At 68.8% G+C, this 55,349-nt stretch carries 53 protein-coding genes and 6 pseudogenes (1 of these 59 running past the window's edge); 41 read left to right on the top strand and 18 right to left on the bottom strand.

Features of this window, described 5'->3' with window-relative positions:
- The 4 genes in view from AB0D14_RS24335 to AB0D14_RS24320 are tightly spaced (at most 46 nt apart) and all read left to right on the top strand, a layout consistent with a single transcriptional unit that may run on beyond the window.
- Positions 1-353, top strand: partial view of a sensor histidine kinase KdpD gene (locus tag AB0D14_RS24335; RefSeq protein WP_362782471.1) — the 3' end only. The gene continues 2,314 nt to the left of window position 1, outside the view; only the last 353 of its 2,667 coding nucleotides appear in the window; its start codon lies beyond the left edge, outside the window; its stop codon occupies positions 351-353.
- Positions 350-1,033 carry a response regulator gene (locus AB0D14_RS24330; RefSeq protein WP_362782468.1) on the top strand — a complete coding sequence of 228 codons (684 nt, stop codon included), beginning with the start codon at positions 350-352 and terminating at the stop codon, positions 1,031-1,033. The genes AB0D14_RS24335 and AB0D14_RS24330 overlap by 4 nt, the downstream gene beginning before the upstream one ends.
- 46 nt (positions 1,034-1,079) lie before the next feature.
- The gene (locus tag AB0D14_RS24325; protein WP_362782465.1) at positions 1,080-1,478 is read left to right on the top strand and encodes an OB-fold nucleic acid binding domain-containing protein; all 399 of its coding nucleotides are present in this window, start codon (positions 1,080-1,082) and stop codon (positions 1,476-1,478) included.
- A gap of 3 nt (positions 1,479-1,481) precedes the next feature.
- Complete coding sequence (locus tag AB0D14_RS24320) at positions 1,482-2,210, top strand: DUF3159 domain-containing protein (protein ID WP_362782462.1); 729 nt, start codon at positions 1,482-1,484, stop codon at positions 2,208-2,210.
- Positions 2,211-2,371: 161 nt separating this feature from the next.
- On the opposite strand, the gene AB0D14_RS24315 is transcribed toward AB0D14_RS24320, so the two are convergent.
- Together AB0D14_RS24315 and AB0D14_RS24310 are read right to left on the bottom strand one after the other, a co-directional pair.
- Complete coding sequence (locus AB0D14_RS24315) at positions 2,372-3,049, bottom strand: TrkA family potassium uptake protein (protein ID WP_362782460.1); 678 nt, start codon at positions 3,047-3,049, stop codon at positions 2,372-2,374.
- A complete protein-coding gene (locus AB0D14_RS24310; protein WP_362782457.1) occupies positions 3,049-3,720 on the bottom strand; it encodes a TrkA family potassium uptake protein in 672 nt (223 codons plus the stop codon). The genes AB0D14_RS24315 and AB0D14_RS24310 overlap by 1 nt, the downstream gene beginning before the upstream one ends.
- A 465-nt stretch (positions 3,721-4,185) precedes the next feature.
- Between AB0D14_RS24310 and AB0D14_RS24305 the strand changes: the two genes are divergently transcribed.
- Together AB0D14_RS24305 and AB0D14_RS24300 are read left to right on the top strand one after the other, a co-directional pair.
- Positions 4,186-6,237 (top strand): APC family permease, encoded by a 2,052-nt coding sequence (locus AB0D14_RS24305; protein ID WP_362782454.1) that lies wholly within the window; start codon positions 4,186-4,188, stop codon positions 6,235-6,237.
- Between the two features lie 188 nt (positions 6,238-6,425).
- Complete coding sequence (locus AB0D14_RS24300; RefSeq protein WP_362782451.1) at positions 6,426-7,766, top strand: class I SAM-dependent RNA methyltransferase; 1,341 nt, start codon at positions 6,426-6,428, stop codon at positions 7,764-7,766.
- Between the two features lie 40 nt (positions 7,767-7,806).
- Here AB0D14_RS24300 and AB0D14_RS24295 read toward each other — a convergent pair whose 3' ends face one another.
- Positions 7,807-8,142 (bottom strand): hypothetical protein, encoded by a 336-nt coding sequence (locus tag AB0D14_RS24295; RefSeq protein WP_362782448.1) that lies wholly within the window; start codon positions 8,140-8,142, stop codon positions 7,807-7,809.
- A 9-nt stretch (positions 8,143-8,151) separates the two neighbouring features.
- Between AB0D14_RS24295 and AB0D14_RS24290 the strand changes: the two genes are divergently transcribed.
- Complete coding sequence (locus AB0D14_RS24290; RefSeq protein WP_362782446.1) at positions 8,152-8,394, top strand: LuxR C-terminal-related transcriptional regulator; 243 nt, start codon at positions 8,152-8,154, stop codon at positions 8,392-8,394.
- A 284-nt stretch (positions 8,395-8,678) separates the two neighbouring features.
- Here the strand turns inward: AB0D14_RS24290 and AB0D14_RS24285 are convergent, their stop codons facing one another.
- A complete protein-coding gene (locus AB0D14_RS24285) occupies positions 8,679-9,413 on the bottom strand; it encodes an ANTAR domain-containing protein (RefSeq protein ID WP_362782443.1) in 735 nt (244 codons plus the stop codon).
- A gap of 289 nt (positions 9,414-9,702) precedes the next feature.
- On the opposite strand from AB0D14_RS24285, the gene AB0D14_RS24280 reads away from it, so the two are divergent.
- The 3 genes from AB0D14_RS24280 to AB0D14_RS24270 all read left to right on the top strand — a co-directional run bounded on the left by AB0D14_RS24280 (position 9,703) and on the right by AB0D14_RS24270 (position 11,944).
- Positions 9,703-10,440, top strand: coding sequence for a GAF and ANTAR domain-containing protein (locus tag AB0D14_RS24280; RefSeq protein ID WP_362782441.1), 738 nt, complete (start codon positions 9,703-9,705; stop codon positions 10,438-10,440).
- Between the two features lie 6 nt (positions 10,441-10,446).
- Entirely contained in the window at positions 10,447-11,175 is a 729-nt protein-coding gene (locus AB0D14_RS24275; RefSeq protein WP_362782439.1) for a GAF and ANTAR domain-containing protein, read from the top strand.
- A gap of 82 nt (positions 11,176-11,257) precedes the next feature.
- Entirely contained in the window at positions 11,258-11,944 is a 687-nt protein-coding gene (locus tag AB0D14_RS24270) for an ANTAR domain-containing protein (RefSeq protein WP_362782437.1), read from the top strand.
- Positions 11,945-12,002: 58 nt separating this feature from the next.
- On the opposite strand, the gene AB0D14_RS24265 is transcribed toward AB0D14_RS24270, so the two are convergent.
- Entirely contained in the window at positions 12,003-12,155 is a 153-nt protein-coding gene (locus AB0D14_RS24265) for a hypothetical protein (protein WP_362782435.1), read from the bottom strand.
- 117 nt (positions 12,156-12,272) lie between these two features.
- On the opposite strand from AB0D14_RS24265, the pseudogene AB0D14_RS24260 reads away from it, so the two are divergent.
- A pseudogene (locus tag AB0D14_RS24260) lies at positions 12,273-12,446 on the top strand (DUF397 domain-containing protein); the annotation flags it as partial.
- An 18-nt stretch (positions 12,447-12,464) separates the two neighbouring features.
- Here the strand turns inward: AB0D14_RS24260 and AB0D14_RS24255 are convergent.
- Positions 12,465-13,193: a TetR/AcrR family transcriptional regulator gene (locus AB0D14_RS24255; RefSeq protein ID WP_362782432.1), complete on the bottom strand. Its 729-nt coding sequence runs from the start codon at positions 13,191-13,193 to the stop codon at positions 12,465-12,467.
- Positions 13,194-13,402: 209 nt separating this feature from the next.
- Here AB0D14_RS24255 and AB0D14_RS24250 point away from each other — a divergent pair, with 209 nt between their 5' ends.
- Both AB0D14_RS24250 and AB0D14_RS24245 read left to right on the top strand, forming a co-directional pair.
- On the top strand, positions 13,403-13,990 hold the full coding sequence (locus tag AB0D14_RS24250; protein WP_362782430.1) for a flavodoxin family protein: 588 nt from the start codon (positions 13,403-13,405) through the stop codon (positions 13,988-13,990).
- 76 nt (positions 13,991-14,066) lie between these two features.
- Positions 14,067-15,056: an aldo/keto reductase gene (locus AB0D14_RS24245; RefSeq protein ID WP_362782427.1), complete on the top strand. Its 990-nt coding sequence runs from the start codon at positions 14,067-14,069 to the stop codon at positions 15,054-15,056.
- 133 nt (positions 15,057-15,189) lie between these two features.
- On the opposite strand, the gene katG is transcribed toward AB0D14_RS24245, so the two are convergent.
- The 3 genes from katG to AB0D14_RS24230 all read right to left on the bottom strand — a co-directional run bounded on the left by katG (position 15,190) and on the right by AB0D14_RS24230 (position 22,427).
- Entirely contained in the window at positions 15,190-17,418 is a 2,229-nt protein-coding gene (katG, locus tag AB0D14_RS24240; protein WP_362782426.1) for a catalase/peroxidase HPI, read from the bottom strand.
- Positions 17,419-17,474: 56 nt separating this feature from the next.
- Positions 17,475-17,924, bottom strand: a complete 450-nt coding sequence (locus AB0D14_RS24235; RefSeq protein ID WP_362782423.1) for a Fur family transcriptional regulator — start codon at positions 17,922-17,924, stop codon at positions 17,475-17,477.
- Between the two features lie 228 nt (positions 17,925-18,152).
- Positions 18,153-22,427: a bifunctional nitrate reductase/sulfite reductase flavoprotein subunit alpha gene (locus AB0D14_RS24230; RefSeq protein ID WP_362782420.1), complete on the bottom strand. Its 4,275-nt coding sequence runs from the start codon at positions 22,425-22,427 to the stop codon at positions 18,153-18,155.
- Between the two features lie 208 nt (positions 22,428-22,635).
- Here AB0D14_RS24230 and AB0D14_RS24225 point away from each other — a divergent pair, with 208 nt between their 5' ends.
- From AB0D14_RS24225 to AB0D14_RS24205, 5 genes are all read left to right on the top strand, one after another.
- Entirely contained in the window at positions 22,636-23,070 is a 435-nt protein-coding gene (locus tag AB0D14_RS24225; protein WP_362782417.1) for a cell division protein SepF, read from the top strand.
- 142 nt (positions 23,071-23,212) lie between these two features.
- Entirely contained in the window at positions 23,213-24,442 is a 1,230-nt protein-coding gene (locus AB0D14_RS24220; protein WP_362782415.1) for an ATP-binding protein, read from the top strand.
- Positions 24,439-24,765 carry a nucleotide pyrophosphohydrolase gene (locus AB0D14_RS24215; RefSeq protein WP_362782412.1) on the top strand — a complete coding sequence of 109 codons (327 nt, stop codon included), beginning with the start codon at positions 24,439-24,441 and terminating at the stop codon, positions 24,763-24,765. Before AB0D14_RS24220 ends, AB0D14_RS24215 begins: the two co-directional genes overlap by 4 nt.
- Before the next feature lie 259 nt (positions 24,766-25,024).
- Positions 25,025-25,486 carry a DUF6099 family protein gene (locus AB0D14_RS24210; protein ID WP_362782409.1) on the top strand — a complete coding sequence of 154 codons (462 nt, stop codon included), beginning with the start codon at positions 25,025-25,027 and terminating at the stop codon, positions 25,484-25,486.
- A gap of 185 nt (positions 25,487-25,671) precedes the next feature.
- Positions 25,672-26,592, top strand: a complete 921-nt coding sequence (locus AB0D14_RS24205) for an LLM class F420-dependent oxidoreductase (RefSeq protein WP_362782408.1) — start codon at positions 25,672-25,674, stop codon at positions 26,590-26,592.
- Positions 26,593-26,693: 101 nt separating this feature from the next.
- Here the strand turns inward: AB0D14_RS24205 and AB0D14_RS24200 are convergent, their stop codons facing one another.
- The 3 genes from AB0D14_RS24200 to AB0D14_RS24190 all read right to left on the bottom strand — a co-directional run bounded on the left by AB0D14_RS24200 (position 26,694) and on the right by AB0D14_RS24190 (position 30,310).
- The gene (locus AB0D14_RS24200) at positions 26,694-27,347 is read right to left on the bottom strand and encodes a response regulator transcription factor (protein ID WP_362782405.1); all 654 of its coding nucleotides are present in this window, start codon (positions 27,345-27,347) and stop codon (positions 26,694-26,696) included.
- Between the two features lie 4 nt (positions 27,348-27,351).
- Entirely contained in the window at positions 27,352-28,887 is a 1,536-nt protein-coding gene (locus AB0D14_RS24195) for a histidine kinase (RefSeq protein ID WP_362782403.1), read from the bottom strand.
- A 151-nt stretch (positions 28,888-29,038) separates the two neighbouring features.
- A complete protein-coding gene (locus tag AB0D14_RS24190) occupies positions 29,039-30,310 on the bottom strand; it encodes a hypothetical protein (protein WP_362782401.1) in 1,272 nt (423 codons plus the stop codon).
- 330 nt (positions 30,311-30,640) lie between these two features.
- On the opposite strand from AB0D14_RS24190, the pseudogene AB0D14_RS24185 reads away from it, so the two are divergent.
- Together AB0D14_RS24185 and AB0D14_RS24180 are read left to right on the top strand one after the other, a co-directional pair.
- Positions 30,641-32,068 (top strand): annotated as a pseudogene (locus AB0D14_RS24185) (3' terminal RNA ribose 2'-O-methyltransferase Hen1); the annotation flags it as partial.
- Between the two features lie 136 nt (positions 32,069-32,204).
- Positions 32,205-32,933: pseudogene (locus AB0D14_RS24180) on the top strand (AAA family ATPase); the annotation flags it as partial.
- A 150-nt stretch (positions 32,934-33,083) separates the two neighbouring features.
- On the opposite strand, the gene AB0D14_RS24175 reads toward AB0D14_RS24180, so the two are convergent.
- The 3 genes from AB0D14_RS24175 to AB0D14_RS24165 are packed head-to-tail and all read right to left on the bottom strand — an operon-like array spanning position 33,084 to position 33,735.
- Complete coding sequence (locus AB0D14_RS24175) at positions 33,084-33,299, bottom strand: hypothetical protein (RefSeq protein ID WP_362782398.1); 216 nt, start codon at positions 33,297-33,299, stop codon at positions 33,084-33,086.
- Positions 33,296-33,535, bottom strand: coding sequence for a hypothetical protein (locus AB0D14_RS24170; protein ID WP_362782395.1), 240 nt, complete (start codon positions 33,533-33,535; stop codon positions 33,296-33,298). Before AB0D14_RS24170 ends, AB0D14_RS24175 begins: the two co-directional genes overlap by 4 nt.
- Positions 33,532-33,735 carry a hypothetical protein gene (locus tag AB0D14_RS24165; protein ID WP_362782392.1) on the bottom strand — a complete coding sequence of 68 codons (204 nt, stop codon included), beginning with the start codon at positions 33,733-33,735 and terminating at the stop codon, positions 33,532-33,534. The genes AB0D14_RS24170 and AB0D14_RS24165 overlap by 4 nt, the downstream gene beginning before the upstream one ends.
- A gap of 172 nt (positions 33,736-33,907) precedes the next feature.
- Here AB0D14_RS24165 and AB0D14_RS24160 point away from each other — a divergent pair, with 172 nt between their 5' ends.
- Positions 33,908-34,642 (top strand): DUF6879 family protein, encoded by a 735-nt coding sequence (locus AB0D14_RS24160; protein WP_362782390.1) that lies wholly within the window; start codon positions 33,908-33,910, stop codon positions 34,640-34,642.
- A 10-nt stretch (positions 34,643-34,652) separates the two neighbouring features.
- Positions 34,653-35,504, top strand: a complete 852-nt coding sequence (locus AB0D14_RS24155; protein WP_362782387.1) for a helix-turn-helix transcriptional regulator — start codon at positions 34,653-34,655, stop codon at positions 35,502-35,504.
- A gap of 1 nt (position 35,505) precedes the next feature.
- Here AB0D14_RS24155 and AB0D14_RS24150 read toward each other — a convergent pair whose 3' ends face one another.
- On the bottom strand, positions 35,506-36,084 hold the full coding sequence (locus tag AB0D14_RS24150; protein WP_362782384.1) for a hypothetical protein: 579 nt from the start codon (positions 36,082-36,084) through the stop codon (positions 35,506-35,508).
- Positions 36,085-36,498: 414 nt separating this feature from the next.
- Here AB0D14_RS24150 and AB0D14_RS24145 point away from each other — a divergent pair, with 414 nt between their 5' ends.
- From AB0D14_RS24145 to argF, 19 genes and pseudogenes are all read left to right on the top strand, one after another.
- Entirely contained in the window at positions 36,499-36,714 is a 216-nt protein-coding gene (locus AB0D14_RS24145; protein ID WP_362782381.1) for a helix-turn-helix transcriptional regulator, read from the top strand.
- Positions 36,715-36,873: 159 nt separating this feature from the next.
- The gene (locus AB0D14_RS24140) at positions 36,874-39,438 is read left to right on the top strand and encodes a bifunctional DNA primase/polymerase (protein WP_362782378.1); all 2,565 of its coding nucleotides are present in this window, start codon (positions 36,874-36,876) and stop codon (positions 39,436-39,438) included.
- A gap of 811 nt (positions 39,439-40,249) precedes the next feature.
- Positions 40,250-40,465 carry a helix-turn-helix transcriptional regulator gene (locus AB0D14_RS24135; protein ID WP_362782375.1) on the top strand — a complete coding sequence of 72 codons (216 nt, stop codon included), beginning with the start codon at positions 40,250-40,252 and terminating at the stop codon, positions 40,463-40,465.
- A complete protein-coding gene (locus AB0D14_RS24130) occupies positions 40,462-40,710 on the top strand; it encodes a hypothetical protein (RefSeq protein ID WP_362782374.1) in 249 nt (82 codons plus the stop codon). Before AB0D14_RS24135 ends, AB0D14_RS24130 begins: the two co-directional genes overlap by 4 nt.
- Positions 40,707-40,934, top strand: a complete 228-nt coding sequence (locus AB0D14_RS24125) for an NUMOD4 domain-containing protein (protein ID WP_362782372.1) — start codon at positions 40,707-40,709, stop codon at positions 40,932-40,934. Before AB0D14_RS24130 ends, AB0D14_RS24125 begins: the two co-directional genes overlap by 4 nt.
- Positions 40,931-41,257 (top strand): hypothetical protein, encoded by a 327-nt coding sequence (locus AB0D14_RS24120; protein WP_362782369.1) that lies wholly within the window; start codon positions 40,931-40,933, stop codon positions 41,255-41,257. The genes AB0D14_RS24125 and AB0D14_RS24120 overlap by 4 nt, the downstream gene beginning before the upstream one ends.
- Entirely contained in the window at positions 41,247-41,837 is a 591-nt protein-coding gene (locus AB0D14_RS24115) for a hypothetical protein (protein WP_362782368.1), read from the top strand. Before AB0D14_RS24120 ends, AB0D14_RS24115 begins: the two co-directional genes overlap by 11 nt.
- Positions 41,824-42,198, top strand: a complete 375-nt coding sequence (locus tag AB0D14_RS24110; RefSeq protein WP_362782365.1) for a hypothetical protein — start codon at positions 41,824-41,826, stop codon at positions 42,196-42,198. The genes AB0D14_RS24115 and AB0D14_RS24110 overlap by 14 nt, the downstream gene beginning before the upstream one ends.
- 458 nt (positions 42,199-42,656) lie before the next feature.
- Positions 42,657-43,022 carry a hypothetical protein gene (locus tag AB0D14_RS24105; protein WP_362782364.1) on the top strand — a complete coding sequence of 122 codons (366 nt, stop codon included), beginning with the start codon at positions 42,657-42,659 and terminating at the stop codon, positions 43,020-43,022.
- 1 nt (position 43,023) lies between these two features.
- The gene (locus tag AB0D14_RS24100; protein WP_362782361.1) at positions 43,024-43,254 is read left to right on the top strand and encodes a helix-turn-helix transcriptional regulator; all 231 of its coding nucleotides are present in this window, start codon (positions 43,024-43,026) and stop codon (positions 43,252-43,254) included.
- Between the two features lie 305 nt (positions 43,255-43,559).
- Entirely contained in the window at positions 43,560-44,033 is a 474-nt protein-coding gene (locus tag AB0D14_RS24095) for a hypothetical protein (protein ID WP_362782358.1), read from the top strand.
- 57 nt (positions 44,034-44,090) lie between these two features.
- On the top strand, positions 44,091-44,297 hold the full coding sequence (locus AB0D14_RS24090) for a hypothetical protein (protein WP_362782356.1): 207 nt from the start codon (positions 44,091-44,093) through the stop codon (positions 44,295-44,297).
- 21 nt (positions 44,298-44,318) lie between these two features.
- Positions 44,319-46,208, top strand: a pseudogene (locus tag AB0D14_RS24085) (recombinase family protein); the annotation flags it as partial.
- 138 nt (positions 46,209-46,346) lie between these two features.
- Positions 46,347-48,215 (top strand): annotated as a pseudogene (locus AB0D14_RS24080) (polynucleotide kinase-phosphatase); the annotation flags it as partial.
- A 1,270-nt stretch (positions 48,216-49,485) separates the two neighbouring features.
- Positions 49,486-49,683 carry a hypothetical protein gene (locus AB0D14_RS24075; protein ID WP_362782353.1) on the top strand — a complete coding sequence of 66 codons (198 nt, stop codon included), beginning with the start codon at positions 49,486-49,488 and terminating at the stop codon, positions 49,681-49,683.
- Positions 49,684-49,686: 3 nt separating this feature from the next.
- Positions 49,687-50,466: a Crp/Fnr family transcriptional regulator gene (locus AB0D14_RS24070; RefSeq protein ID WP_362782350.1), complete on the top strand. Its 780-nt coding sequence runs from the start codon at positions 49,687-49,689 to the stop codon at positions 50,464-50,466.
- Positions 50,467-50,603: 137 nt separating this feature from the next.
- Positions 50,604-51,119, top strand: coding sequence for a hypothetical protein (locus tag AB0D14_RS24065; RefSeq protein WP_362782347.1), 516 nt, complete (start codon positions 50,604-50,606; stop codon positions 51,117-51,119).
- A 71-nt stretch (positions 51,120-51,190) separates the two neighbouring features.
- Positions 51,191-52,417, top strand: a complete 1,227-nt coding sequence (locus AB0D14_RS24060; protein ID WP_362782344.1) for an arginine deiminase — start codon at positions 51,191-51,193, stop codon at positions 52,415-52,417.
- A 185-nt stretch (positions 52,418-52,602) separates the two neighbouring features.
- Positions 52,603-53,610, top strand: a complete 1,008-nt coding sequence (argF, locus tag AB0D14_RS24055; protein WP_362782342.1) for an ornithine carbamoyltransferase — start codon at positions 52,603-52,605, stop codon at positions 53,608-53,610.
- A 41-nt stretch (positions 53,611-53,651) separates the two neighbouring features.
- On the opposite strand, the gene AB0D14_RS24050 is transcribed toward argF, so the two are convergent.
- A complete protein-coding gene (locus tag AB0D14_RS24050) occupies positions 53,652-54,101 on the bottom strand; it encodes an ATP-binding protein (protein WP_362782339.1) in 450 nt (149 codons plus the stop codon).
- 367 nt (positions 54,102-54,468) lie between these two features.
- Positions 54,469-55,349: pseudogene (locus tag AB0D14_RS24045) on the bottom strand (hypothetical protein); the annotation flags it as partial.

Below are 55,349 nucleotides of genomic sequence, written 5' to 3'. Positions count from 1 at the left end.
ACGAGGCGAAGGATCGTATCTTCGCTCCCTTCCAGCGCTACGGCGACGCCCCGCGCGGCGCCGGGGTGGGCCTCGGCCTCGCGGTCGCCCGCGGTTTCGCCGAGGCCATGGGCGGCACCCTCAACGCCGAGGACACCCCCGGCGGCGGCCTCACCATGGTCCTCACCCTCAGAGCGGGCTCCTCCCGCCCCGGGCCTCGCGTGGAGGACGTGGCGGAACCCATGCGAGACGGGACGGAGCTCATACAAGACGGGACGGAACCTGTGCAAGATGTGGCGGAATCGGCACAAGACAGGACGGAACCCGTAGAAGGCGTGGCGGAACCCGTGCAACCGGAAAGGCAGGCTTCATGACCCGCGTCCTCGTGGTCGACGACGAGCCGCAGATCACCCGGGCCCTCGTGATCAACCTCAAGGCACGCAAGTACGAGGTCGACGCGGCCCCCGACGGCGCCACCGCGCTCCAGCTCGCGGCGGCCCGCCACCCCGACGTGATCGTGCTCGACCTGGGCCTGCCCGACATGGACGGCGTAGAGGTGATCAGAGGGCTGCGCGGGTGGACACGCGTACCGATCCTCGTGCTGTCCGCCCGGCACTCCTCCGACGAGAAGGTCGAGGCCCTCGACGCCGGCGCCGACGACTATGTGACCAAGCCCTTCGGAATGGACGAGCTGCTCGCCCGGCTGCGGGCGGCCGTCCGCCGGGCCGAGCCCACCGGGGGCGGCGAGGGCGACGTGATCGTCGAGACGGAGGACTTCACCGTCGACCTGGCGGCCAAGAAGGTCAACAGGGCCGGCCGCGACGTGCGCCTCACTCCGACCGAGTGGCACCTCCTGGAGGTGCTGGTGCGCAACGCGGGCCGTCTGGTCAGTCAGAAGCAGCTGCTCCAGGAGGTCTGGGGGCCCTCCTACGGCACCGAGACGAACTATCTGCGCGTGTACATGGCCCAGCTCCGCCGCAAACTGGAGGCGGATCCGTCGCATCCCCGGCACTTCGTCACGGAGCCCGGAATGGGGTACCGGTTCGAGCGCTAGCACCACGGGTACGTAGCTGTCAGCGCCCCCCGGTACGCTTTGAGGTATGAGTGCTGTCCCTCGTTCGGAAAAGCCGGCGGGCCGGTTCCGGCGCATGCTCGACCGGCTCTCCTCGTCCCAGGAGGACCTGGAGTCGGAGGAGCTGCGCGAGGACGCTGAGACCGCGGGCTGCACCCGTATCGGTGACTGCGGTGACCGACAGGTGGTCACGGTTACTGGTACCTTGCGCACGGTCACTCTCCGCCCGAGGGCCGGTGTCCCGGCCCTGGAGGCCGAGCTGTTCGACGGTTCGGCCGCCCTGGACGTGGTGTGGCTCGGCAGGCGCTCCATCGTGGGGATCGAACCGGGGCGCAAGCTGATGGCGTCGGGCCGGATCTCGATGAGCCGGGGCCGCCGAGTGCTGTTCAATCCGAAGTACGAACTCAGACCCCTCGGACGGGAGTAGCCGGTGACGTCGCTCGACAAGCCGACCGAAGACGCCCAGCGGGATGCGCAGGATTCGCGGGCGGTGACCGAAGCCGCCCTCTTCGAGGCGTTCGGCGGCCTGCGGGGCATGATCGAGACGGTCCTGCCGGGCCTGCTCTTCGTCACGATCTTCACGATCAACAAGGACCTGCACTCGGCGGCCATCGCGGCCCTCGGTGTCTCGATCCTGCTCGTCGTGGTCCGCCTGGTCATGAAGGACACCGTCAAGCACGCGTTCAGCGGCGTCTTCGGTGTCGCCTTCGGTGTGGTCTTCGCGATGATGACGGGCAACGCGAAGGACTTCTACCTGCCGGGCATGCTCTACACGCTCGGCCTGGCCCTCGCCTACCTCATCACGACCCTTGCCGGAGTCCCCCTGATCGGTCTGATCCTCGGCCCGGTCTTCAAGGAGAACCTCTCCTGGCGCACGCGCAACCCGGGCCGCAAGAAGGCGTACGCCAAGGCCAGTTACGCCTGGGGCCTGATCCTCCTCGCCAAGTGCGCGATCCTCTTCCCGCTCTACTGGTGGGCCGACACCACCCAGTTCGGCTGGGTCCTGATCGCCCTGAAGATCCCGCCCTTCCTGCTCGCGGTCTGGCTCACCTGGGTCTTCCTGGCGAAGGCGCCGCCGCCGATCGATGTCTTCGCCGAGATGGAGGCGCAGGAGAAGGCCGAGAAACAGCGGGAAGCCGCGGCAAGGTCTGTTGATTAGGCACCGGGTGCTTGTGCGGGCCGCTGGGGGCTGCCGCCCTCAGACCCCCCGCTTCGCCTGAACGCCTGATTGCCTGAACGGCCTCGTCCTCGAACGCCGGACGGTATGAGAAGGGGGCGCCCCGAGTTTTCCGGGGCGCCCCCTTCTCGTACCCCGGGCAATCAGCCCGTCGTACCCTCCCGGCGTACCGAGAGCAGGTCCTCCAGCTGTTCCTCGCGGGCTTGTGCCGCCACGAACAGCAGCTCGTCGCCGGCCTCCAGGGAGTCCTCCCGGGTCGGGGTGAGCACGCGCGTGCCGCGGATGATGGTGACGAGCGAGGTGTCCTCGGGCCAGGCCACGTCGCCTACCTGAGTACCGGCGAGAGCGGACTCCGGCGGCAGGGTCAACTCCACGAGGTTGGCGTCGCCGTGGCTGAAGCGGAGCAGGCGGACCAGGTCACCGACGCTCACCGCCTCCTCGACCAGGGCCGACATCAGACGCGGGGTCGAGACGGCGACGTCCACGCCCCACGACTCGTTGAACAGCCACTCGTTCTTGGGGTTGTTGACGCGGGCGACGACCCGCGGGACCCCGTACTCGGTCTTGGCCAGCAGGGAGACGACGAGGTTGACCTTGTCGTCTCCCGTGGCCGCGATCACCACGTTGCAGCGCTGGAGCGCCGCCTCGTCCAGGGACGTGATCTCGCAGGCGTCGGCGAGCAGCCACTCCGCCATCGGGACGCGCTCGACCGAGATGGCGGTCGGCGCCTTGTCGATCAGCAGGATCTCGTGCCCGTTCTCCAGGAGCTCACCCGCGATCGAGCGGCCCACGGCGCCGGCACCGGCAATGGCGACCCTCATCAGTGACCGCTCTCCTCTTCGGGGCCCTCGGCGAACGACGCCTCGACCTTCTCGATGTCGACGGTGCGCATCATCACGTGCACCAGGTCGCCCTCCTGCAGCACCGTCTGCGAGGTGGGCAGAACCGCCTCGCCCAGCCGGGTCAGGAAAGCCACGCGTACTCCGGTCTCCTCCTGGAGCCGGCTGATGCGCTGGCCCACCCACGCCGTGGACGCGTGCACCTCGGCGAGCTGTACCCCGCCGGTGGGGTCGCGCCACAGTGGCTCGGCGCCCGACGGCAGCAGCCGGCGCAGCATCTGGTCGGCCGTCCAGCGGACGGTGGCGACGGTGGGGATACCCAGGCGCTGGTAGACCTCGGCACGGCGCGGGTCGTAGATACGTGCCGCCACGTTCTCGATGCCGAACATCTCGCGGGCGACCCGGGCGGCGATGATGTTCGAGTTGTCGCCGCTGGAGACGGCGGCGAAGGCGCCGGCCTCCTCGACGCCCGCCTCGCGCAGAGTGTCCTGGTCGAAGCCGACGCCGGTGACACGACGGCCGCCGAACCCGGAGCCCAGTCGTCGGAAGGCGGTGGGGTCCTGGTCGATCACGGCGACCGTGTGCCCCTGTTGCTCCAGGGTCTGGGCAAGAGCGGAACCCACTCTCCCGCAGCCCATGATGACGATGTGCACGACCGTCCTTCCGGTGTGAAAAGTACTGCTCAGGCTGAAAACAGGGTCTCAGACCGACGCCCAAGCTACACACGCGCCGTCCGTCGGCGGCACCCCCGTGCACCTCCGCCCACGACGTGACGGCGATCAGCTTGCCGGAGATCAGCGGCGGCTGATGCTGCGCACGCTGACGAGGGTCAGAATTCCGAGGCCGACAAGTCCCGCGGCGGCGCCGATGAGTTCAGCGGTGGCATGCATGGAACCTCCATGAATTGGCAAAGGGCGGCAAAGTTTTGGCTTTTTTCATATAGGCATGGGGGTTCGCCCGGTCAGGGAATCCATAGGCGAGCCCGCGCCGGATTTCACTCGTAGAGCAGATCGAGGGCGGATCGACAGCGGATCGCGGTCACGGAACATCCCGATCGGACGCCGCGGCAGGCGGGGGAGGGTGGGCGGGGGCGTGTTCGACCGCTTACGATCCTCACCGTGTCCAAACTGACCGACGTGCCCAAACGGATCCTGATCGGGCGCGCACTGCGCAGTGACCGGCTGGGGGAGACACTCCTGCCGAAGCGCATCGCACTCCCCGTTTTCGCTTCCGACCCGCTCTCCTCCGTGGCGTACGCGCCGGGAGAAGTGCTGCTCGTCCTGTCCATCGCGGGCGTGTCGGCCTACCACTTCAGCCCCTGGATCGCCGTCGCGGTCGTCGTGCTGATGTTCACCGTCGTGGCCTCCTACCGGCAGAACGTGCACGCCTACCCCAGCGGCGGCGGTGACTACGAGGTGGCCACCACCAACCTCGGCCCCAAGGCCGGTCTCACCGTCGCCAGCGCGCTCCTCGTGGACTACGTCCTCACCGTCGCCGTGTCGATCGCGTCGGGCATCGAGAACCTCGGCTCGGCGATCCCGTTCGTCGTCGAGCACAAGGTCCTGTGCGCGGTCGCCGTGATCGTGCTGCTCACCCTGATGAACCTGCGCGGGGTCAAGGAGTCGGGAAAGCTCTTCGCGATCCCGACGTACGTGTTCGTGACGGGCGTCTTTCTGATGATCGCGTGGGGCGCGTTCCGCGGGATCGTCCTCGGCGACACCATGAAGGCACCGACCGCGGACTTCGAGATCAAGGCCGAGCACCAGGGGCTCGCGGGCTTCGCCCTCGTCTTCCTGCTGCTGCGGGCCTTCTCCTCCGGCTGTGCGGCGCTCACCGGCGTCGAGGCGATCTCCAACGGCGTCCCGGCCTTCCGAAAGCCCAAGTCCAAGAACGCGGCGACCACGCTCGCGGCGATGGGCCTGCTCGCCGTCACCATGTTCTGCGGCATCATCGCCCTGGCCATGTCGACGAACGTCCGCATGGCCGAGAACCCCGCGCACGACCTGCTCCAGAACGGTGTCGCGGTCGGCTCCGACTACGTCCAGAACCCGGTGATCTCCCAGGTCGCCGAGGCCGTGTTCGGCCACGGCAGCCTCCTGTTCATGGTGCTCGCGGCGGCCACCGCGCTCGTCCTCTTCCTGGCCGCGAACACCGCGTACAACGGGTTCCCGCTGCTCGGTTCGATCCTCGCCCAGGACCGGTACCTGCCGCGCCAGCTGCACACCCGCGGCGACCGCCTCGCGTTCTCCAACGGCATCGTGCTGCTCGCCGGCGCGGCCATCCTGCTGATCTGGATCTACGGCGCCGACTCGACCCGCCTCATCCAGCTCTACATCGTCGGTGTGTTCGTGTCCTTCACACTGAGCCAGACCGGCATGGTCCGGCACTGGAACCGCCACCTGGCCACCGAGAGGGACCCGGCCAAGCGCCGCCACATGGTCCGCTCCCGCGCCATCAACACGTTCGGGGCCTTCTTCACCGGGCTGGTCCTGGTCGTCGTGCTCGGCACCAAGTTCACGCACGGGGCCTGGGTCGCCCTGCTGGGCATGGTGATCTTCTACGCGACGATGTCCGCGATCCGGAAGCACTACGACCGGGTGGCCGAGGAGATCGCCGCGCCCGAGGGCCCGTCCGACGACAGCGTGCGCCCCTCCCGCGTGCACTCCGTCGTCCTGGTCTCCAGGATCCACCGGCCGGCGCTGCGCGCCCTCGCCTACGCCAAGCTGATGCGCTCCGACACCCTGGAGGCGCTCAGCGTCAACGTCGACCCGGACGAGACGAAGGCTCTGCGGGACGAGTGGGAGCGGCGCGGCTTCACCGTGCCGCTGAAGGTCCTCGACTCGCCGTACCGCGAAATCACCCGGCCGGTCATCGAGTACGTGAAGGGGCTGCGCCGCGAGTCCCCGCGCGACGTGGTGTCGGTGATCATCCCCGAGTATGTGGTCGGCCACTGGTACGAGCACCTGCTGCACAACCAGAGCGCGCTGCGTCTCAAGGGGCGCCTGCTGTTCACGCCGGGGGTGATGGTGACGTCCGTGCCCTACCAGCTGGAGTCCTCCGAGGTGGCCAAGAAGCGGGCCCGCAGGCGCTCGGAGTGGACCGCCCCGGGCTCGGTGCGGCGCGGTCCGGCGGAGCACCGCCCGAAGGACTCCCCGTCCTCGAAGCGCTGAGGGCTCCGGCTCCGGCAGGGGGAGTACCCGCCTGCGGGGGCCGCCTGCCGGGGCCGCCTTCCGGAATCGGCGAGCCGCGGACGACAGGGCAGGCCGACGGGCTTGTGGTGAGCGGTTGCGCGACGTCCGCGTAGACTGGTGGGCTGTTGTCCGGCCGTTCCCCTTTTCGCATCTGGAGTCACCCCGCCATGCAGGCAGAACCGAAGAAAACGCCGGCGGGGTCGCTCGTGGGGCAGCAGTACGAGGTCGAGATCGGCCCCGTCGCGCACGGCGGGCACTGCATCTCCCGTACCGACGCCGGCCAGGTTCTCTTCGTACGGCACGCGCTGCCCGGCGAGCGGGTCGTGGTGCGGGTGACGGACGGCGAGGAGGACTCGCGCTTCCTGCGCGCCGACGCGGTCGAGATCCTGGAGCCTTCCAAGGACCGTGTCGAGGCCCCGTGCCCCTACGCCGGCCCCGGGCGCTGCGGCGGCTGCGACTGGCAGCACGCCAAGCCGGGTGCGCAGCGGCGGCTGAAGGGCGAGGTCGTCGCCGAGCAGCTCCAGCGGCTCGCGGGCCTCACTCCTGAGGAGGCCGGCTGGGACGGCACGGTGATTCCGGCCGAGGGCGACAAGCTGCCCGCCGGTGAGGTGCCCGCCTGGCGTACGCGCATGCAGTACGCGGTCGACGAGGACGGCAACGCCGGTCTGCGCCGCCACCGTTCGCACGAGGTCGAGCCGATCGAGCACTGCATGATCGCCGCCCCTGGAGTCTCCGAGCTGGGCATCGAGAAGCACGACTGGTCCGGCATGGAGTCCGTCGAGGCGATCGCGGCGACGGGTTCGCAGGACCGCATGGTGATCCTCGAACCGAGGCCCGGCGCGCGCCTCCCCCTCGTCGAACTCGACAAGCCCGTCTCCGTCATGCGCGTAGAGGAGCACGACGGAGGCATCCACCGGGTCCACGGCCGAGCGTTCGTCCGCGAGCGCGCCGACGGCCGTACGCACCGCGTCGGCAGCGGCGGCTTCTGGCAGGCCCACCCGATGGCGGCCGACACGCTGGTCAAGGCCGTCATGCAGGGACTCCTGCCGCGCAAGGGCGACATGGCGCTCGACCTGTACTGCGGCGTCGGCCTCTTCGCCGGCGCCCTCGCCGACCGCCTCGGTGACAAGGGCGCGGTCCTCGGCATCGAGTCCGGCAAGCGCGCGGTGGAGGACGCCAAGCACAACCTCGCCGCGTTCGACCGCGTCCGCATCGAACAGGGCAAGGTCGAGGCGGTCCTGCCGCGCACCGGCATCACCGAGGTCGACCTCATCGTCCTGGACCCGCCGCGGGCGGGCGCGGGCAAGAAGACGGTCCAGCACCTGTCCTCGCTGGGCGCCCGCAAGATCGCGTACGTCGCCTGCGATCCGGCGGCGCTGGCGCGGGACCTGGCGTACTTCAGGGAGGGCGGGTACCGGGTGCGGACGCTGCGGGCGTTCGACCTGTTTCCGATGACGCATCATGTTGAGTGCGTGGCGATTCTGGAGCCCCTCGCAAAGGGTGCCTGACCCGCGGCTGGACGTCCGTCACGAGAGTGAAGCGATCCGTCTAATCGGCGCAGCTCACGGCAGTGAAGGCGGAATTGGGGTTGGAGTACCCGTCGTCGGAGCGGCCGTTGAGGCCTTCGGAGAGGTACAGCAGCACGCTGCCGTCCCCCTTGGCGGCCATGGACAGCCCGTCCCTGAGTACCGTCCAGCCCGTCTCCCTGTCGTAGAGGGCGGCTGCGATGCCATTGAGGGCGAAGCTCTGCGTGCCGGATCCTCCGGTTTCCTGCTCAAGGATTCCGAGCCGAAGGCTCTTCTGACGGCGATAAGAGTTGTCGTCTCCGGTGACGGAGTCCTCGCACCCGCGGTCACGGGACGCCTGATAGCGGCCTTCGCCCACGGAGCCCCGGTGGCTCCGGAGGTCAGCGGAGCCCTGAACAGCCTCACCCATCGCGAACGCGAGATCATGACTCTGGTGGCCACGGGCCTGAGCAATGCGGAAATCGGAGAACGCCTGGGGCTGGCCTTGGGCACGGTGAAAGTCCATGTAAGCGCGGTACTCAACAAGTTGAGTTGCCGGGATCGCGTGCAGGCGACCATTCTCGCCTATGAAAGTGGACTGATCCGCCCGTTGGGGATGTCAACTCCCTGAGGTTTCTCAGCGCTGCGTTCGAATTTCGCCGAGGGCGACCCGAGCCTGCTGTGCCTCCGGCGTAGCGGAGCCGCTCATCCGCGTCGGTCGCTTTCCTCCCCGCGAAGGGCGAGGTGCTCGTGGAACAGTATGCCGCCCCTGATGCCACCGGCATCGTCGAACAGTTCGATCTCCTCGTCCAACAGGTGCTGACGTCCCTGCCGGAGACACGCTCGCTCTGAAGTCTCCATGCGAGAAGGACGGCAGCGCGGTGAGCACCGGGGCTGGTGATCGGCCGCCGGGCTTCAGGGGCCGGGCGAGGCCGGTGGGGGTGGCTCAGGCAGGCGCAGACCGTGGTGAACGATGGCCTGGGCAAGGTCGATCAGATCCGTTTGGTGGGTGTGAGCATGGGCCCGCAGCAGGGCCAGAGCCTGACTGGCAGTGACGGTGTGGCGGTAGCTGATCATGCCGATGGCCTGGTGGACCACGGCATCGGTCGGTAGTAGCCAGGCGTCGGCGGCGTCGTCCTCGGCAGAGGTGGAAACGGCCAGCAGGAGAAGTTCGGCAGCGTGTACGTGGGCGCGGGCGGTCTTCACGTCCGCTTCGGGCAGGGGGCCGGGCCGGTCGCGGTAAACGGACAGCACGAGCCCTGGCTGCGGGCCGGCCGGGTCGGCGCGGGCGACGGGGAGCGCGAAGACGGCCCGGATGCCGTGAGCGCGGGCCTGTTCGGCGAAAAGAGGCCAGGCGCCGGTGACGCTCGTGTCGTCGAGGTCGGGGGCGAGGACGGGCTTGAGATCGCTCAGGGACTGGACGCAGGGGCCTTCCCCCAGATTGATCTGCAGGGCTTCTCCTCTGGCGGCCAGCGGGCCGTCGGCGCCCAGGGAGACCCGCTGTGCCAAGGCGGCGTCCGCAGCCAGTGTCAGACCCACCGACAAGGACTGGCTCAGAGCGGCCCTGCACGCTTGCGTGAGGCTGCCTGCCGGGTCAGGTCGGTCGAGGTGGAGGGCGGCGAGTTCGACGGCTGCCGCCCAGGGGGCCATCACGGCGAGCAGACGGAGGAGTCGCGAACTGGGCGCGTGCCCAAAAGTGTGCGCATGACTGCGCATTCCGATCTTTGGCACCTACTGCCGATGCCGCCCATGATCGGAAGCTAATGTCAGGGTTGTCGTACGAGACGAAACCATCCCTCGGGTGCGGGCAGCTTATTCTCACAACGTTACACTCCTGGATGTATTCTGACCCTGGTCCATGGTCTCAATGATCCGTGCCCCAATGGACTGGGCGAACCGCTTTCCTGGGCGGTTTCGGCCAGGCGGGAGGTGACGGGCCATGGTTTCTGAGAACGACCTTGCCGCCGTATTGGCGAATTTGCGTCCAACGCCGGGCTCTGGGCGTCTGGTGGGCGCGGATGCGGTGCGGTGCGCTCGTGCGCTGGACGTCGACGGTGTGGCCGTCTCTGTGACAGTCGGCGGCGGCTCCAACGAATTGCTCTGGTCCACCCCCGGCGCCAGTACGCGGCTGGAGGACCTGCAATTCACGCTCGGCGAAGGGCCGGGCCCGGAGGCCGCTGTCTCGGGGGAGGCCGTTTCGGTGCCCGACCTGACGCGCGAGCCTGCGGGCCGGTGGCCTGCCCTGTTACCCGAAGCTCTGTCGCTGAGGATCAGAGCGGTGTTCTGTCTGCCTCTCCAAGTGGGTAGAACCTGCTTGGGTGTCATGACTTTGCAGCGTGCCAGGCCGGGCCCGCTGGAGGGTCTGCCGCTGGCCGACGCATGGATCGTCACGAACGCTCTGACCGCGGCCCTCGTACAGGACGGTGGGCAGTGGGACGCCTTCGCAACTGCCGACGGCGGCTCGCACTTCTACCGGGCCGCCGTGCACCAAGCCGCCGGGATGATCAGTGTGCAGGCGGGCGTGTCCCCGGCGGAGGCGCTGATCCGGCTGCGGGCCCACGCCTTCCGGCGGGGCAGGCCGTTGATCGAGGTCGCCGAGGACGTGGTGGCGCGGCGGATGAACTTTCGCCATGACGATGGAGACGAGCCGGGCGCGTATGGCCGGCGGAGGGACTGAAGGGCCATGACTCGAGAAGAACGCCTGCTGGCGGCCGTGATCGACGCGGTCGACACGCTCGTCGACGACTTCGACCTGATCGATTTCCTGCACACCCTGTGCGATCGCTGCACCGAACTGCTCGACGTGGCGGCGGTGGGTGTCATGCTTGAGGACCCCGGCGGCAACCTGCAGTTGATCGCCGCCTCCGACGAGCACACCCGCCTGCTGGAGCTCTTCGCCCTCCAGCACGACGAGGGCCCGTGCGTGGAGTGCCACCGCAATGGCATGGTCCGGCTGAACATCGACCTCGCCTCGCCCGCGCAGACCGGTCCCTTCCCGGTCTTCGCGTCCCGGGCCCGCAAGGCCGGTTTCCTCATCACCCACGCGCTGCCGATGCGTCTGCGCGAAGACGTCATCGGCGCGCTGAACCTCTTCGACTCCCGTGCGCAGAACCTTTCGCCTGCCGACGCGCGGGTCGCGCAGGCGCTCGCGGACGTGGCGACCATCGCCATCCTGCAGCACCGCACCATCGCCCACGCCAACCAGCAACGCGCCCAGATGCAGGCGGCGTTGACCAGCCGCATCGTGATCGAGCAGGCCAAGGGGATCCTCGCCGAACGCTGGGAAACCGGCGTCGACGCGGCCTTCGACGCCCTGCGCGGCCACGCCCGATCCCACCGGCTGGGCCTGACCCAGTTGAGCCGCCAGCTCGTCGACGGGCAACTCGACACCGACGGCATCCAGCGCCCCTGACCCTCACCGGAACGTCCGGACCACCCCGGACAGGCCCTGATCCCAGCGTCCCGCTTCTCACCAGCTCCAACCGAGGCACTCCATGGATGACGACGACCACGCCGCCGCATGGCGCCGGATCGGCGCAGCCGAAGGCGGCGTCACCCTCGCCGCAGTTGCCCAAGCCTGCGCGGGGGATCTGGACGTCGACTGCCTCGGCGTGAGTCTGGTCGTCACCGGTGAACTGCGCTTCATGGGGTACGCCACGGACGAGCGTGCCCGTCGTATGGAGGACGCCCAGCTCATCACCGGAGAAGGCCCCTGTACCGACGCCTACGTGCAGCGCGTGCTGATCGAAGAGGCGGACCTGCACCGGGCGTTCAGCCGGTGGCCGGCGTACACCCAAGCCGCCGCCGACCAACAGCTGCGCTCCGTGACAGCCCTTCCCCTGGCCACCGGCCACCTGCGTATCGGCGCGGTGGACCTCTACCGTGCGGCTCCCGGCCTCCTCAGCGACCGGCACAAGTCCAGGGCCGGCGCCTATGCCCGCATCATCGCCCTGCTCGCCCTTGACGAACACCCCCACCTGCTGACTGCCGGACGACGCCCTGTCAGGTCCGGTCCGCAGGGCTACCCGCCCAGCGTCCACTTGGCCGCCGGCGTCCTCGCCGAGATGTACCAGTCCCCTCCGGAAGACGCCCTGGCCCGCATGCGGGCCCACGCCTTCAGTCACGCCCAGCCCCTCCACCAGACCGCCGACCAGGTCCTCAACCACCACACCCTTGAGTAAGGCTCATCCCGCAGGTGACGCCGCTTTCGGCTGCGGTCGGAAAATACCGGCGGTGCCGTCATCCGGGCTGTCTGCTGCGGGCGTTCACTTCGGCGAGGAGGGCGCTCGGCAGCTCGTCCGGCGTGAGGATGCGGATGCGGTCGGGGTCGGCGTCCCATTCGCGACCACCGGCCAGCGGGCGGAGCTGGATGTACGGGCCCTCGTGGCCCATGACGCGTCCGTGTGCGGTTCCGTTGATTTCACGACCCGGCTGTACTGCGTGAATTACGCTGCGTAGTCCGGTCGTTACGAGAATGCGTCCGGGGGTGGGTGGCCACGATGTGGGTGCAGGAGCAGCTGCAGCAACCAGGACGGTGGCGCGTGCGTCGAGGTCTCTGACGGCTCCGCCGCAGTCATACCCGTACGGGACAGCAAGGTTCCGCATGGCCCGGTCCTCGTGTTCCCCGCTGCTGGATGGAACTCCTTCGTATCGGCGATCAGGGCAGGGCAGTTGGAGGACTGACCAGGCGGGCTGGCCGGTTCAGCCTGCCAGTTGCTGAAGCCATTCGCGCAGCAGGGCCGTCTCCGTGTCTCGCAGAGGTACCCCGGTGCCCGCGGCCGGGGGCCCGGTGGTGAGCGCGGTGTGAAGTGCGGCGTCGAGGGCGAGTGCGCGCGAGGCCAGGTCGGACCCGGATGAGGCGGGCGGGTCCGTGGTGACCGAGGCGATGACGGTGTCCCGCAGCCGTGACGAAGTGGAAAGGTCCCGCTCCGAGGACTCTTCGCCGATCAGCGCCAGCGTGGCACCCGTTGTCGCCGCGTGGATGACGCGGGTCGCCTGCTCCACCGGGACGCGAAGGCGTCCGGCGCCGGCCGCCCGGCTCAGCAGTCCCACCAGCAGGGCGTGCGCCTCGTCCGCGGCCGGGGGCCGCCGCCCGGGCTGCACGGTGCCGTACATGAGCATGTAGAACGCGGGGTGCTGCACTCCGAAGTCGACGTGCAGGTCCCAGCCGCGGTAGAGGTCTGCCACGGGGTTGTCGGGGGTCAGGGCCAGTGCCTCCCGTTTCTCGGCCAGGTACATCTCGAACCCGTAGGCGGCCAGCTCGGCCAGAAGCCCGTCCTTGTCGTCGAACATGCGGTACAGCGCGGGGGCCGTGATGCCCGCTGCTGCGGCGACAGCGCGCGTGGAGAGCGCGTCGCTGCCGCCCTCCTCCAAAAGCTGGGCGGCCACCTGCAGCACCTGGCGCCGCGCGGCGCGTCGTCCCTCGTTCATGGAACGACGATATCTCATTTTGCGTAGCACCGCCCTATCGGTGTTACGCTCGAAACCGGAACGTCGATCCATGCTGGTGGTGGCCGACGCTGCCCGTGACATCCGGGCATGCGCCACACCCCGGTGCGGACGACCGTCGCGGCGGGCGGCTCATCGTCCGTCGGGACCACCACCGAACACGCCGCCATCGCGGCAGGAGAGGAACATCCATGTCCGATCTCTCGATCGTCATCGCGTCGCACTCCGGCTACGGCCACACCGAGCAGATCGCCACGGCCGTGGCCGACGGTGCGCGCTCCGTCGCCGGGGCGCACGTCCACCGCGTGGACGTCGCCTCCCTCGGTGACGCCGACTGGGAGCTGATGGACGCCGCGGACGCCATCGTCTTCGGCACCCCCACCTACATGGGCACCGCGTCGGCGGCGTTCCATGCCTTCGCCGAGGCCAGCAGCAAGCGGTGGATGACCCGTGCCTGGAGCGACAAGCTCGCGGCGGGATTCACCAACTCCGGCTCCATGAGCGGCGACAAGCTGCATACCCTGCAGTACCTCTCGCTCCTGGCGGCCCAGCACGGAATGCTCTGGGTGAGCCTGAACCTCCTGCCGGGCTGGAACACCACCACATCCAGCCCCCAGGACGACAACCGCCTCGGCTTCTACCTCGGCGTCGGCGCGCAAAGCTTCAACGACACCGCCGCGGTCCACGACGCGGACCTGAACACCGCGCGCCACCTGGGTCGACGCGTCGCCGAGCAGGCCCGCGTCCGCAGTGCCGGACTGGCCGCCGCAGCGCACTGACGCAACGGTCCGTAATCGTCCATAAAGTACCTTCAATTCGCAAATACTCATTTATCTCTCTTGAGAGGAGTGCGTCATGCAGCACCGGACACTGGGAAGCCAGGGCCTTGAGGTCTCGGCGATCGGCTACGGGGCGATGGGCCTGACGATGGCCTACGGCCCCACCGACGAGGAGGCCGGTGTCGCCGCCCTCCGCCGCGCGCACGACTTGGGCGTCACCCTCTTCGACACCGCCGAGATGTACGGCTGGGGCACCGGATCCAACGAGATCCTGGTCGGCAAGGCGGTCAGGGACTTCCGCGACGACGTGGTCCTGGCCACCAAGTTCGGTGTCGACATGTCCGTGCCTCCCGAGCAGATCGGCGGCGCCCTCGACAGCCGGCCCGACAACATCCGCAAGGTCGCCGACAACAGCCTGCACTACCTCGGTGTGGATCACATCGACGTCTTCTACCAGCACCGCGTCGACCCCGAGGTGCCCATCGAGGAGGTCGCGGGCACCGTCAAGGAACTGATCGACGCGGGCAAGGTGAAGTACTTCGGCCTCAGCGAGGCCGGACCCGAGACGATCCGCAAGGCGCACGCCGTGCAGCCGGTCTCCGTCCTGCAGACCGAGTACTCCCTGTTCGAACGGGACGTCGAGCAGCTCTTCCCCACCCTGGACGAACTCGGTATCGGCTTCGTCGCCTACTCACCTCTCGGCCGCGGGTTCATCACCGGCACCGCCAAGCCCGCCGGCCAGTACGAAGCCACCGACATCCGCACCGTCGACCCGCGCTGGCAGCCGGGCAACTTCGAGAAGAACGTCGAAGCCGTCGACCGGCTCGCCGAACTCGCGGCGGCCAAGGGTGCCACCGTTTCCCAGCTGGCCCTGGCCTGGCTCCTGACCCGGGGCGAGCACATCGTGCCGATCCCCGGCACCCGCAGCCCCAAGCGCATCGAGGAGAACGCCGGCGCCGCCGACCTCACCCTCACCGACGCCGACCTCAAGGCCATCGCCGAGACCCTGCCCCTGGGCGGCTTCGGCGCCCGCTACGCCGGGGGACACGTGCCCACCTGGACCTGATGGTCCACCCCGGGACGCCTGTGTCGAAAGGTGCTTCGAGCAGGCTGGAAAGACTTCGAGCAGGCTGGAAAGACAACGTCCGGGTCGCTCCTCGCGGAGCGACCCGGACGTCATTCTTGTGTGAGCGAGATGCTTAGACCAGGTCGAAGCGGTCCGCGTTCGAGACCTTGACCCAGGCCGCGACGAAGTCCTTCACGAACTTCTCCTTCGCGTCGTCGCTCGCGTAGACCTCGGCGAGCGCGCGCAGCTCGGAGTTCGAACCGAAGACGAGGTCGGCACGGGTGCCGGTCCACTTGACCTTGCCCGCGGCGTCGTGGCCCTCGAAGGCGGTCTGGTCCTCGGAGGTCGAGCTCCACGTCGTGCCCAGGTCCAGGAGGTTGACGAAGAAGTCGTTCGTCAGGGTGCCCGGGGTGTCGGTGAAGACGCCGTGCGCCGACTGGCCGTGGTTCGCGCCGAGGACGCGCAGGCCGCCGACGAGGACGGTCAGCTCGGGGGCGCTCAGGCCCAGCAGGTTCGCCTTGTCGATCAGCAGGAACTCGGCCGGCAGGCGGTTGCCCTTGCCGAGGTAGTTGCGGAACCCGTCGGCGGTCGGTTCGAGCGCGGCGAACGACTCCACGTCCGTCTGCTCCTGCGTCGCGTCGGCGCGGCCCGGCGTGAACGGAACCTCGATGTCGAGGCCGCCGTCCTTGGCCGCCTTCTCCACGCCCGCCGCACCGGCGAGCACGATCAGGTCGGCCAGCGAGATCTGCTTGCCGCCGGCCTGGGCGGAGTCGAAGGCATCCTTGACGCCCTCAAGGGTGCGCAGTACCGACGCCAGCTGGTCGGGGTTGTTGACCTCCCAGCCGCTCTGCGGCTGCAGACGGATGCGCGCACCGTTGGCGCCGCCGCGCTTGTCGCTGCCGCGGAAGGACGAGGCCGACGCCCACGCGGTGGACACCAGCTCCGAGACCGTGAGGCCCGAGGCGAGGATCTGGCTCTTGAGAGTGGCGACGTCCGCCGCGTCGACCAGTTCGTGCGTCACCGCCGGCAGCGGGTCCTGCCACACCAGGGTCTCCTCCGGGACCTCCGGGCCGAGGTACAGCGACTTCGGGCCCAGGTCGCGGTGGGTCAGCTTGTACCAGGCACGGGCGAAGGCGTCCGCGAACTGGTCGGGGTTCTCGTAGAAGCGGCGCGCGATCGGCTCGTACGCCGGGTCGAACCGGAGCGCGAGGTCGGTCGTCAGCATCGTCGGGGCGTGGCTCTTCGACGAGTCGTGGGCGTCGGGGACGGTGCCCGCGCCGGCGCCGTCCTTCGCCACCCACTGGTTGGCTCCGGCGGGACTCTGCGTCAGCTCCCAGTCGTACTCGAACAGGTTCTTGAAGAAGTTGTTGCTCCACTGGGTGGGCGTGCTCGTCCAGGTGACCTCAAGGCCACTGGTGATGGTGTCGCCGCCCTTGCCGGTGCCGTACGTGTTCTTCCAGCCGAGGCCCTGCTGCTCCAGCGAGGCGGCCTCGGGGTCGTCGCCGACGTTGTCCGCCGGGCCCGCGCCGTGGGTCTTGCCGAAGGTGTGACCGCCCGCGATCAGGGCGACCGTCTCCTCGTCGTTCATCGCCATCCGGCGGAACGTCTCACGGATGTCGCGGGCCGAGGCCAGCGGGTCCGGGTTGCCGTTGGGGCCCTCGGGGTTGACGTAGATGAGGCCCATCTGGACGGCGCCGAGCGGGTTCTCCAGCTCACGGTCGCCGGTGTAGCGCTCGTCGGCGAGCCAGGTGGTCTCGGGGCCCCAGTAGACGTCCTCGTCGGGCTCCCACACGTCGGCGCGGCCGCCGGCGAAGCCGAAGGTCTCGAAGCCCATCGACTCCAGGGCGACGTTGCCGGTGAGGATCATGAGGTCGGCCCACGACAGGCTCTGGCCGTACTTCTTCTTGACCGGCCACAGCAGCCGGCGAGCCTTGTCGAGGTTGCCGTTGTCCGGCCAGCTGTTCAGGGGCGCGAAGCGCTGCTGACCGGTGCCGCCGCCACCGCGCCCGTCGCTGATGCGGTACGTACCGGCGCTGTGCCAGGCCATACGGATCATGAGCGGGCCGTAGTGCCCGAAGTCGGCGGGCCACCAGTCCTGCGACGTGGTCAGTACCTCGGCGATGTCCTGTTTGACCGCGCCGAGGTCAAGGCCCCGGAACGCCTCGGCGTAGTCGAACTCCGCACCGAGCGGGTTACCCACGACGGGGTTCTGGGCGAGGATCTTGAGGTTGAGGCGCTCCGGCCACCACTGACGGTTTCCTCCGCCCTGGGTCGGGTGCGCGGCGCGCCCGTGCGCGACGGGGCAGCCTCCCGTCTCCTCCGGCTTCGGGTCCGTGACGATCGCGTCATGGTTCTCGGTCATTGGGGAATCCTTCCGAACGGCGTACATCACATGCGCAGGAACTGCGGATGGTGGAATCAGGTACTGCTGGCGGTACTGCTGGCGGTGGAGCAGGCGGGGCACAGGCCCCAGTAGATGACTTCGGCCTCGTCGACCGAGAAGCCGTGGTCGTCGGAAGCGGTGAGGCAGGGGGCGTGTCCGGTCGCACAGTCGACGTCGGCCACGACGCCGCACGACCGGCACACGAGATGGTGGTGGTTGTCCCCGACACGTCCCTCGAAGAGGGCCGGGCTGCCGGGCGGCTCGATGCGGCGCACGAGCCGCGCCGTGGTCAGCGCGTGGAGACCCTCGTACACGGCTTGAAGTGAGATGTGGCCCACGCGGGCTCGCACCCCGGAGGCGATGGCCTCGACACCGAGGTGGGCGCCGTCCCGGACGGTTTCGAGCAGCGCGACTCGGGCGGCCGTCACCCGCAGGCCGGCGCCGCGCAGCTCTTCGGCGGTGGTCGCGGGCCCGGATGCGGTCATGCGGCCAAACCTACTTCCATAAACACGAACAGTTCAAGTAAACGAATGATGCCAGTTTCAGAAAGCGGCCGAGGCTGCGGCCGAACGCCTGGATTGGAGCAGGGCATATCGGCAGATATTAGTAGATGTCAGCGCGGGGCAGTGCAGGCCAACGCAGGTCGGCGCAGCTCAGCGCAGGCCAGTGCGGGCCAGCGCAGGCGAGTGCGGGGCAGTGCCGGGCAGTGCCGGTCAGTACACGTCCCTGACATACCGCTTGTCCGTCGCGAGCTGCTTGACGTACGCGGCGGCCTCGGCCTCCCCCAGACCACCGTGGGTGACCGCGATCTCCCGCAGGGCGCGGTCGACGTCCTTGGCCATGCGGGAGGCGTCCCCACAGACGTAGAAGCGGGCGCCGTCCTGGAGCCACGACCACAGCTCGGGACCGTGCTCGCGGATCCGGTCCTGGACGTAGACCTTGGAGCGCTGGTCACGGGAGAACGCCGTGTCCAGGCGGGTGAGGGTGCCGTCGTCGAGGAAGCCGCCCAGCTCGTCCTCGTAGTAGAAGTCGGTCGCCCTGTGCTGCTCGCCGAAGAACAGCCAGTTCGGCGCCCGGTGACCGAGGGCCCGCCGCTCCTCCAGGAAGCCGATGAAGGGCGCGACTCCGGTGCCCGGCCCGACCATCACCATCGGTGTCGCCGAATCCGCCGGGGGCCTGAAATGCGGGGAGCGCTGCACGAACACCGGCACCGGTGTGTCCTGGTCGGCGTCGGCGAGGAAGGGCGAGCAGACCCCGCCGCGGGCCCGCCCGCCCAGGTTCTCGTACCGCACGACGGAGACCGTCAGCGACACGAGGTGCGGATCGGTGAGCGGGCTGGACGATATGGAGTACAGGCGGGGCTGGAGCCGCTTCAGGACCCCGGCCCACTCCTGGGCGTTCGCCCGCACAGGGTGCTCGGCGATCACGTCGACGGCCTGCCGGCCCCAACTCCACCTCGCCAGGCCGTCCTTGTTGTCCGGGCGCAGCAGCTTCTTCAACTCCCGGTTGTCGGCGGTGCGTTCGGCTACGAAGCGCAGCAGGTCCTGGGAGATCCTGGTGATGTCGAGATGCCGGCCCAGCGCGTCGGCGAGAGAGGTGTGTCCGACTCCGTTGACGTCCACGGTGGTTGCGGCGTCGAGGCCGGCCACCTCCAGCCACTCGCGTACCAGCGCGGGTGAGTTGACCGGCCGTACGCCGAGCGCGTCCCCGGCCTCGTACGCCAGCGGGGTGTCGCCGCCTCGGCTGTCGCCGCCCCGGGTGTCGAAAGTGAACCGGCGGACCTCCTTGTCCGCGCCAGGCAGGCTGAGCAGCCGGTTGCCGACCAGCCGGGCGGTGACGGCGGCGGGCCTCCTCGACGCGGGAGTCGACGCGGGAGCCGACATGGGAGCCAACGGGGGAGCCGGGGTGGCAGCCGAGGTGGCATTCGGCGGGGCGGCCGAGGTGGGAGCCGACGTGCCGGCCGGCACCGAAGTGGGCACCCGGCCAGGTGCGAGCGCGCTGACCACGTGGTCGAGCCAGGCCTGAGCGGACGGCTCGAAGTCCGGCTCACAGTCCGTACGCGGAGCGAGCCGCACTCCGCCCAGTTCGTCCAGCCGCCGGTCGAGCCGGCGGCCGTGCCCGCAGAAGTCGTCGTACGAGGAGTCGCCGAGGGCCAGCACGGCGTAGCGCACGCCGTCCATGCGGGGCGACTCGGGCATGTCCAGAGCCGCCCAGAAACCGGAGCCGTTGTCGGGCGCGTCCCCGTCGCCGAACGTACTGGTGATGAGCAGCAGATCCGCACCCGGCGGCAGGGCGCGCGGGTCGGCGTCGTCCATGCCGACGAGCCGTGTCCGGTGCCCGGTCGCGGCGAGCCGCTCGGCGGCCGCGGTGGCGAACTCCTCGGCGTTGCCGGTCTGCGAGGCCCACAGGACGACGACCTCGCGCAGGGGAGTGGCTGGGGCCCGCGAGGTCTCCGCCGCTCGCGAGTACGTCCCGGCCAGGACGCCGTTCACCCACAGGGCATGGTCCGGGCTGAAGGGGGCGTCCGGCGGTAGCACGGGCACACCGGGGGCGCCCGCGGGAAGCCCGGCGAGGAAGCCGGTGAGGTACTGGCGTTCCTGGGCGGTGAGGACGGGGGGAGGGGCCGGCGTGAGGCCGAAGACATCGCCGGCTCCTGCTGTTCCCGGGACCCCGGCCGACTCAGCTCCGACCGGGGAGTTCTCAGCCGCTCCGGCGCCACTGGCAGTCCCAGCCCCTCCGGCGTTCGAGGAGCGGAGGTCTGGGGGCAGCGCTTCCAGCGGGGTCCGGGGCAGCGCCCCGCTTTCGGGAAGGGGCGGGCTGGGGGCCGGGCCGGGGGAGGAAACCCTCACCACCGAAACCGCACACACCTTCAACTCCGGCTGGAACGACACAGGATCGACGGCGTCACTGGTGACGGCGTTGACGCTCAGATACTCCCCGAACAGATCGTTCCAGTGGAACGGCGCGAACAGACACCCCGGTTGCACCCGGTCCGTCACCACCGCCGGCAGCACGGCCCGGCCCCGCCGCGAGGCGACCTCGACCCGGTCCCCGTCGGCCACACCGAGCACCGCCGCGTCGTCCGGGTGCACTTCCACGAACGGGCCGGGATCGAGCTTGTTGAGCTTGGCCACCCGTCCCGTCTTGGTCAGCGTGTGCCACTGGTGCTGGAGCCGACCGGTGTTCAGCACGAACGGGAAGTCGTCGTCGGGCAGTTCGGCGGCGGGCATGTGCGGCCGTGCGTGGAACACGGCTCGCCCACTGGCCGTGGGAAAGACGGGGCTTCCGGAGCCGACGTAGCGGATCGGATTCCGGTCGGGCCCGTCCTCCCGCGCGGCCGGCCACTGCACGGGCGTGTCCCGCAGCCGCTCGTACGTCACCCCTCGCAGATCCCACCCGGTCTTCGGGTTCCAGGCCCTCTTGATCTCCTCGAAGATCTCCTCCGCGCTCTCGTACGAGAACCCCTTCTCGTACCCCATCTCACAGGCCACGCGTGCGATGAGCCGCCAGTCCGCGAGCGCCTCACCGGGCGGCTGGACGGCGGGCCGTGCGAGCGTGAGGTTGCGCTCGCTGTTGACGAGGACGCCCTCGGCCTCGGTCCACAGGGCGGCGGGGAGCACGACATCGGCGTACGCGTTGGTCTCGGTCTCGGCGAACACGTCCTGCGTGACGACGAACTCGGCGGCTTCCAGACCCTCGATGACCGTCCGGCGGTTGGCCACCGAGGCGACCGGGTTGGTGCAGATGATCCAGCAGGCCTTGATCTCGCCGTCGGCCAGCTTCCGGAACATCTCGACGGTGCCCTTGCCCACCCCGTCCTTGCGGAGGGTGTCGGGCGGCAGCTCCCACAGCTCCTCGACGAAGGCGCGCTCGTCGTCCACGAGCACGGACCGCTGTCCGGGCAGGCCGGGCCCCATGTATCCCATCTCGCGGCCGCCCATGGCATTGGGCTGCCCGGTGAGCGAGAACGGACCGGACCCCGGTCGGCAGATGGCACCGGTGGCGAGATGCAGGTTGACCAGGGCGTTCGTGTTCCAGGTGCCGTGCGTGGACTGGTTGAGGCCCATGGTCCACAGGCTCATCCACTCGCCACCCTCGGCGGCTTCACCGATCAGCCGCGCGGCCGCACGGATGTCGTCCTCCGGGATGCCGGTGATCTCGGCGACGGCGGCGGGCGGATAGTCGGCCAGGAAGCCGGGCATCGCCTCCCAGCCCTCCGTGTGGGCCGCGATGAAACCGGGATCCGTGTGCCCGTTCTCGTGCAGCAGGTACAGCAGGCCGTTCAGCAGGGCCAGATCCGTACCCGGCCTGATCCGCAGGAACAGGTCCGCCTTGTCGGCGGTGGCGGTGCGCCGCGGGTCGACGACGATCACCTTCGCGCCCGCCGACTTAACCCGGTCCATCATCCGCAGGAACAGGATCGGATGGCAGTCGGCCATGTTCGAGCCGATGACGAGGAAGACGTCCGCCTTCTCGAAGTCCTCGTACGAGCCGGGCGGCCCGTCGGCCCCCAGCGACAGCTTGTAGCCGGCGCCCGCGCTCGCCATGCACAGCCGGGAGTTGGACTCGATCTGGTTCGTCCGTACGAAACCCTTGGCCAGCTTGTTCGCCAGGTACTGGGCCTCCAGGCTCATCTGCCCCGAGACGTAGAAGGCGAAGGCGTCGGGACCGTGCTCGTCGATGACCGTCCGCAGCCGCTTCGCGGTCTCGGTGATCGCCGCGTCCACGGACGCGGGCGTCGGCTCGGCCCCGCGGTCCTCCCGTACGAGCGCGGTGGAGAGCCGTCCCGGCGCCGCGAGCATGTCGGCGGTGGTGGCCCCCTTGGTGCACAGCCGGCCGCGGTTCGCCGGGTGGGCCTTGTCCCCGGACGCCTTCAGGACCGTACGCCGTCCGTCGGGGCCCATCCCGATGTCGAGGACCATGCCGCAGCCGACGCCGCAGTACGAGCAGACCGTGCGCACCTGGGACGTGGGGGAGGTCGTGCTCACACGCTGCCTTTCTCCGGGCCTTTCTCCGGCCTTCTCTGATGCGCGAGCGTACGAATTGCCCGTTACGCCTGTGTCACATGGCGCGATCATGAGGAGTTACACCTGTCACACAATGGCGGCCGGCCTGGTGTGAGGGGGGTCGGAACGGCTGCGCCCGGTCGGCTCCGGACCGTGTCGCATTCGGCCGAACGGGTGACCATGCGCAACAATGGCCACTGCAGGCAATCAGCACCATTCAGGGCGGGGGGAGCCGGTGAACAGCCACGACGTCACCGATGAACAGTGGGAAGGGCTCGCCCAGGTCGTTCCTTTGCGCGGCCGCGACGCCTGGCCGTCGGCGGTCGGCCACCGGGCGCTGCCGGAGGCGGTGACCGAGACACGGCGCCGCTTCGTGGTCCTGCGGGTCACCATCTTCGCGGACGCCCGCGAAGTCGCCGAGACCCTGATGGCCGGGATTCCGGTCCTCCTGGACCTCACCAGCGCCGAGACGGACGTCGCCAAGCGCGTACTCGATTTCAGTACGGGTGTGGTCTTCGGCCTCGCGAGCGGGATGCACCGGGTCGACCGGAACGTGTTCCTGCTCACGCCGCCGGGAACCGAGGTGCGGGGGCTCATGGAGGGCGCCGGTATCCCCGGCGTGTGAGGGTTCGAAACCGTGACTGCCGTGTGAGGGCCTGAAACCACGGCCGCGTGTGAGGGTTCGAAACCGTGACCGGATCCCTCGATCGTAGGAAGGTCTACGGGCGAAACGGTTCGGCTTCGGGGCGGAGTCCTACCGTCCGGATATGACCGTGTCTTGTGGCAGGACCCGCGCGGAGGCCGGGGTACGTCCCGACCGGCCGAGCGTCACCGAACTGCGGCTCTCCGCCTTCGCCGCGCACCGCGGCGCCGAGTTTCCGCTCGGCCCCGTCAGCCTCTTCGCCGGGCCCAGCGGCAGCGGCAAGTCGAGCGCCCTGCGCGCGTACGAGGCACTGGCCCGGCTCGGCGGCGGCGCCGAACTGGCCGAGGTGTTCCCGGATCCGGCCGCCTGTGTGCCCGAGCGGGCCCGCCCCGACGCCCAGCGGCGACGCGGATTCCGCATCGGCTGTACGGCGGACGGCCCCGAGGGCCCCGTACGGCTTGATGTAGCAGTGCAGGCCGAACCCGAACTGCGCATCGTGGGCGAGCGGTTGACTGTCGGCGGGCTCACCCTCCTGGAGACTGCTCTGCGTGATCCGGGCCGGCGCGTCGTGCAGGCGGCCTGGCACACGGCGGGCCTGACCCCGGTGACGAGGGGGCCGCTTCCCGACGACCGGCTCGGCACCGCGCTGCTGCCCCTGCGGGTCGCGGGCAGGACGGACGGACAGTGCCAAGTCATCGCCGCCGCCGAGCAGATGGTGGTCGCCCTGCGGTCGGTCTTCGCCTGCGACCCGCTGCCCCGCTCCATGCGTACCGCCCCGCCGCTCGGCGCGGGCCGGCTGCTGCGCGGCTGCGGCAACCTCGCCGAGGTGCTCCTGCGTACGCGCGCCGAGTGCGGGCGGCGACACGGGCTGCTGATCGACGCGGTGCGGGCGGGATGCGCGGGACCGGTCCACGACGTACTGGCGGAGACCGTGACGGGCGTGACGGGCGTGACGGGCGTGACGAGTGTGACGGGTGTGACAGGGCTGACCGGTGTACCCGGCGGGGCGGGCGGGGCCGTCCGGGCGCTGCTCGACCGGGGCGACGGTCTGCGGACGCCGCTCGGACGGCTGGGCGACGGGGAGTTGCGCTACCTCGCGCTGGCCCTGGTGCTGCTGACCGGCCCCGGCGTGCTCGACGTCGACCCGGCGGGGGAGGTGCCCGCGGCGCTGCAGACGCTCACCGTGCTCGCCGACGGCTTCGACCGTGATCTGGACGTACGGCAGAGGGACAGGCTCGTACAGTTGGCGGTACGCATGGGTGAACGCGGGCACATCCGGCTGGTGGGGGCCGTGAGCGACGCGTCCTGGGCGGCGGGGCTGGGCGGGGTGACGGTGGTAGACCTGAAGCCGTGACCGAACTTGATGTGGCGACACTGCAGCGGAGACTGGCCGCGTTCGCGGCGGCGCGGAACTGGCAGCCCTACCACACCCCCAAGAACCTCGTCGCCGCGCTCAGCGTGGAGGCGTCCGAACTCGTCGAGATCTTCCAGTGGTTGACGCCCGAGGAGTCGGTCCGGGTGATGGACGACCCGGAGAGGGCTCCCCGCGTGACGGACGAAGTCGCGGACGTGCTCGCGTACTTGCTCCAGTTGTGTGAGGTGCTCGGTGTCGATCCCCTCGCGGCGCTCGACGCGAAGATCGACCGGAACGAGCGGAGGTTTCCGGTGGGGGAGTGATCCCCTCGAAGCGACTGCCGCGAGGCACCGGCTCGACCAACTCGACCAACTCCGCCAACTCCCGGGCCGAGCCCGACAAAGGAGACCAACAGGTCTGATTGTTACTCTCCGGAGTTGTTGATCTGCTCGTATTCGATTCCGTGTCCGCAGATTTCAGGCTTCCTCTGGCTTTTCGTCCCGAGGTACCTCACTCTGGGTAGTGGCAGGCGGGGTTCGGGTAGGCGTGTGCACAGCGCGTCGGGACAGACAGGGACAGCGCATGGATGCGGTGCGGCTCATCGGTGCGAGCAGGTGTGCCCTGATGAGGAGCGGCGACGCCTCCGAGGCGATGGCCGAGGCATGGCAGGCCCACGCCCTCGCGCAGGCGATAGGCAGTCGGCTGGCGGTGTCCGGGCCGCCCGAGTTACGGGGCGAGGCACTGGGGCTGACGGAGCTGGCCGGCCGAGGGTGCGGGGTTCTGGGTGCTCCGGTGCTCGACGTCGGCAGGCTGCGGGCGGCGCAACTCACCGAACTGGGTGACGCGCGTCGGGCGCTTCTCGAACTCGGAGGGCTGCTCGCGGAGGTCGGTATCGCCCTCGTCGCCATAGCCTGCGGGGTGGCGGACGAGGCGACGTACTGGCAGTGCATGGAGGCCATCGACGCGGCGGACGAGTCCCGTGACCGGGTGCTGGAGATGCTCCGAAGACTCGCGGTCCGGGATCAGGGGGCGGCGGCGGGGTAGTCGCGGTCTGTCTCGCCCCCGCCGCCCCTTCCCGTCCCGTACCTGGGGGCTGCGCCCCCAGACCCCCGCAATCGCGCTGAACGCGCTCGTCCTCAAACGCCGGACGGGCTGGTATCTCAGCCTCTCCGGCGTTTGAGGAGCGGGGGTCGGAGGTCGAGCGGCGGTGGACCGTGCAGGATGGAGGCATGGATCTTCGAATCTTCACCGAGCCCCAGCAAGGGGCCACCTACGACACCCTGCTCGCCGTGGCGAAGGCCACCGAAGACCTCGGCTTCGACGCCTTCTTTCGCTCCGACCACTACCTCCGCATGGGGTCCGTGGACGGTCTCCCGGGCCCGACGGACGCCTGGATCACCCTCGCCGGACTCGCCCGCGAGACCAAGCGGATCCGTCTCGGCACGCTGATGACCGCCGGTACCTTCCGCCTCCCCGGCGTCCTGGCTATCCAGGTCGCCCAGGTCGACCAGATGTCCGGTGGCCGCGTCGAACTCGGCCTGGGCGCCGGCTGGTTCGAGGAGGAGCACAAGGCGTACGGCATCCCGTTCCCGAAGGAGAAGTTCGCCCGGCTGGAGGAGCAGCTGGCGATCGTCACCGGGCTGTGGGAGACCAAGGCCGGTGAGACCTTCTCCTACGACGGCACCCACTACCAGCTCACCGACTCGCCCGCGCTGCCCAAGCCCGCGCAGGCCAAGGTGCCGGTGCTCATCGGCGGCCACGGCGCGTCCCGTACGCCGCGGCTCGCGGGCCGGTACGCCGACGAGTTCAACATGCCTTTCGCGTCGGTCGAGGACAGTGAGCGCCAGTTCGGCCGGGTGCGGGCCGCCGCGGAGGAAGCCGGCCGCAAGGGCACCGACCTCGTCTACTCCAACGCGCTCGTCGCCTGCGTGGGCAGGGACGACGCGGAGGTGGCCCGCCGGGCGGCCTCGATCGGCCGTGAGGTGGAGGAGCTGAAGGCCAGTGGCCTGGCGGGTTCCCCGGCCGAGGTCGTCGACAGGATCGGCCGTTTCGCGGAGATCGGCTCCCAGCGGATCTACTTCCAGATCCTCGACCTCGACGACCTGGACCACCTGGACCTCATCTCCTCCCAGGTCCAGTCCCAGCTCTGAGGATCGGGCGAACGGCGAACGGCGAACGGCGATCAGCGCCCGGCGCCCTGTGGTCCCAAGAAGTGCGGGGCGCGGGGCGCGGGGCGGTCCCGGTCCCCGTTTCAGCGGTCCGCGAGCAGCCCGGCGTCGTGGGCCAGGACGGCGACCTGTACGCGGTTGGCGCAACCGGTACGGGTCAGGATCCTGCTGATGTGCGCCTTGACCGTGCCGGCGCTCAGATACAGCTGCTCGGCGATCTCCGCGTTGGACAGACCGGTGCCGAGCAACCGCAGGACATCCCGTTCGGCCGGGGTCAGCTCCTGGGTCCTGCGCAGGGCGGCCTCGGTGTCACGGCCGGACCGTACGTGCCGTTCCAGCAGTTGGCGGGTGATGCGGGGCGCCAGCACCGGTTCACCGCTCGCGGCGAGCTGCACGGCGCGGATCAGCTCGGCGGGGCCGGTGTCCTTGAGGAGGAATCCGCTTGCCCCGGCCCGCAGGGCGCGCGTCACGCTCGCCTCCTCGCCGAACGCCGTGAGCATCACGACGTACGTGCGGGGCGAGAGGCGGGCGATGTCCTCGGCGGCCGCGATCCCGTCCCTGCCCGGCATCTGGATGTCGAGCAGAGCCACATCGATGTCCTGGGCGCGGCACGCCGCGGCGGCTTCCAGGCCGTCGCCCGCCTCGGCCACCACCTCGATGTCATCGGCGTTCTCCAGGATCAGCCGGATTCCGACGCGCATCAGCGCCTCGTCGTCGGCGACCAGAACTCGGATCATCAGCTCATCTTAGGGCGGCTGTCAGCAGCAGGAACATGAGGAGGCCCACCGTCGGCAGGACCACGATCATCGCCACGCAGCCCACTCCCAGGACACGCGGCCACGTCAGGACCTCGTCCGACAGCGGGGACCGGCTCGCTCCCTGCCCGGTGGCACCGGACAGGGGTCGGCGGGGCGAGCCCGGAAGAGGCCCGGCGGAGGGTCCCGCGGGCGCGGGCACACTTCCGTTCGCCTGAGACATCGCCTGAGACGTCGCCTGAGATGTCGCCTGAGACGCTGCCTGAGATGTCACCTGGGGCGGCAGCCATGCCGCCACGCGGAAACCGCCGTTGGCCAGGGCACCCGCCTCGAACCCGCCGCCGAGCAGCGAGATCCGCTCCTGAAGACCGGCCAGCCCGCTGTGGGTTCCGCCCTGGGAACGGTCGTCCGCCCCCGGTACGTCGTTGGTGACGGACACCTCGATCCCGCCGTCCACGCCCCTGACCTCCACCCGGGTGGGAGCGCCGGACGCGTGTTTCAGTACGTTCGTCAGCCCTTCGCGGACCACCCGGTGGATCGCCTGCCGGGTGCGGTCGCCCACCGCCGCCGAGTCGGGCACGGACCAGTCGAGTTCGACCGCGCCGCCCGTCCGCCGGGATTCCGTCACCAGAACGCTGATGTCGTCGTACGTTCCCCGGTCGCTCCCGGACTCGTCCGCCATGTCCGCGTGGCGCAGCACGCCGAGGATCTCGCGCAGTTCCTCCATGGCGGTACCGGCGGTCGTACGCAGCAGCTCCGCCTGTCCGGAGAGGGGAGGCGCCTGGCGCGCGGCGGCGAGTTCCAGCGCCCCGGCATGTACCGAGATCAGGCTCAGCCGGTGCCCCAGGAGATCGTGCATCTCGCTCGCGATCCGGTTCCGTTCCTCCAGCCGGGCAGCCGAGACGCTCAGCGAACGGGCCTGTTCCAGATAGTCGTTGCGCTCCCGGAGCAGGTTGACCAGAAGCCGCCGCCGCCCCAGCAGGGTCCCGGCGAGGGCGGGGAGCAGCAGGAGCAGCGCCACGGAGACCGTGTTGCCGGCCAGCTCCAGCGGCAATTTCTCCCACCGGGGGAGTACCTGGACGACGGTCAGGACAGCCACGGCGGCGCAGGCCGTCCAGACGACCTGCCACGCACGCCGGCTCGGAGCGATACGCCGGGTGGCGGACAGCACGATCAGCGACACCGCCGCCAGCGTCCATATGTTGACGCCCAGGAACAGCGGAGCGACGCCAAGGATCGCGGCGACCGGTCGGCCCCGCCGCGCGGCGACGAGCAGCGTCGCCCACAGCGCTTCGAGTACCGCGAGGGCAGGCAGCTCCGGCGGCACCAGCAGCAGGGGGATCAGCCCGAAGGCCGCCGTCAGGGCGCACAGCAGCCCCTCGGCGACGACTGTCCGGCGCGGAACCGTGCGCACCTCGGCCCAGCTCTCGGCCGCCGCCTGCCGTACCCGCCGGGGCACGTCGGCCGGCCCGCGCCGCAGCCGTGCGGGAGGCTGCCCCGAGTCCTCGGGCACCTGGCTCATGATCACTCCTGCTCCCGCTCTTGCACCCGCTCCTGCGCCTGCCGATGCCGATGCCGTTGCCGTTGCCCTCGGCGTCGTGCACTCACCGGGAGGATGAACGGTAGCTCCGGCGGTGACGGTCGCCGTAGTCCGCTCCCCGGTGTCACGGGTGTCACGCGCCCAGCCCGAGGCGCAGCTCCGCCCGCAGGGCGGCCATGTCCACCTCACCGGAAGCCCGCAGCGCCCGTACGACCTCGCCCTCGCCCTCGCCCTCGGTTCCCGCGTCCGCGTCCGCGTTCGCCTCCGCCTTTGCCTTCGCGTCCGCCGTGGGCTCGTCGAGCATCGCGGACAGCAGATGGACCGTACCGACCGTGGGGGAGCCGTGCTCGGCGGCGATGAGCTGCGCGACCGCCAGGATCCTGCCGACGGCCGCGGAGCGCCGTACGGAACTGCTGTCGGCGATGTCCGGCACCGGCGCGGAGGCGACCGCCGCGAGGGTCAGGGGAACCTGCCGCACCCCGTGCCGGCGCAACAGGGCAGGGGCCGCGTTGGCCGCCGCGAGGTTCTCCGGAAGCGACAGGCCGGCGACGGTCAGGGCGCGGTCCAGACTCAGGATGCCCAGCAGGAGATCCACGGGTTCCGCCTCGGTGCGCCCGCACCGTACCGCCTGCCGTATGGCCTCGACGGACACCGCGAACACGACCGGCGAGCCGTACTGGCCGGAGCCCGAGGTCCACGACGTGATCGCGCGGCTCAGGGGATTGCCGCTCTTGCCCAGGGTTCCGGCCCGGCGGAGCAGCATGACGCCGCGGGACTCAGGGCCCTCGCTCTGCGCCGGGGAGCCCGCAGCCAGTGCGTCGAGTGCCGTCGCGGCGGCGGCCGGGTCCAGCCTCCGCAGCAGCAGCGCTTCGCGGGACCTGCTGTCGGGCAGGTCAACCAGGGCCCGGGCCACGTGCCGGCAGCGCACCGAGACCGTCCCTTCGGCACGGGCCGACCCGATCGCGAGCAGCAGAGACGTACGCAGCGCCCTGGTCATCCCGGGCCGCGCCTGGTCGCTCCGGGGGACGGATGCGCGCGAGCGGAGGCCCAGACGCCACTGTGCCTCGCGCCAGGCGGTGTCGACCTCGCGCGCGTCGGCGTCGGTCGCGGCCGGCGCGTCGCCGCTCTCGTCGTCGCTCGCCCAACCACGGCCCGCCCGACCGGAGATGATGCCGCTGAGCCCGCCGCTCTTCCGCATGCCCGGGGCGATTACCGAGCCGGCGTCCGTGTCCCCCATGACGAGCGCGCTCAGCACGGTGTCCGTGCCCACGGCCGGTGTCTCCCACTTGACCGCGTTGCGCAGGGCTTCCACGAGAAGGTCCATGACGTCGGGCTCGAACTCGGTGGTCGCTCCGGCCAGGGTCATGGCGTCGGCGTGCGTTCCGGTCGTCGATCGCTGATCCATCGAACGTTCCCCTCGGGATGCGGTGAGCAGGTGAGCAGGTGAGCAAGTGAGCTGGTGAGAACGACGCTAGGCGCGCGTCCCGGAGTCCCGCGTCGGCCGACCGGCCAGGCTCCCGGTCCGACTGTCCAAGATCACGGTCCGACCGGACGGGCTCGCAGTCCGACCGGCCGGCCCGAGCGGGCCCGCCGAAGCCCGCCGGGCCCGCCGGAGCTCGCGGGAGCCCGCGGGAAGGAAAATGCCTGAGTGCGTCAGGGAGGTTCGCTGTACGTTGGGCAGGCGTGCCGCAGAAGGCAGGTTCCCGCAGTTCAGAAGACGTTTCGAGGCAGATCAGTGTTCCTGACGATCAGTACCACCGGCGCCCCGGAGCGCCCCGCGACCGACCTCGGCTTCCTGCTGCACAAGCATCCTGACAACGCGCAGGCGTTCAGCACCTCCTATGGAAAGGCGCACGTCTTCTACCCCGAGGCGAGCGCGGAGCGCTGCACGGCGGCGTTGCTCCTGGAGGTCGACGCGGTGGCACTGGTCCGGCGCGGCAAGGGCAAGGGGCGTGGCGGAGCACCGGACGCCGCCCTCGCGCAGTACGTCAACGATCGCCCGTACGCCGCCTCCTCGCTGCTTGCCGTGGCGCTGAGCAGCGTGTTCTCCAGCGCGATGCGGGGCACCTGCCGGGCGAAGCCGGAGCTGCCGGCGCGCCCGCTGCCCCTGCGCATCGAGGTGCCCGCACTGCCGGCCCGCGGCGGCGCCGATCTCGTACGCGCGCTCTTCGAACCGCTCGGCTGGGCGGTGAGCGCGGAACCCGTGGCGCTCGACACCGAGTTCCCTGAGTGGGGCGACTCGCGGTACGTGAGCCTCGTACTCGAAGGGGAGCAGCTCCTCGCCGACGCGTTGCGGCATATGTACGTCCTCCTGCCGGTGCTCGACGACGCCAAGCACTACTGGGTCTCCTCCGACGAGGTGGACAAGCTGCTGCGGGCCGGGGAGGGCTGGCTGCCGGACCACCCGGAGCAGAAGCTGATCACCAGCCGCTATCTGTCGCGCCGTTGGTCGCTCACCCGGCAGGCCATGGAGCGGCTGGAACTCGTACGGCTCGCCGAGACGGACGACAGCGCGGTCGAGGACATCGACAACGCCGTCGACGAGCGGACGGACACCGAGGAGAAGCCCGTACCGCTCGCCGTCCGGCGCAGGGACGCGATCGTTGCCGCGCTGCAGGGCGCCGATGCCGCCAGGGTGCTCGATCTCGGCTGCGGACAGGGCCAGTTGGTGCAGGCGCTGCTGAAGGACACGCGCTTCACCGAGATCGTCGGGGTCGACGTCTCGATGCGGGCGCTCACCATCGCCTCGCGGCGGCTCAAACTGGATCGGATGGGGGAGCGGCAGGCCGAGCGCGTCCGGCTCCTCCAGGGCTCACTCGCGTACACCGACAAGCGGCTCAAGGGATACGACGCCGCGGTGCTCAGCGAGGTCGTCGAACACCTCGACCTGCCTCGGCTGCCTGCCCTGGAGTACGCGGTCTTCGGTTCCGCGCGCCCCAGGACGGTGATCGTCACGACGCCGAACGTCGAGTACAACGTCCGCTGGGAGACCCTCCCGGCCGGACACGTCCGGCACAGCGACCACCGCTTCGAGTGGACCCGCGCGGAATTCAGGGCCTGGGCGGGCGCGGTGGCCGAACGGCACGGGTACGCGGTCGAGTTCGTACCGGTCGGTCCCGACGACCCCGAGGTGGGACCGCCGACCCAGATGGCCGTCTTCACTGGACCACCAGGACCACCACGACCACCACAACCACTCGGAACACGAAGGAGGAGAAGGCCGCATGACCGACAACGAGACCAACCAGTCCAACGAGCTCAGCCAGTCCAGCCAGTCCAACCAGCCCAACGAGCCCAGGGTGCGTACGCTGCCCGTCACCGACCTCTCCCTCGTCGTGCTGATCGGCGCGTCCGGTTCGGGCAAGTCAACCTTCGCCCGCAGGCACTTCAAGCCGACCGAGGTGATCTCGTCGGACTTCTGCCGGGGCCTCGTCGCCGACGACGAGAACGATCAGAGCGCCAGCCGGGACGCCTTCGACGTCCTGCACTACATCGCGGGCAAGCGGCTCGCGGCGGGCCGGCGCACCGTCGTGGACGCGACGAACGTGCAGCAGGAGAGCCGCAAGCAGCTGGTCGAGCTCGCCAGGAAGCACGACGTACTGCCCATCGCCATCGTGCTCGACGTGCCCGAGGAGGTGTGCGCCGAGCGCAACTCCTCGCGCACCGACCGCGCCGACATGCCGCGTCGTGTCATCCAGCGGCACATCCGCGAACTGAGGCGTTCCCTGCGGCACCTGGAGCGTGAGGGATTCAGGAAGGTGCACGTCCTGCGGGGTGTGGAGGAGGCCGGGACCGCCGAGGTCCGCACGGAGAAGCGGTTCAACGACCTGACCCACCTCACCGGCCCGTTCGACATCATCGGCGACATCCACGGCTGCGCCCTGGAACTGGAGTCGCTGCTCGGCAAGTTGGGCTACGTGGACGGCGTGCACCCCGAGGGGCGTACGGCCGTGTTCGTCGGCGACCTCGTCGACCGCGGCCCCGACTCCCCGGGCGTCCTGCGCCGGGTGATGTCCATGGTCGGAGCCGTTTCCCGGGGCATCATTCCGTTCCGGATCATGGTCCCGGCGTAGGAGCCCACGGACGGCCCTCCCGCTGCACAGAAGACCGCCCCGGGCACCGAGCACCCGGGGCGGTCTTCTGTGTCCAGGGAGAACGACGGAGACCCCACGACGGGCCTACGCGCTCCGGGGCGGTGGCGCGGGGGTGCCCACCAGCACCTCGTCACCCGCCCGGAATCGGTCGGTGCCGCCCCCCTCCCAGGCGACGACCACGAACAGTCCGCCCATCGCGCCGATGTCGGTTCTGGTGGTCTTCACCGTGCGCCACCTGCCCTCATAGCCGATGTGGTCACCAGGGCCCACGAGGGCAGCCACCTTGGTTGGCGTCGTCACGACTGCGCCTCAACGGGCCGGATGCGGGCCAAGGGCGCGTCCCACTCGATCCCGCCACCGGTCGGCCGCACGTAGGCGGTTCGCTTGAGGAGCTTGCCCGATTCCTTGACGCGCTCCTCGATCACGCCGACGAGTTCGCCGGTCCGGTCGTGCTGCGTGTCTTCGACGAGTGTTCCGCGCGGGTACGGCAAGGAGCCGTGGCTGAGCATCGTCGGCGGCTTCTCGTACGTCGTCACTCTCGGCCTCCCCGCTGAAGCGCTTCAGCTAGGCGAGCGGCCACGTCGGAGCGCACCCGCCCCAGCTCGATGAGCCGCAGTGCAGGCGACGCGCTGTCGACGCTCAGCGAGGGGAGCACGATCCCGACTTCGGCCAGTGCTGCTCTGAGGGACTCCATCGCCGTGAATGGGTCGATGTCCTGCTGTTCTTTGGTTGCCATGAACCGGACGCTAGAAGTGGGCAGTTGCCCGGCGGTACGCTGTTTTCTCGTATTTGCTCGCCACTCGCCCGAGATTGCTTGTGTTTTCGCCTGGACCCTGCCTGACCCCGTAGAACCGAGCCGAGAGTCCGGCCATGCTGTTGGATCAAGACCCCTGGAAGGGAGAGCGTCCATGGCTCGTCAGTTGCGCTTCACCGGCACAGACAGCAAGGTCGACGGTTGCCCCGCCCTGCACACGGACGAAGGCACCGGCGAGATCATCGTTCAAGGCACGCCCGTCAATGACCCCGGAGACCTCGCGCAGCTCAAGCACTTCGGGTCGGGCGATGCAGCGGTGTCCGTACCGCGCGAACTGCTCGTGAACTGGGGACCGAAGGAGATGGAGCGGCTGCCGGACCTCGTGGATCGGGCCACTTTCCGCCGCCTGTTCGAGACCTTCAAGCACACCGCTTGGCGACTGGAGACGCGACGCGGCTACGCGTCCGACCGTGAGGACCCTGACTTTCAGGAGTTCTTGGCCACCGGGTCTTCGCCCTGCGACCCCAACGAGCCCTGGTTCGTCAACATCAAGGCACAGACCGAGGCAGGCAAGACGGTCGGCCGGGTCCGGGTCGCAGACCGCCCGATGGCCACCGAGCAGCGGTTCCTACTCGACTACGCCCGGCACAACGCGGCGGTCGGCGAGGACATCCGCTACCTGTGGCGCGAGGACGCGGCCGACCTGCCCGCCGAAGACTTCTGGATCTTCGACTCGCGCTTGGTCGCCCTGCTGCACTTCGATGACGCCGACAACATCGTGAACATCGAGCTGATCACCGAACCGGCTGAGGTCGTGCGCTACGCCATGGTGCGTGACGCGGCGATGCACAACGCCGTGCCGTTCGACCAGTTCGCCGCGACCGAATGACGCGTGACCGGTGAGCACTGACTACCAGCAAGCCAGGGTGGCTCTGGGGACGCGACTGCGCGAACTCCGGTTCACCTGCCCTGGTGGTCGGCTCACCGGTCAGCAGCTCGCCCAGCGGTTGGGCTGGCCAGGCTCCAAGGTCAGCAAGCTGGAGAACGGCAGGCAGACCGCCACCCCCGAGGACCTGAGGGCGTGGGCCGACGTGACCGAGCAGCCGGGCGTGTACCCCGAGCTTGCCGCCCGGCTGGCGGGGTTCGAGTCGCACATCAGGTCATGGCGTCGAGCGCTGGCGAACGGCTTCAAGCCGCTGCACGAGGGTCTGACCGCCGAGATCGACCGCACCTCGGAAATGTGGCTCTGGGAAGAGTCGGTGATCCCCGGTCTGTTGCAGACCCCCGAGTACGCGCGCCACGTCATCCAGCGGTACGCCGACCTGCTCGGCGGAGCCAACGACATTGAGGCCGCCGTGCGCTCCCGGGTGCAGCGGCAAGAGTGGCTGTACCGTCCCGGTCGCAAGCTGCACGTCCTGACCTGGGAAGCGGCATTGCGCTCGCTGATCTGCCCGCCCTCCGTGCTGGCCGCCCAGCTCGACCGCCTTACCGGGATGCTCGGGATGGACACGGTCGAGCTGGGCGTCATCCCGTTCACGGCCTCCGTCAAGATCGTGCCCGCCAACGGCTTCTGGGTCCTTGATGACCGCCTGGTGGTCGCCGAGGACTGGCACGCCGAACTGTGGTTGGACGACGCCGACAACATCGCCTTGTACGCGAAGGTCTGGAAGACTCTCAGCGAGTCGGCGGTGTACGGGGCCGACGCCCACAACGTCATCAATGCAGCGCGACGTGCGCTGAACCCGCGTTGACCTACTGGGGGAGTTCCGGGTTCGGCGGATTCACGCGGTTGGCGATGGGCTCGAAGACCGCCGTTGCGCGCATAACCCTGACCAGTTCCTCGTGCGCCTCCTCGGCCTTTGCCGACAGCTTCTCGACGTCTGGCCACCGCTTGGTCGTCTCGCGTACCGCCTCGGCACGAACGTCCTCTTCATGACCTGGGCCGGTTCGCTTGTTGTGCCCTTGCCAGACCATGAAGTCGACCATCCAGTCCCGGAACGTCTCCCACGCTGTCTGATGAGCCCTCGTCATCGCGGGAGTCCCGTAAAGCTCAAGGTTGGAACTGATCTTCGCCACGTCGGCTTCCTTGAAAGCCTTGTCCAGGGAGAGGAACAGGTCGTCATCGGGGTTGCGCATCGCGTCTCGCCTCGCCTGGGCAAGGTTCCGCTCGTGACGCAAGGATTCCTCGATGATCGCGACCTGACGTTCCCACAGCTTGTGATTGCGCTCGCGCTTCAGGGTCGTCTTCTGGACCACCACGGCGACAAGCAACGTCATGAGAGACCCGAACCCCGCTGCGCTCAGCGTGGCTATCACGGGCGTGATTTCCATGGTCGAAGAGCATAGGGCCCGGGACGGTATCTCCGGGGTTCTCGTGCTGGCTGGTGCGGCCGGACGCCCCGGGCGGGGGCTCCAGGCCGCCGGAGACCCCACGGGAGCCCGCCGCTGGGGATGCCGTGCCCGCTGGCCGGAGCGCCGGACGGCCGGGCGTCATGTTGAGACCCCCAGGTGCTCGCCGGCCTAACTCGTCGTATTGAAATCGATCACGAGGCGTGAGTGGCCGGGGAGGCCGCCGACGACCTCAGCGGACTTGCGCCAGACGCAAATAGACGCAGTGCCAAGCGCCGTGCTCTCCTGGGAGTAGCCGGGGGCAGTGCTCCCGGTCAGGGCCCCGCTTCGGCGGTGTGGCCCCAGGATCTCCGCCGTGTTCGGCAACCCCAGTCCACATCTCTGACGGGATTTGCCATGAACGCAGCGTTCGAGTTCGACCCTGACGCCCTGCGCCAGATCAGGCGCGACCGGGGCGTAACCCAAGCCGAGCTGGCCGAAGCCCTCGGTTCTCACTTCACCGCTCCGTCCCTGTACGAGCGTGGCCACCGCCGCCCCGACGTCGGCGTACTGGCCACCATCGCCAACGTCCTCGGCGTGCCCATGGAGCGCTTCATCAAGGCGGCTGCGTGATGGACCTCAAGGACGCGCGCCCCATGACGGAGTCCGAGCGTAAGCGGCTCCTCCGTCTCCTCTTCGGCAAGCAGCCGCAGAAGTAACCCCACCCCCAGACATGGCCGATCCCCCGGTAGCGGCGACCAACCAACCCGGGGGCTCCAGAGAGGATCTGCAATGACCAACACCACTACGAAAACACGGGATTTGGACCAGCCGCAAGTGGCCTCTAACCCTGCCCCCGACCTGGGGCAGCTTTGGGCCGACTATCAGACTCAGGGCCTGGTCGTCTTCCCCCTCGTGAGGGGCGGCAAGAACCCCGGCACTGACTTCGGCATCAAGTGGAAAGAAGACTGGGTGAGCCCCGGTCGGCCCACGTTCCCGGCGCTCTGGGACATCTTCGAGACGGGCACTTACGGCCTGTGGCTGGCGACCGGCCAGTGCTCGAAGCGCGTCGTCCTGGACATCGACAGCGTTGAGGCAGAGCGGTATTGGCGCGGCAAGATCGGCGAGGCCGTTTACAACCGGGCACTCAAGGTCACGTCCGGCCGCGTCAAGGGCGGGTTCACCGGGCACCACCTCCACTTCCGCATTCGGCAGGACGACGAACGCCCGTGGCTGGGCCACTCCTCCGAGGGCAGCAGCAGCGAGGACGGCACGCCGAGCGAAACCGGGGCGTACGACTTCCGGGCGGACGGCGGGGGCGTGGTCCTGCCGCCCAGCATCCACAAGACGGGTGTCCGTTACGCCTGGCGTGTCGGCGAACTCCAGGACGCGCCGGAGTGCTTGCGCAAGGAGAACCAACCGAAGCGAGTCAAGGCAAAGGCAGGTGGCCGGACCGCGAGCGCCGACGAGGCCGTCCGCAAGCTGATGCTTCCGCCGGACGACGAAGGCCGAGGCAATAACTGGCTCACGTCGGTCGCCGGGACGATGGCCAAGGTTTTCCACAAGGAGGAGCTGTACCGGGCGGTCCTGTGGAACATCAACCAGGCATCCGAGGACCCGATCGACGAAGGCGACTTCAACAAAACCGCCGAATCGATCTGGACGGCCGAGCAGGAGCAGGGCGAGCGGCACGAGCAGGGGAACGGCTGGCTCGTCGGCGACGGCGAGCGCCTGTTCACCCTGGTTGAGGTCGGGCAGGGCGACGAAAAGAAGCTCATTCCGGCTGAGTGGTCGAACTTCGATGTCAAGGTGACGGGCATTGCCACCCGCCTCGACGGGACCCGTACGTACGACCTCGACATGACTGTCGACGGCCGGACGATCCGAGACATCGAATTCGACCCCACGATCATTTCGCAAGAGGCCCGTCTCACCGGGTGGCTCGCCGCTCGGGGGGCGCTCGTCCTGGCCGCGCCGTTCGACAAATACAGCTTCTACCCGCAGCGGGTCCGGCTGGCCAAGTACCTCATGAGCCAGGACGCGCCCGAGTCGCTGATCGTGGACCACCTCGGATGGAGCAAGCAGCACCGGCAGTACATCACCAACACAGGCGTGATCCTCGCTGGAGCGACCGAGGAAGCACGGTTCAACGGCGTCCGGCCGCACCGTGACGCAGTGCGTGACGCCAAGGTGCGGTACGGGTTCGAGGCGACCCCAGCTGAGGCGGTCGAGATCCTGCGCGAGGTGCTGACCTGGCACGACGAAGAGGCAACGTCGCTCATCGGGGCGTGGCTGATGATGGTGATTCTGCGAGGTCAGTACACGGAGCACGTGAAGCCGGGTCTCCAGATCGACGCGCACAGCGGGTCGGGCAAAAGCACGCTGATGCGGATGGTGCTCCAGCTCATCGGCTACACCCGCAAGGGCGGTAACTGGACCCGGGCGGCTCTCGAAGACGCTCTGGCGTCCAACCTCAACGGTGTGGTGTGGCTGGACGACAAGGAGATTTCCGAGGAGTTCCAGACCATCATCCGGCAGGCGTCCACAGGCGGTGGCAAGCAGAAGAAGCGCGCCGGAGAGGGCAGCGAGGACGGCGGACGCGATTACGTCGCGGCCACGGTCATCACGTCGGAAGGCATGCCGGACACCTGGAACACCCAGCAGGCCAACCGAGACCGGTTCATCCGAATCGGGCTGCCCAAGGTGACCGACCGGATGAGCCTCAAGGACCCGAGCCGCCAGCAGATCGAGGACATCAACGAACTGTGGGGCGCGAGGTGGGGCGAGGACTTCACCCGTGTTGCCGGGTCGCTGACAGCCGAAGTTCTCAGGCACCTTGACGCGGTGGAGCCGATCCGGGGCGGGTCACGCGAGGAGCAGAAGTACGCACTCCTTCGCAACGGCGCGCGAGTGCTGGCCCGGGTGCTGGACGACGAAAGCCACCTCGCCCGGGTGGAGCAGTGGATCGGCAAGCAGGGCAGCCGGGGCAACGCGTCCACGGTGACCCTGGAGGCCATTCCCACCGTGTGGCGAAGCCTCGGGTTCCCGGTGAGCGCCGGAGTCGACGGCAAGAGCGTTCCGGTTGCGGTCTACCGGGACGGCGAGGGCGGGTCGTTCTGGGTCAACGCGGCAAAGCTGGCCGACGCATTCGCCACCCTCCCCGACGGCAAGGGCGACCGAATGAAAGCGCTGATGAGCCAGACCGGTATCAGCAACGAGCTTCGGGCTATTGGTGCAGGACCGGGCGAGAGCAAGCGTACGGGGCTTTACGGAAAGGGTGCAGTACTCAAATACCGCGAGATCCCGGAGCGGTACACCGAGGAAATCCACAAGATCGCGACCGGCGACACGGAATAACCCCGCTGTAGCGGCCAGCACCGCTACAGCCACCGCTACAGCACCGCTACACGGCCGACACAGTAACGACGCGTGAATTAGCCCAGAACGCAAGTGGCTTGTAGCGGTCTCGTAGCGGTGCTGTAGCGGTATCCACCGCTACGGCTCCCTGGCCGGTGAGAGGGGGTTGTAGCGGTGTAGCGGTCCTAGAGAACAGTTTTTTGGGGGGTGGGGGTGTAGCGATAACTCCTCGTGGTTTTCCCCCAGAGAGAGGGGTGTGTGCGCCGGAGGACCGCTACACCGCTACACCGCCCCGGACAAGTTGTCATGGCAGCAAGTAATGAATGCGATGTAATGCAACGTCGAAGATTCACCCGCTCAGCGTGGCCTCGGCGCGTCGAGAGGGCTGAGGCCCGGGACGGTATCCGGGAGGGCACGAGAGAGGCCCGGCGGCACGAGGGCCCCGGGACGGGCCCAGAGGCCACGGGAGATACCGCCGGAGGCCCGGACGACACCAGGGCGCGGCAGCAGGTGGCCGGACAGAAAGCCCAGGCAGGGCCGCAATAACGACTCGTGACAGCCGATCACGACGAGTAAGGCCGGCGGGGACCTTGCCGCCAACACGCAGGAGCCCCCAACCGGACGCCCGTCGACACGGTTGGGGGCTCGCTGCTCTCGGGCGAGGTCCACCCGAGGGGGGAAGTGGTGGACCCAGAACTTCCCGTCCCTAACACATCCAGAAAAGCACCCGGGAGAGCCCTCGTCTATTTGCGTTGAAAGCAAGGTCGAATGGGTATTTTGGGGGCCCACATGTGGGGGCTTTAATTGGGATATGAACAGGGCGAAGATGAGCCCGGTGTTCTCAGGTCAGAAGCTCAAAGAGGTCCGCAGTAAGCGGGGTCTCTCCCAAGCTCAGGTAGCCAATCGAATGGGCGTCGGGCACGTCTACATCAGCTACTGGGAAAACGACCGGTACGCGCCGAACGGCGTGAACATGGTGCTTCTGCTGAGGGCGCTCGGATGCGATTTGGAGGAGGTGACGGAATGAGCGACGAATTCGAGGCGGTGCCGGAGGATGACCAGCCCTGGTGGGCAATGATCAAGACGGAACGCGGAACGGTGCCGGTGCGGGTGGCGAGCTGGACCGTAACCACCGAGGGCGTGACGGCAGAGCTGGCCGAATTGAAGGGCGTCGACACGAGCCCCGAGAACGTCACCACGCTTTGCCAGATGAGCCGCGACGAGGCGTGGGCGCAGGTGGCCACGTGGTCGAAGTCTGGAGGGACCGCGTGATTACCGAGGAGTGGCGCAAGATTCCGGACCTTCCGCCGATGTACGAGGTCAGCTCGTGGGGGCAGGTTCGGAGCTTTGGACCGCTGGCCAAGGGGCGCACGCTGAAACTGAGAACTCACCGGTTCACCGGGTTTCCTCAGGTCAAGCTCTACGAGGGTAAGAAGCATTACTGGCGATACGTGCATCTGCTGGTGGCGGCTGCTTTTCCCGAGGAGGAATCGTGATCGAACCGGTGGACACGCGGACGTGGCTGATCGGTCGCGTCGGCGGGGAGGAAATGGCCAGCGAGGTCACGGCCTGGTGGCTGGACGAAGAAGGCGTGACCCCGATGACGGTCGGCGAATGGAGCGGCAGTCGGGATGGCGAAATCCTCAAGGGGTCGGCGCTGGAGGCCATAAAGGTGGCCACGCTGCGGAAGCTGGTCGAGGTGGCCGAGCGGTGCGACACCGTCGAGGCACGGGCGGACCTCAAGAAGATCGCGGACTGGGTCACCGACTGGAAGCCCGGAGACCCGGGGCTGAGCTTGGGGGGCAGTGATGGCGGCTGACCTGATCCCATTTCAGCCTGAGCCGGAAAGGCGGGGCAGAGGCAACGGCAGCGGTGGTTCCGGCGAACAACTGGTAGACCTCACATACGAAGAGAGTCAAATCCTCGAATTTTGTCGCGAGGGCAAGGGGCGAAATGAAATCGCCAACCTGACGGGCTTGTCCACCTGGAAAGTCAGCACGGTTGCGGCAAAGCACGGTCACTACTTCGGGCGGTCCGAGTGGCTGAACGTCGCCAACAAGGTTCGTGAGGCTCAGCTCAAGGAGCGAAAGCAACGCCTGGCGTTGCAGCTCCTCGACAACGCCGAGCTTTACGCTGACGCCCTTTCAGGGGTCGGCACGCCCAAGGACGGTCAGCTCGTGGCCAAGGCGTTGCGGGACATCCTCGAATCTCACGAGCTGCTGAGCAGCGGGGTGGCCGAGGGTGAATCCGTCGAAGACGCCAAGGACTTCCTTAGGGACCTGCGCGAAGGAATGCGCGCGGTCCGCGACAGATTCGAAACAAAGTACGGCGTTCCATTCGACAGCCCCGAGGCTGCCGAAATCATCAAGCAGGAGGCGAATCAAGATGAGCAATCGTGAATTCGGCGAGATCGTGCAGGGACCGAGGACCCCGGACGGCCCGAGCGTGGACGAGATCCGGGCCATGCGCCCGGGAGCACCCGGCAGCTTCCACTACCGGGACGAGCGGGGCCCGCTGGACTCGGCCGTGATCCTGGGCAAGGTGGTGGCCGGGGACGGCACCATGACCGAGGAGCAGGCCGCCCAGATCCGCAAGGCCGCCGGGATCGGGCGCGAGAACCTGCACGCCGGGCAGGCGGCCAAGTCCTACAGCGAGCACCGGGACCCGCTGACCGGCGTCAAGATCCGGACCTACGAGGACGGCCGCACCGAGACCGTGGACGAGACCCGCCCGTCCACCCGGGTGCGGGGTGGCCGGTAGGTCGTCGTGGGGCGGGACGGGGGCACGGACGGCCTCCCGCCCCGCCCGGGGCCCACGGGCCCGGCCAGCCCACGAGAGATCCAGGAAGAGCCGCCCGTGGGCTGGCACGCAGGAACACGCGAAACGGTGGTGCCCAGGCTCGTTTCCTGCCACACAGCACGCCGGATCTGGCGAGGTCCGGGCGGGTGGTCCGGGGGGTCGGCAGGCGACCTGGCCGGACCTTGCCGACCCAGCAACCTCGGGTCTGGGCCTGGACGTTGAGGTCCGGGCCGGATCGGCCAGATCTTGACGACCCAGCAAACCGGGTCCGGCCAGATCCCCAGACCCCAGGGTGCGGACCTTGCCGACCACGCAAGGAGCTGGCCCAGATCCGCACCACACGAGGCCAACCCTCAACCCTTCGCCGGCCTTACTTCCCGTAATCGATCTCAACACGAGACGTGACAGCAGGAGTCGACATGCAAGCACGCATCATCGAGGCGTCCCGGGAAATGGTCGGCTCGACGCTGATGTACAACCCCGAGGGCATGATGCAGATCGGCGAGGACTTCGCCAACCTGCCCGAGGTGTTCCAGAACCTGGCCAAGTCGATTCAGCACATGACCCGCCAGGTGCAGGAGGGCGACACCCCCATGGACCCCGCGATCGTCGACATGGTCAAGGCGATACACGCGGGAATTCTCAAAATCGCGCACGAGGCCGAAGACCTCAAGCCGATGTTCGAGAACTACCACGCCGACGACATCAAGCGAATTCGCCAGCCTCGCCAAAACGAGCAGTTCTGGGACGTGGCCAACAATCGCGACTATTACGGGAGGGGCTGAAATGCCGACTCTGGTCATCCATCGGTTCGACCCCGCCCGGCTGCGCGGGCTGCGCGTGGCCCGGGGATGGTCCCAGTCCGAGCTTGCCCGCCGGTCCGGCATCGTCCGGCCTGCCATCAGCAACTACGAGGCGGGGAAGCGCGAGCCCACAGACCGCGTGCTGGAGACGCTGGCGACCGCCCTCGACTTCGAGGCCGACGACCTCAGGCAGCAAGTCAAGGTCTCGGTATAACCGCCCTGCCTGTATAAGTGTGGCGCTGTCACGGTCACACCCGGGCACCCCCTCTCACCGGCCACGGGACGCCAGAGAGGGGGTATCCGGCCCTCGTCACGGTTATACCGCTGCAACGCTTATACGGCTGTCACGGGCGGTTATTCATGCCGCCTGAATGAGCCTGGCCAGGCTCGTTTTACCCAGCGTTCTGTGCCTTTTTAGATTCGGCCAAATTTCAGAAATTGTGCGGCGCGCAAATCTCATGATTTGATTTTCTCAGCAATTCCGGAAAGGCCGGAATTCGGGGAATTCGGGAGAACGAAATGGCCGCCAACACCACCGCCGCGAAGACCGTCCAGGCCGAGCCCGTCGCCTGCACCTGCTCGCAGTTCGCCACCGAGGACGGCCGCACCACCGGCTGCGCGGCGGAGACCAAGCGGCTGTTCGCCCCGGGTCACGACGCCAAGCTGAAGTCGTTCCTCATCAAGGCGGGGGCCGAGGGTGTTGAGGTCATCCGGACCGTGGACGGGATCGCCAGCAGCGCCGACGCTGCCACGCACGCCGCCAAGTTCGCGTTCGGCCACATGGTCGCCGCCGGGATCACCCGCGCCGAGGGGAAGGCCGCCGAGAAGGCCGAGCGCGCCGCAGCCCGCGCCGCCCGCAAGGCCGCCCCGAAGACCCCGAAGAAGCTCACCGCCAAGGTCGGCCGCGCCACCTTCACCGGCCACATGGACGGCGACCACTTCGTCTACGAGGTGAAGGGCAAGGAGCGCCGGACCCTCAAGTTCCAGGCCTGACCGACCCGCACCGCCGGGCGGTCGGCACAGGCCGCCCGGCTCCCCTGAGGAGCCCCAATGTTCAAGATCCAGTACCGCAACCCGCAAGGCCGCATGGTCACCGCCCAGTCCTTCGACCGCGCCGAGATCAAGAAGCTCGCCGACAAGGCCCGGCAGGACGTGCCCGACCCCAAGGTCAACGAGCTCCGGGTGCGCGAGATCGCCGCCGACGAGGCGTCCGGCGATTTCATCTGGGCCGAGTGCACCGCCGACTTCAGTCGTTAGACCGAATGAGCCCGGTCGGGGATGCCGCCCCGACCGGGCCGAAGCGCTGAGAGAAAAGAGAGAAACCCAGCTATGACCCAGCAAAGCACGTCCATTGCCCTGGGCGTAATTGAGCGCGTCGCCGGGGGTGGCCAGCTCCGGGCGGTGGCCTATGCCCGCGTCTCGACCGAGGACCAGGCCAAGGGCTACGGCGTCCAGTACTCGACCAAGAAGATCCTGCGACACATCGAGCGCAAAGGCTGGCGGCACGTCGGCACATTCGCTGATGAGGGCATCAGCGGCAGCCTGGAGGCGCACGAGCGCGAAGACCTCAACAAGCTGATGGAGTTGGCGCGCGAGAAGCCCAAGCCCTTCGACATCGTGGTCGTGAACGAGGGCCGCACCATCGGGCGCACCGGTCGCGCGTTCTGGCGGTGGGTCTGGGACCTCCAAGACCTCGGCATTTACGTGGGTGTGGTCGAGGACGACTACGACAACAGCACGGCCGAGGGTCGAAAGAAGATGCGCCGTGACGCCGACTACGCCGAGACCGAGTGGGAGACCATCCGGAGGCGCACCCAAGGCGGGTTGCAGGAGAAGGCCGAAGAGGGTGGTTGGGTCGGCGGTCCGCCTCCGTTCGGCTATGAGATCGAGGACCAGGGCAAGAAGGGTCTGTCCCGGCTGGTCAAGTGCGCGGCTGAGGCCAAGGTGTTGCGCCGTGCCCGCGAGCTGCTGGTGGAGTTCCGCCTGAACATGCGCCAGACCGCCGCGCGCCTGAATGCTGAGGGCCTGTTCACCCGATCCGGCCGACCCTGGTCACATCAGAACCTGCGCAAGCGTCTGATGAGCACGGCCGTCCTTGAGGCGGTGTTCATCTTCCGCAACACCGAGGTGAAGAACGGCCGAGGGCCGAAGGTCGACCAGCAGGGTCAGCCTCTCTATGGCGAGACCGTCCGCACCGCGCTTGACCCCATCTTCACGCCGGAGGAGGTGGCCGACCTCAGCGCGGCTGTCGGTGAACCGAGCGGCAAGCCCAAGGGCCAGGCCGGGGTCTATCCGCTGTCGCGTCGAGTGCATGCCCAGTGCGGCAAGCACTACATCGGAGGTAAGCGCCACAAAGGCCCCGGTCGCTGGTACCGCTGCAAGGGCCGGACGGAGGAATACGCCCACGCGCCGACGTGCGACGACCCGCAGATCCCGGCGGCTGAGCTTGAGGCCGCAGTCTGGGCCGAGGTCGTCAGCCTGCTGGGTGACCCTGACCAGCTCCGGGCGATGGCGGCCGAGTGGGTGGGCATGGCCGACACCGACCAAGACGCGCAGCGCGCTCGGGTGGCCGACCTCAACAAGCAGGTGGCCGACCGTGAGAAGGCCATGACCGAGACCCTGACCACCTACGCCCGGCTGAATGTGCCCGCCTCCACGATTGAGGAGATCGTCAAGACGCTGACCGATGAGTTGGAGCAGCTCAAGGAGATGCGTGACGAGGCGCAGCGTTGGATGGACGAGACCCAGGCAGCCGAGCAGCGCGCCAACGACCTCGCAGCGCTGGCCGAGTTGGCGCGCACCCGGCTCGGCGATATGACCCCGGCGGAGCAGGGCGAGATTCTCGCCCTGCTGGACGTGCGGGTCACGGTCACGGGCCCGATGCCCGAGCGCAAGACCAACAAGGGCTGCACCCTCACCAAGTGGTTCGCCGACTCGGGGCGCCTGGTCCCGCCGCAGCTGACTGATGACGTGTGGGCACTGGTGGAGCCGGTCGTCAAGGCCTGGGAGCCCCCGAACCACCGTCTCATCGACGGCCGTGCGGTGGTCGACGGCATCTTGTTCAAGGCGCGCACCGGATGCGGGTGGCACGGCGTCGAGGTCTCTGGCGACGTCCTATGGAAGACCGTGCATTCCCGGTTCAATCGCTGGCTCCGCGCTGGTGTGTGGGACGAGATCATGAAGGTGATCCCCAACGAGGGCACGCTTCCGGCGGGGATGCCCATGCTGCCGCCGCTCAAGATCGAGGGCCGCGTGGACCCGCGCATCCTGCCTATCCGGCACGAGCAGGGGGGTCCCGAAACTCCTATGGTCGGCTCGGGCGACGCCCTGTGCGTGCCGGGCAACCACGAGAACAAGTACGGCCGCCACCTCAAGGGCCGCAAGGTCCAGCACACCCACGGCCTCGCCGAGACCATCGAGCAGATGGAGGGCGAGAGCGAGGAGTTCAGGCAGCAGGTGCGGGAGTTCGTGGACGGCCTCGTCAGCCACTACGTCCTCGACGGCGGCGGCCTCGTCGTCTGCCACGCGGGGCTGCCCGAGAAGTACCACGGCCGTACGTCGGGACGGGTGCGCTCGCACGCGCTGTACGGCGAGACCACCGGCGAGACCGACGAGTTCGGGCTGCCGGTGCGCTACCCGTGGGCCGAGGACTACCGGGGGCGGGCGGCGGTCGTCTACGGCCACACGCCCGTGCCGGAGGCCACCTGGCTGAACAACACCATCTGCCTGGACACCGGCGCCGTGTTCGGCGGCAAGCTCACCGCGCTGCGCTGGCCGGAGCGCGAACTCGTCGACGTACCGGCCGAGCGGGTCTGGTACGAGCCGGTCAAGCCGCTGGCCTCCGAGGCGCCGGGCGGCCACGAGGGGCGGCCGCTCGACCTCGCGGACGTGCACGGCGCGCGCAGCGAGATGGGGGTCCCCCCGGCCGGAGGCTGGGGGAGGGTCGTCGAGACCCGGCACGCGGGGCGTGTCTCCGTGCGCGGGGAGAACGCGGCCGCGGCCCTGGAGGTCATGAGCCGCTTCGCCGTGGACCCGCGGCTGATGCCGTACCTCCCGCCGACCATGGCGCCCACCGCGACCTCGCAGGTCGAGGGCTACCTCGAACACCCGGCCGAGGCCTTCGCGCAGTACGCGCGGGACGGGGTCGCGCGGGTCGTGTGCGAGGAGAAGCACATGGGATCGCGGGCGGTGGCGCTGGTGTGCCGGGACGCCGCGACCGCGCACGAGCGGTTCGGAGCGTCCGGAGGCTCGGGCGCGCTGTACACCCGTACCGGACGGCCCTTCTTCTCGGCGGCGGCGGACGGTTCCGCCGACGGTGCCTCCCTCACCGAGGAGATCCTCGGACGGGTGCGGGACGCCGTCACGGAGGCCGGCCTGTGGGAGGAGCTGGAGACGGACTGGGTGCTGCTCGACGCCGAGCTGTTGCCCTGGTCGCTGAAGGCGTCCGGACTGCTGCGCTCGCAGTACGCCGCGGTGGGCGCCGCCGCCGGAGCCGTGTTCCCCGGGGCGATCGCAGCCCTCGAAGGAGCCGCGGCACGTGGCGTGGACGTACAGGACCTGCTGACCAAGCAGCGTGAACGGGCCGTCGACGCGGCCTCCTTCACCGACGCGTACCGGCGGTACTGCTGGACCACGTCCGGTCTGGAGGGAGTGCGGCTGGCTCCGTTCCAGCTCCTCGCCACCCAGGGGCGGAGCCTGGCGGGCGTGCCGCACGACGAGCAGCTCGCCCTGATGGACCGGCTGGTGACGGCCGACCCGTCCGGGCTGCTGGGGACCACCCGGCGCCTCTTCGTCGACACGGACGACCCTGCCTCGGTGCAGGCAGGGGTCGACTGGTGGCTGGAGATGACCGGCCGCGGCGGCGAGGGCATGGTCGTCAAGCCCGTGCAGGCGGTGGTGCGCGGCAAGGATGGCCGTCTGGTCCAGCCCGGGATCAAGTGCCGGGGCCGGGAGTACCTGCGGATCATCTACGGGCCGGAGTACACGCGCCCCGAGAACCTCGACCGGCTGCGGGGCCGCTTCCTGAACCACAAGCGCTCGCTCGCCCTCCGTGAGTACGCCCTGGGCCTGGAGGCCCTGGACCGGCTCGCGGACGGTGAGCCGCTGTGGAGGGTGCACGAGGCGGTGTTCGGGGTGCTGGCACTGGAGTCGGAGCCGGTGGATCCGCGGCTGTAGAGATTCGCCCTCAGGTGCGCCGAATGTCCATCGACTGCCTGTAGCTACACAAAGTAGTCGTTTATGTGTGGTGCGTGTTCGGCGATTACGGAGGGTTGGAGATTCTCGGGCTTCCAACTCCTCCGTAGTGGTGCGCATTTGACGGTTCGCCACCGGTTCGCCGGTGGTTCGTCAAGGGCTCGCCGGCGATGCGCCAGGGGCTCGCGAGCAATGGCCCCGCGTGTCCGCCTCGCGTGGTCGTGAGCATGGCTGTATTACTTAGTCGACATACCGGGATAGTGCGTGCGTGGGATGCGCTGATCATTTCTCTCGGGGTGTTTTCAATCATTGCTGATTGCTGTGTCACGGAATTGATTGTGCGGCTTGTCTCGGATTCTGCAATCCGGGGTTTATCGTGGCGGGGGAGAATGTAAGTGACTTCGATTTATGCACTTTAGCGGTCACTTTACACCGGGCTGCGACTCGGTGAGTTGCCGGGCGTGTCGGGAAGGTCACCCTGTGCCGAGCAGTCGGCGTCGGTCACGTTGGTGATCGTTAATCACTTTTGATGCTCCAGTTTGGAAGATGCGCGAAATGGGTCGGGCGACGAAACGTTTCTACACGGCCAAAAGGTGCATAAGGTTCCACGAGGCGGGGTGCCTTGCGATCATGTTCCGGCCGTCCGGGTGCGAGAGCGCAAACCCCCAGGATGAGGGTCGGACACCCCTCGGTTTCGGGAGGCAGTGACCTGGTCGCAGTCTGTGGTGTTAACTGGATACCGGTCTGAACCTTGGTGGGTCCAGGCCCTTTCCGGGAGGCTCCGGGGGTGGTGCCCCGGGGCCTCCTGTATTTTCCGGGCGTTCATGCCCGCGCCCTCCGGTGCTCGTCTGCTCGAACGTGCCCTGTGGTTCGTGCATTTATATTCAGTGAATCAGGCGTTGATTTCCGTCTTGAATTCCTGCCGATGGAAGATGTTCTTCTTCGTTCTTCCTGATTGGAATTACATCCGTGCCGCCGGACGTGGATGTGCTGACACGAAACCCCTCTGTCCAGGGGTTCCCATTGGCTGCCTGTCGGGCCCGGCGGGAAAATCTGCGGTCGCGGATGCGTGACTGGCAATTTTCTCATGAGGGGAGGTAGCGTTATCCGCCTAACGTCATCGCCCAGCATCCGGCCACCAACCGGGGACCACGCGGGGGAGAGGGCGTCTGGACCCACCAACCCGTGTGCGCCCGACCCTGGCGGGCGCACACGGATCCCTGTCACCGACGAGAACAGGACCCTCAGACCGATGTGCACCGCCGTCTCCGATGGCGTCACCGTGCCGCGTTCCGACTCCCAGGATCACGGCATCCTGACGCACTGTCACGCTCACACTCCGTTGCGGACGTACACCCTCGTGCCCGAGGCCGTGCCCAAGGCCGTGCCTGAGGCCGAGGCCGAGGTCGAGGTCGAGGTCGAGGTCGAGGTCGGCGGGAGGGAGAAGTAGCCGATGCCCCCCAAGGTCGACGCGTTCCGGACCGCCGACGTCCTGCAGGGCCGGCAGCGGATGCCCAAGGGAAGCTTCCTGGGCCACCTGTCGTCCGAGACCTGGAAGCTGCTTGTGAATGCGTGGGGTTCGGACGCCCGCGTCTACGAACGTGACGAGGTCCTGCCGACGGGCCCGGACCGCCAGTACGTCCACATCGTCCTCGGGGGATGCGTCCGCCAGGACCGCTTCCCCTTCGGGGACGATGACGGATCGCCCACGATCACGAGGTTCCGAGGCGTCGGCCAGGTGCTGGGTGAGGCCAAGCTCATCGAACCGCGTTCCCACGTCCTGACCACGTGCCTGACCACGACCTGGGTCATGCCGTGCTTCGTGCCGCGTATGCACGCCTTCTTCCGGAAGGCCCCCGACGTACAACTGGCCCTGCTGCGCAGCCTGGAGGACCGCAACCGCAGCGACGAGATCATCTACACCATGGCCGCTCGCACCCCCCTCCGGCGGGTCGCCGGGCTGCTCGCTCATCTCGCTGAAGGCGCGGAGGCCACCGAGGCCACCGAGGCGACCGAGGCGCCTGGCAACGCACCGGGCGCCTCCCTGGGCGCCCGCGTCACCATCGCGGGCCCGAGCCAGAAGGACATGGCGGCGGCTCTGCTCCTCGGCCTCTCCACGGTCGAGAACGCGGTGCGCGACCTGCGCAACAGCGGTGTGCTCGACAACAAGTACCGGCAGTTCGTGGTGAGCGATCTCGCCGCCCTCCACGGCATCGCGGCGGCGGTCCCGTAAACCGTCGGCGCCCCGTCACCCGTCACCCGAGAACCGCCACTCGTCACCCGAGAACCGCCACCCGAGACCCACCGACCACGAACGTTCGAGCACCGCATCGCGCGGGTGCTCGCGTTTTTGCGAACGGATGCCCCTTCATGATGCTCAGCTCCATCACCCTGGCCCTCGGCGCCGGCGCGGACTCTGCGCTGGGCGTACTGACGGGCGTCGTCGGGACCCTCGTCGCTGTCCTTCTCCTGCGCCACCACAAGGCGGTGTTCCGGTGGATGAGGGACAGGCGCAAGGCCGACGACAACGCGAAGGACCTCGACGACGCCACCCTCTACCTCAGGCAATTGTTCGAGAAGCTGTGCGAGTACGCCCAGAAGCCCCTGCGGGCACCTGACGTGGCCCCGCTGTGCACACTGCGCAACCTCATCAAGGGCACCGCCGGGAAGACGGAGGCGATCCGCACCGAGCTCCTGGCCGTCGTCGCGGGCTTCGACGCCTACCTCGCCACGGCGCTGGCTCCGGTGGGCGCCACATCGAGGGTGACACTCGCCGAGCACACCGCGCAGCTGGAGACCGCGATGAAGCAGGAGCTCGTGCGCATCGAGCTGGAGCGCGCCGTCAGCGCCGCGGAACAGAGGATCAGCGCTCTGCGCAAGGGCTGAGTGCGGGCAGGCGGGGGACACGAGCGGGGAATAGGAGGGTGAACACCCGTCCGGATGGTCAGGATGGAGTCATGGGACTCCACGTCGACTCCGAGGCCGGGCGGCTCCGCCGCGTCATCCTGCACCGGCCGGATCTAGAGCTCAAAAGGCTCACACCCAGCAACAAGGACGCCCTGCTCTTCGACGACGTGTTGTGGGTGCGCAGAGCGCGCGCCGAGCACGACGGCTTCGCGGACGTCCTGCGCGACCGCGGAGTCACCGTCCACCTCTTCGGTGACCTGCTGACCGAGGCCCTGGCCATCCCGGAGGCCCGGTCGCTCGTACTGGACAGGGTCTTCGACGAGAAGGAGTACGGACCGCTCGCCACCGGCCACCTGCGGGCCGCCTTCGAGACCCTGCCGGCGGGCGATCTGGCCGAGGCGCTGGTCGGCGGGATGACCAAGCGGGAGTTCCTGGAGGCACACCTTGAGCCGACATCCGTGCGCTTTCACGTCATGGACCTCGACGACTTCCTGCTCGGGCCGCTGCCCAACCACCTCTTCACCCGCGACACCTCCGCCTGGATATACGACGGTGTCTCCATCAACGCCATGCGCTGGCCCGCGCGCAGACGCGAGACCGTGCACTTCGAGGCGATCTACCGGCACCATCCGCTGTTCCGCGAAGAGACGTTCCATGTGTGGTCCGAGGGACAGGCCGACTACCCGTCCACCATCGAGGGCGGTGACGTACTCGTCATCGGCAACGGCGCCGTGCTCATCGGCATGAGTGAGCGGACGACCCCCCAGGCGGTGGAGATGCTCGCGCACAAGCTCTTCGCCACCGGCTCGGCGCAGACGATCGTGGCGCTCGACATGCCCAAGAAGCGGGCCCTCATGCACCTCGACACGGTGATGACGATGGTCGACGGCGACACCTTCACCCAGTACGCGGGCCTCGGCGTGCTCCGTTCGTACACCATCGAACCGGGCGTCGGGGACAAGGAGCTGAAAGTCACCGATCACCCGCCGGAGCACATGCACCGTGCGATCGCCGCCGCGATCGGGCTGGACCGGATCCGCGTGCTGACCGCCACCCAGGACGTCCACGCCGCGGAGCGCGAACAGTGGGACGACGGCTGCAACGTCCTCGCGGTGGAGCCGGGTGTCGTCGTCGCGTACGAGCGGAACCAGACCACGAACACACACCTGCGCAAGCAGGGCATCGAGGTCATCGAGATCCCGGGCAGCGAGTTGGGGCGGGGGCGGGGCGGCCCGCGCTGTATGAGCTGCCCGGTCCAGCGGGATCCCGTGGGCTGACAGTGATGATGGGTGATGGTGACACCGGATGGCGACGTGACACCGGATGGCGATGGTGGCACCAGAGGGCGCCAGGGGGCGCCGGATGACGCCTGATGGTGCGGGATGAGACCGGGCCGTATAGAAATGTGGCTCATCGTATAGAATTCCAAGAGTCCCTGTTTACGTAACCCTGGAGCGCCCCCATGGCGACAGTCCCGTACGCCCTCGCCGGCCGACACTTTCTGAAGGAGCTGGACTTCACGCCGGAGGAGTTCCGCGGCCTGATCGGGCTCGCCGCCGAGCTGAAGGCGGCGAAGAAGGCCGGGACGGAGACCCAGCACCTGCGGGGCCGGAACATCGCGCTGGTCTTCGAGAAGACGTCGACGCGCACACGCTGCGCCTTCGAAGTCGCGGCGGCCGACCAGGGCGCGTCGACCACGTACCTCGACCCGTCCGGCTCGCAGATAGGACACAAGGAGTCCGTGAAGGACACCGCGCGGGTGCTCGGCCGGATGTTCCACGCGATCCAGTACCGGGGGGACAGCCAGGAGGGCGTCGAGGAGCTGGCGGCCCACGCCGGGGTGCCCGTCTACAACGGCCTGACCGATGCCTGGCACCCGACGCAGATGCTGGCCGACATCCTCACGATGGTCGAGCACTGCGACAAGCCGCTGAACGAGATCGCCTTCGCCTACCTGGGCGACGCCCGCCTCAACATGGGCAACTCGTACCTGGTCACCGGCGCGCTGCTCGGTATGGACGTACGGATCGTCGCGCCCAAGGACTACTGGCCGGCCGAGGAGGTCGTGGCGCAGGCGCGCGAGCTGGCCGAGCGCAGCGGGGCGCGGGTCACGCTCACCGAGGAGGTCGCCGAGGGTGTCCTGGGGGCCGACTTCGTCGCCACGGACGTGTGGGTGTCCATGGGGGAGCCCAAGGAGGTCTGGGACGAGCGCATCGTCGCCCTCGGCCCGTACGCCGTGACGATGGACGTCCTGCGGGCCACCGGCAACGCCGACGTCAAGTTTCTGCACTGTCTGCCCGCCTTCCACGACCTGGGCACCAAGGTCGGCCGCGAGATCCACGAGCGGCACGGCCTGGACTCCCTGGAGGTCACCGACGAGGTCTTCGAGTCGGCTCACTCGGTCGTCTTCGACGAGGCGGAGAACCGGCTGCACACGATCAAGGCGGTACTGGTGGCGACGCTGGCCTGAGCGCCGTCACGCCGACCTGAGCCCCGCTACGCCATGTGTCGCTACGAAGCCTGCCGCTGGTGCGGCACCACCGGCAGCCTGAACCAGACCGCCTTCCCGGACGCCGTCGGCCGGTGCCCGCACGACTGGCTGAGGGTGCGGATCAGCAGCAGCCCGCGGCCATGCTCCTGCCAGGGGTCGGGCTCCCACGACGGGCTGGGGGCCGTGAGATCGCTCGGCGGGGCCGGGTCGCGGTCGTGCACCTCGACCTGGCATCCGGTGGGCAGCAGTTCCACGACCAGCTCTATGGGCGCGTCGCCCGTCGTGTGCTCCACGGCATTGGCCACCAGCTCGGCGGTGAGCAGCTCCGCTGTGTCGCAGTCGGTGTGCTCGATCTCCGCGAGCGCGCTACGCACCAGGGCGCGGGCTACCGGCACGGCCGCGACAGAGTGCGGCAGGGCGATGCGCCATGAGGCTGGTGCGTGTGGTTCGTGCAAGGCGGATCCGTTCATGGAGCAGGATGTCCTGCTTTCAACTTTAGGAATGGTACGTCGCAACCGGACAGAGTCGCTCGGCGGGCTCTTTTCGGGACGTTCGGCCCGGTCCCGGGCTGCCTACCCAGTTGAACGGTCCGGCTCCCCCGGACCACTCCCGTCGTTACCGGGCTATCGACGAGTCGTGACTCGGTGACCGGCCCCATGAACCTCATGTTCACGGCTCCCACGGCTCCCATGACTCCCACGGTTGTGGCTCGTATGACTCCCATGGCTCCGACAGCACGAGGTGACACCGACCGCACGAGGCCGGGCACCTTGTCGCTCGGTGCCCGGCCTCGTGCGGTCCTGCCTGATCGATGTCCGATCGGGGAGACGGCCTCGCTCAGACCAGGGAGACGGCCTCGGTGAGGTCGACCATGCCCGCCGTCAGCGTCGCCCCGTCCGCCAGGTCGACCAGGATGAACGCGCCGGTGCGACGGCAGTGCGCGTAGTCGTCGAGCGCGAGCGGTTCGGCCGTGCGCAGGGTGATCCGGCCCAGGTCGTTCGCGGTCAGTCCGGCCTCTCCTTGTTCCCCTTCCCCTTCGGTTCCCTCCTCCCCTCCCGGCTGCGCCTGGCTGGGAGGGGCGCCGGTGATCGGGTCCTTCACGATCGTCTCCACGACCGCCTTTACCGTGCGGGTCGTGTGCCTGACCAGGACACGGTCGCCGACGCGCAGCGGGCGGTCGGCCAGATGACAGACGGCGGCACGAACGTTCCGGGTGAGCGAGGGCGCGTCCGCCCCACTGGTGATCATGTCGCCGCGCGAGACATCCAGCTGGTCTGCCAGGCGCAGGGTCATCGACTGCGGCGCGTACGCCTCCCGCGTCTCCTTGCCGAGTACGTCGATGCCTTCGATCGCGGACGTCCTGCCGGAGGGATGGATGGCCACCCGGTCGCCCACACGCAGCAAGCCGGAGGCCAACTGGCCCGCGTAGTGACGGGCCTCGCCGTGCCGGATCACGTACTGGACGGGGAAGCGCGCGGGTTCGCCCGACGGATCGCCACCGACCGGGACGGATTCCAGGTGCTCAAGCAGCGCCGGGCCCTCGTACCAGTCCATGTTCGCGGAACGGTCCACCACGTTGTCCCCGGCCAGGGCCGACACGGGGATCGGTGTGAAGCCCGGCAGGCCCAGTTCGGAGGCGTATGCCGTGAACTCCTCGGCGATCGCGGCGAAGACGGGTTCCTGGTAGTCGACGAGGTCCATTTTGTTGACGGCGAGTA

Source organism: Streptomyces sp. NPDC048484 (assembly GCF_040651415.1).
Classification (GTDB): Bacteria; Actinomycetota; Actinomycetes; order Streptomycetales; family Streptomycetaceae; genus Streptomyces.
The sequence above is the reverse complement of the archived record's forward strand: the minus strand, read 5'-3'. Positions and strand labels throughout refer to the sequence as shown.

What these genes read in the sequence shown, in the direction of transcription:
- AB0D14_RS24245 (WP_362782427.1), top strand. Translation starts at nt 14,067, where the DNA reads ATGCAGCACCGGACACTGGGAAGCCAGGGCCTTGAGGTCTCGGCGATC.
- AB0D14_RS24255 (WP_362782432.1), bottom strand. Translation starts at nt 13,193, where the DNA reads ATGAACGAGGGACGACGCGCCGCGCGGCGCCAGGTGCTGCAGGTGGCC.
- AB0D14_RS24275 (WP_362782439.1), top strand. Translation starts at nt 10,447, where the DNA reads ATGACTCGAGAAGAACGCCTGCTGGCGGCCGTGATCGACGCGGTCGAC.
- AB0D14_RS24205 (WP_362782408.1), top strand. Translation starts at nt 25,672, where the DNA reads ATGGATCTTCGAATCTTCACCGAGCCCCAGCAAGGGGCCACCTACGAC.
- AB0D14_RS24200 (WP_362782405.1), bottom strand. Translation starts at nt 27,347, where the DNA reads ATGATCCGAGTTCTGGTCGCCGACGACGAGGCGCTGATGCGCGTCGGA.
- AB0D14_RS24130 (WP_362782374.1), top strand. Translation starts at nt 40,462, where the DNA reads ATGAGCGACGAATTCGAGGCGGTGCCGGAGGATGACCAGCCCTGGTGG.
- AB0D14_RS24220 (WP_362782415.1), top strand. Translation starts at nt 23,213, where the DNA reads ATGACCGTGTCTTGTGGCAGGACCCGCGCGGAGGCCGGGGTACGTCCC.
- AB0D14_RS24095 (WP_362782358.1), top strand. Translation starts at nt 43,560, where the DNA reads ATGGCCGCCAACACCACCGCCGCGAAGACCGTCCAGGCCGAGCCCGTC.
- AB0D14_RS24105 (WP_362782364.1), top strand. Translation starts at nt 42,657, where the DNA reads ATGCAAGCACGCATCATCGAGGCGTCCCGGGAAATGGTCGGCTCGACG.
- AB0D14_RS24060 (WP_362782344.1), top strand. Translation starts at nt 51,191, where the DNA reads ATGGGACTCCACGTCGACTCCGAGGCCGGGCGGCTCCGCCGCGTCATC.
- AB0D14_RS24325 (WP_362782465.1), top strand. Translation starts at nt 1,080, where the DNA reads ATGAGTGCTGTCCCTCGTTCGGAAAAGCCGGCGGGCCGGTTCCGGCGC.
- AB0D14_RS24145 (WP_362782381.1), top strand. Translation starts at nt 36,499, where the DNA reads ATGAACGCAGCGTTCGAGTTCGACCCTGACGCCCTGCGCCAGATCAGG.
- AB0D14_RS24330 (WP_362782468.1), top strand. Translation starts at nt 350, where the DNA reads ATGACCCGCGTCCTCGTGGTCGACGACGAGCCGCAGATCACCCGGGCC.
- AB0D14_RS24070 (WP_362782350.1), top strand. Translation starts at nt 49,687, where the DNA reads ATGCCCCCCAAGGTCGACGCGTTCCGGACCGCCGACGTCCTGCAGGGC.
- AB0D14_RS24075 (WP_362782353.1), top strand. Translation starts at nt 49,486, where the DNA reads ATGTGCACCGCCGTCTCCGATGGCGTCACCGTGCCGCGTTCCGACTCC.
- AB0D14_RS24225 (WP_362782417.1), top strand. Translation starts at nt 22,636, where the DNA reads ATGGCCACTGCAGGCAATCAGCACCATTCAGGGCGGGGGGAGCCGGTG.
- AB0D14_RS24265 (WP_362782435.1), bottom strand. Translation starts at nt 12,155, where the DNA reads ATGGGCCACGAGGGCCCGTACATCCAGCTCCGCCCGCTGGCCGGTGGT.
- AB0D14_RS24285 (WP_362782443.1), bottom strand. Translation starts at nt 9,413, where the DNA reads ATGGCCCCCTGGGCGGCAGCCGTCGAACTCGCCGCCCTCCACCTCGAC.
- AB0D14_RS24135 (WP_362782375.1), top strand. Translation starts at nt 40,250, where the DNA reads ATGAACAGGGCGAAGATGAGCCCGGTGTTCTCAGGTCAGAAGCTCAAA.
- AB0D14_RS24065 (WP_362782347.1), top strand. Translation starts at nt 50,604, where the DNA reads ATGATGCTCAGCTCCATCACCCTGGCCCTCGGCGCCGGCGCGGACTCT.
- AB0D14_RS24195 (WP_362782403.1), bottom strand. Translation starts at nt 28,887, where the DNA reads ATGAGCCAGGTGCCCGAGGACTCGGGGCAGCCTCCCGCACGGCTGCGG.
- AB0D14_RS24110 (WP_362782365.1), top strand. Translation starts at nt 41,824, where the DNA reads ATGAGCAATCGTGAATTCGGCGAGATCGTGCAGGGACCGAGGACCCCG.
- AB0D14_RS24050 (WP_362782339.1), bottom strand. Translation starts at nt 54,101, where the DNA reads ATGAACGGATCCGCCTTGCACGAACCACACGCACCAGCCTCATGGCGC.
- AB0D14_RS24100 (WP_362782361.1), top strand. Translation starts at nt 43,024, where the DNA reads ATGCCGACTCTGGTCATCCATCGGTTCGACCCCGCCCGGCTGCGCGGG.
- AB0D14_RS24160 (WP_362782390.1), top strand. Translation starts at nt 33,908, where the DNA reads ATGGCTCGTCAGTTGCGCTTCACCGGCACAGACAGCAAGGTCGACGGT.
- AB0D14_RS24210 (WP_362782409.1), top strand. Translation starts at nt 25,025, where the DNA reads ATGGATGCGGTGCGGCTCATCGGTGCGAGCAGGTGTGCCCTGATGAGG.
- AB0D14_RS24190 (WP_362782401.1), bottom strand. Translation starts at nt 30,310, where the DNA reads ATGGATCAGCGATCGACGACCGGAACGCACGCCGACGCCATGACCCTG.
- AB0D14_RS24165 (WP_362782392.1), bottom strand. Translation starts at nt 33,735, where the DNA reads ATGGCAACCAAAGAACAGCAGGACATCGACCCATTCACGGCGATGGAG.
- AB0D14_RS24150 (WP_362782384.1), bottom strand. Translation starts at nt 36,084, where the DNA reads ATGGAAATCACGCCCGTGATAGCCACGCTGAGCGCAGCGGGGTTCGGG.
- AB0D14_RS24115 (WP_362782368.1), top strand. Translation starts at nt 41,247, where the DNA reads ATGGCGGCTGACCTGATCCCATTTCAGCCTGAGCCGGAAAGGCGGGGC.
- AB0D14_RS24280 (WP_362782441.1), top strand. Translation starts at nt 9,703, where the DNA reads ATGGTTTCTGAGAACGACCTTGCCGCCGTATTGGCGAATTTGCGTCCA.
- AB0D14_RS24235 (WP_362782423.1), bottom strand. Translation starts at nt 17,924, where the DNA reads ATGACCGCATCCGGGCCCGCGACCACCGCCGAAGAGCTGCGCGGCGCC.
- katG (WP_362782426.1), bottom strand. Translation starts at nt 17,418, where the DNA reads ATGACCGAGAACCATGACGCGATCGTCACGGACCCGAAGCCGGAGGAG.
- AB0D14_RS24300 (WP_362782451.1), top strand. Translation starts at nt 6,426, where the DNA reads ATGCAGGCAGAACCGAAGAAAACGCCGGCGGGGTCGCTCGTGGGGCAG.
- AB0D14_RS24140 (WP_362782378.1), top strand. Translation starts at nt 36,874, where the DNA reads ATGACCAACACCACTACGAAAACACGGGATTTGGACCAGCCGCAAGTG.
- AB0D14_RS24250 (WP_362782430.1), top strand. Translation starts at nt 13,403, where the DNA reads ATGTCCGATCTCTCGATCGTCATCGCGTCGCACTCCGGCTACGGCCAC.
- AB0D14_RS24270 (WP_362782437.1), top strand. Translation starts at nt 11,258, where the DNA reads ATGGATGACGACGACCACGCCGCCGCATGGCGCCGGATCGGCGCAGCC.
- AB0D14_RS24090 (WP_362782356.1), top strand. Translation starts at nt 44,091, where the DNA reads ATGTTCAAGATCCAGTACCGCAACCCGCAAGGCCGCATGGTCACCGCC.
- argF (WP_362782342.1), top strand. Translation starts at nt 52,603, where the DNA reads ATGGCGACAGTCCCGTACGCCCTCGCCGGCCGACACTTTCTGAAGGAG.
- AB0D14_RS24315 (WP_362782460.1), bottom strand. Translation starts at nt 3,049, where the DNA reads ATGAGGGTCGCCATTGCCGGTGCCGGCGCCGTGGGCCGCTCGATCGCG.